The organism is Stenotrophomonas sp. 278 (assembly GCF_003935715.1).
Lineage (GTDB): Bacteria > Pseudomonadota > Gammaproteobacteria > Xanthomonadales > Xanthomonadaceae > Stenotrophomonas > Stenotrophomonas maltophilia_AH.
On record NZ_RHPP01000018.1, the window covers coordinates 1 to 44,843 of the forward strand.

The window sequence follows — 44,843 nt, forward strand, 5'->3', positions numbered from 1 at the left end:
CGGCCAGCGCGCCGCGCGTGCTCGATGCCCGCTTCTCGCTCGCCGACCCGCAGTCCGGCGCGGCCGCATACGCCCAAGGGCACATCGAGGGCGCCGTCCACGCCGACCTCAATCGTGATCTGGCCGACCTCGACAAGGTCGGCGAGGGACGCCACCCGTTGCCCGACAGCGACGCGTTTGCTGCCCAGCTCGGCCGTTGGGGCATCCGCCCCGACACCCCGGTGGTGGTCTATGACGCCGGTGACGGCAGCATGGCCGCCGCGCGGGCCTGGTGGATGCTGCGCCTGATCGGCCACACCCGGGTCGCGGTGCTGGATGGCGGCCTGGCGGCCTGGCAGGCCGCCGGCTACCCGCTGACCACGGAAGTACCTACGCTACCCGAAGGGCAGCCGTATCCCGGCCGCTTCGACCGCGCCCAGATCGCCTCGGTGGAAGAAATTTCCGCCCGCCTCAAGCATCCCCCCGGCTGGCTGCTGGATGCCCGCGCCGGTGAGCGCTTCCGTGGCGAAGCAGAACCGCTGGATCCGGTCGCCGGGCACGTGCCCGGTGCGGTCAACCGCCCGTTCGCGTTGAACGTCCATGAAGGACGGCTGCGTCCGGCCGCCGATCTGCGCGCCGCGCTGCAGCCGCTGATCGGCACGCACGACCCGCAGCAGGTGGTGCTGATGTGTGGTTCGGGGGTTACGGCCTGCCATCTGCTGCTGGCGATGGAAGTGGCCGGTCTGGCCGGCGCGCGTGTCTACCCCGGTTCGTGGAGCGGCTGGGTCAGCGATTCCACCCGGCCGGTCGCCACCGGCCCGTAGTGCCGGGCTTGCCCGGCAACCTGCAATGGCGGGTCAAGCCGCCAATGTCTGCAACCGCACCGCCGCCATCACCCGTGGCCACGGGAACAACGGGCCTGGGTCACGTTTGCGCGGCACCTGGCGCTCGGCATCATCGCTGGCTTCAACCTGCCGCGTATCCAGCGCCTCATGGCCGGCAATGAACTGCAGGCCAGGCAGGGTGTCGCACAGGTGCTGCAGCAGGTCGATCAAGGCGGCAATCTGCAAATCAGGGTAAGGCTCGTCCATGGCCTGGTGACGAGAGTCCAGCCAGTGCGGGTAGCGGCCGGTGTTGACCAGCTCGATCCCGATGGAGCGCGGGTTGAAGCCACTCACATGGTGCGCGGTACGTTCCAGTGGCACGTACTGGACGATGCTGCCGTCGCGGTCGATGTAGAAATGCCCACTGTTGCCGCTGCCGCTGTCATACAGAACGCGCTCCCCATACTCACGCGCCATCGCCAGGTCGGGCAGTTCGGTGCAGTGAATCACTGCCAGGTCGATGTCTTCGTGCGCCCGTTCGGCCAGCCGGTCCACGTAGGGCAGCGGCTGCGGGTCGATGCGGGGCGGGGCACGGTCAGACATGCAGCGATGCTAGCATTCACCGCATGAGCGCAACCAACGATTCCTTCCTTGATTCCCGCGCGGTAGCGGCATGAGCCGCGGCCACTGCATCCTGTCCCATGGCTTTGAAAGCGGCCCCGACGCCACCAAGGTCACGGCGTTGGCCGAGGTCGCCGAACGCCTGGGCTTCACCCATGAGCGCCCGGATTACACCGACCTGGATGCCCGCCGCGAAGTGAGCAGTGTCGGCGACGTGCGCGCCCGCCTGCAGCGGCTGATCGGTCTGGCCGCTGCCGCAGCCGCGCGTGGGCCGGTGGTGCTCGCAGGTTCCAGCCTGGGAGCCTACATTTCAGGCATTGCCTCGCTGCAGGTGCCGACCCAGGCCCTGTTCCTGATGGTGCCGCCGACCCGGATGGGGCCGATGCCGGCCCTGGATGCGGCTCCGGTGCCGATCAGCGTGGTGCATGCCTGGCAGGACGAGCTGATTCCGGCCGCCGATGTGATCGCCTGGGCGCAGGCACGCTCGGCACGGCTGCTGCTGGTGCAGGACGGTCACCGTCTGGAAAGCCACGTGGAGGCGTCCGCGCAGGCGTTTGAGGCGTTGTTGAAGGGGTTATGACGCCACCCGGGGGCGTTGCCGGGCGCTTGCCGCCGGGTCACGTACAATGCGCGGTCCGCTGACCTGTGTATCCGCCCCTGTGAAATTCTTTGTTTCCTGCGCCAAAGGCCTGGAGTATCTGCTCGCCGACGAACTGCTGGCGCTTGGCCTGCCCAAGGCCACCGCCACCATTTCCGGCGTGAACGCCGAGGGCGAGCTGGCGCAGGCGCAGCGGGTGGTGCTGTGGTCGCGGCTGGCCAGCCGCGTGCTCTGGCCCATCGCCGAGTTCGACTGCCCCGACGAAGCCTCCCTGTACCAGGGCGTCAGTGCCATGCCCTGGGAGCAGCACATCGCTCCGGAACTGACCCTGGCCGTGGACGCACACGTCTCCGGCACCGAGATCACCCACGCGCGCTTTGCCGCCCAGCGGGTCAAGGATGGCGTGGTCGACAGCCTGCGCGCGCAGGGCCTGGAACGCCCTTCGGTGAACGTGGAGTTCCCGGACGTGCGCCTGAACCTGTCGCTGCGCAAGGGCCGCGCCACGATCTCCATCGACCTCGGCGGCGGCCCCATGCACCGCCGCGGCTGGCGCATGGCGCAGAACGACGCGCCGTTGAAGGAAAACCTGGCCGCCGCCGTGCTGCTGCGCGCCAACTGGCCGAAGATCCACGCCCAGGGTGGCGGTCTGCTTGACCCGATGTGTGGCAGCGGCACGCTGCTGATTGAAGGCGCGTTGATGGCCGCGGACGTCGCTCCGGGCCTGCAGCGTCATGGCAGCATTCCGCCCAGCCGCTGGCTGGGCTTTGACCGTGACAGCTGGAAGGCGCTGCTGGCCGAAGCCCGCGAACGCGAGCAGGTCGGGCGCGCCGCGCTCAAGCAGGTGATCCACGGCAGCGACATCGATCCGCTGGCTATCCGCGCCGCGAAGGAAAACGCCGAAGTGGCCGGTGTTTCTGATGCCATCTGGTTCGGCGTGCGCGACGTCGCCGATGTCCAGGTGCCGCCGGAAGAGACCGGCTGCGTGGTCTGCAATCCACCCTACGACGAGCGGCTGGCGGCCGATGCCGTGCTGTACCGTCGCATTGGCGATGCGCTCAAGCGCGCCGTGCCGCAGTGGCGCGCCAGCCTGCTGTGCGGCAGTGCCGACCTGGCCTTCGCTACCGGCCTGCGGGCCAGCAAGAAGTACCAGCTGTTCAACGGAGCCATCGAGTGCGCGCTGATCGTCTGCGACCCGATCGCGGTACCGCAGCGCGAGAACAGCGGCGCGCCGCGTGAGCTCAGCGAAGGCGCGCAGATGGTGGCCAACCGGCTGCGCAAGAACATCCGCAAGTACAAGACCTGGCGCAGCAAGGCCCAGGTCACCTGCTACCGGGTCTACGACGCCGACCTGCCCGAATATGCCGCGGCCATCGACGTGTACCAGGAAGACGGCGGCGCCGGTCGTACCTTCCTGCATGTGCAGGAATACGCCGCACCGGCCACCATTCCCGATGTGGATGTGCGTCGTCGCCGCAACGAGCTGCTGTCGGCCGCGCGCGAGGTGTTCCAGGTGCCGGCCGAGCAGGTCGCATTGAAGTCGCGTGAACGCGGCAAGGGCGGCAGCAAGTACGGTCGGTTCGAGCAGCGCGGCGAGTTCATCATGGTTCGCGAGAATGATGCGCTGCTGCGGGTGAACCTGTTCGATTACCTCGACACCGGTTTGTTCCTCGACCATCGCCCGCTGCGCTGGCACATGGGCAAGGTGGCCGAAGGCCAGCGTTTTCTCAATCTGTTCTGCTACACCGGCGTGGCCACTGTGCAGGCCGCCGTGGCCGGTGCCGCGTCGACCACCAGCGTGGATCTTTCCGGCACTTACCTGCAGTGGTGCGCCGACAACCTGGCCCTGAATGGCAAGGGCGGCAGCCAGCACACGCTGGTGCAGGCCGATGCGCTGGCCTGGCTGGAAGCCGAGCGTCACCGGTTCGACGTGATCTTCTGCGATCCGCCGACGTTCTCGAATTCGGCCCGTGCCGAAGACTTCGATGTGCAGCGCGAACATGTGCGCCTGCTGCGGGCGGCGGTCAACCGCCTGACTCCGGAAGGCGTGCTGTACTTCTCCAACAACTTCCGTCGCTTCAAACTGGACGAGGACGCGGTGAAGGAGTTCGCGCAGTGCAAGGAGATCACCGCCGATACCATCGATGAGGATTTCCAGCGCAACCCGCGCATCCACCGCGCGTGGGAGCTGCGCCGTTACGGCGCGTGATTTACGTGCGCCACGACCAACGGTCGTGGCCTACCGTGCTCTACACGGGTCATTCGTTTCCCAGGCGCGTGGCGACGCGCTAATCCATACGGCGTGTCGTTGTTGTCGTGGCGCGGCACGACCGTTGGTCGTGCCGCCGGTTACATCACCGCAGCCACCAACCCCACCGCCGGCAATCCACACGCCAGCGGCTTCAACCAGCGCTGCCGCCACGGATACAACCCGAACGCGATCGGCAGCCCGGCAATGGTCAACGTGCCCAACCACAGCACCGGGCCCGCGGCCCAGCCATGATCTACCACGCTCAGCGCGAACGACACACACAGCAGCGCCCAACCCAGCACGCGCCAGCGCGTGCGCACAGTGGCCGTCGCCGCCGCCTTGCCATGCAAATCCAGCTGGTGCTTCTCCATCGCCAGCGACAGCGCGGTAAACGCAGCGAAACTCAAGGTCACGGCGAGCAGCATCATGCGCTGGCCTCCGCCGGCACCGGCGGTTTCGCCGCCGCCGCTGCAGCGGCCTGCCGCTTCTTCTTCTCAGCCGCGCTCAGCGCCGGCTGCCAGCGCTGCATGCGCAGGCCGCAGTAGGCCAGCATCGCGCCGAACGCCAGCATCATCAGGTCGAACCCGGCCAGCACCCAGTCGCCGGCCAGCAGGGTCACCCCAAGATGCGCGTTCGTGGTCAATGCATTCACCACTGGAACAAGTGCGAACAAGGCTGCACCCAGATAGAGCTGCGCCGCCCACATCATCCGCTTGGGCCACAGGAATGCCGCCAGCAGCGCCGCGCCCCAGGCGTAGAAGAACACATTGGCCTCGGCGGCCGGGCGTTCGGCCAGGCCCAGCGGCAGCAGGCGGTTGCCCCAGAAATAGGCGGCAAACGCGATCGGCAGACCCGCTACCGCGCCAATGTTGAGCGCGTCCACCAGGCGCAGGCCGAAGCCGGTCCTGCCGGACTTGGCATGCTTGGGCCGTTCCTTGACCGCCCACAGCACCACGCCGCTGGCCACCATCAGGCAGCCGACCAGGCCGGACAGGAAGAACAGCGCACGCAGCCCCCAGTCAGCAAAATGAGCCAGGTGCAGGCCGTACATCACGCCGCGGGTCTGGGTGGCACCGCCCGGTAGCGGGCTGGCCTGCAGCAGCTCGCCGCTGATGGCATTGAAGCGCAGCGAAGGCGCATCGCTCGACAGCCGGCGGCCGTCACGCTGGTAGACGTCGACCACCGCATTGGCCGCGCCAGGGTGGGAGACGACGAAACTGCCCACATCCGCGCCTTTCCATTCACGCCGCGCGCTGTCGAGCAGCTGCTGGATCGGGACCGGGGTGGCGCTGCCTTCGCCGGGCCCTTCCACGTCGGCCATGCGCGCGAAGGCTTCGCTGTAGAACGCCGCTTCGTCGTTCGGGTAGGCCTTGTTCATGCCCCACGGCAGGTACATGAACATCAGGGTGACGATGCCGGTGTAGGTGATCATGGCGTGGTACGGCAGGGCCATCACCGCGCTGACGTTGTGGAAATCCAGCCACGACCGCAGGCCTTTGTCCGGGCGGAAGGTGAAGAAGTCCTTGAAGATTTTCTTGTGGGTGATCACCCCGGTGATGATCGCAACCAGCATGAACATGGCGCAGAAGCCCACCAGATAGCGCGCCCACAGCACCGGGATGTAGTGCAGGTCGAAATGCAGGCGGTAGAAGAAGTCGCCGCCACGGGTCTCACGCGCGCTCACTTCGTTGCCGGTGTTCGGGTCAACCGTGGCATCACCGAAGCGGCCGCCGCCACGCCGGCGCTTCTGGCCCTCAACCGGCGGCTTCACCATCGACTCGGGATTGCGCCAGAACATGCGCATGGCGGGATTGCGCGCGCTGGGCAGGGTCACGTTCCACGATTCGGCCTGGGGGGCCTTGTGCTGCAGAAACGTGAGCGCACGCTGCGCGGCCACATCGCTGCTGACCGTGCTGCGCGGCAGCTCCGGGCGCATCCAGCGGCTGATCTCGTCGCGGTAGTAGCTGGCGGTTCCGGCCATGAAGATGAGCAGCAGCAACCAGCCCACCAGCAGGCCGGTCCAGGTGTGCAGCCAGGCCATTGACTGGCGGAATCCGTTTTTCATGCGCGGCCCTCCAGCAGCAGCGTGCCCAGCCAGAACAGCGCAGTGGGCAGGGCGATGCCGATCCAGGCGCGCAGCGCGGTGCGGGTGGCAAATGCCCACAGCGCGGCACAGGCGCACAGCAGGATGCCGACCAGCATGCCGGTCAGCACCGCCTGTGAGCGCACGCCGGGCATCGCCACGGCGAAGAACATCGAACAGGTCGCGGCCAGCGCGTAACCGCCGAAGATCGCCGCCAGGCTGCGGGAGAGCACGCCCAGCCAGGGGCGGGCGAAGAAGCGGCCCACAGGGGCGAGCCAGTGTGCGTCGGGCGTGCTGTCCACGAGGTCCTGCAAGGTCGATGTTCCAACGGCAATGGCCCACTGCGGGGCGCAGCAGGCAACAAGGGAGGCCATCCTTGGCCCAGCCACTGTTTGGCGCAGCGGTATCCCTGGAGCTTGTCCTGAGAAGTCGCAATCGACATCGCAGATCGCGGCGAATGATAGTCATTATCATTTCGTTCTTCAAGTCGCAGCGGGCATGTGTCATCGGATGTGTGGCGCAGCGTCATCTTCACGACATCGCACCTGAACAGACTGCGCCCCGCGCGGCAGAGCGGAGGGTCTGCACGCATTCCCCATTGTGTTGATCTGGAGTTGCGAGTGAAGCGTTGTGCGTTGGCCGTTGCCGTTGTGTCCGTTGTTTCTTTTGCTGTGGCCGCCGAAGGGCATGCCCAGTCCGCTCCGGCAGGGAATGCCGCAGCCCCCGCCACCCTGGACACGATGGTCGTCACCGGTACGCGCGGCAGCAACCGCACCCAGTTCGATACCCTTGCGCCGGTTGACGTGTTCTCGCAGGAAGAGATCCAGGCCATTGAATCGAGCGACCTCAACGACGTGCTGGCCCAGCTGGTGCCGTCGTTCGTGGTGCAGCGCATGCCGATGAACGACGGCCTGGTGTTCGTGCGTCCGGCCACGCTGCGCGGCCTCTCACCGGACCAGACGCTGGTGTTGGTCAACGGCCGCCGCTTCCACCGCTCGGCATTGCTCGGCGCGCGCGGCGCACAGGGTCCGGACCTGGCCCAGATTCCGGTGCATGCCATCCAGCGTATTGAAGTGCTGCGCGATGGTGCGTCGGCACAGTACGGTTCCGACGCCATTGCCGGCGTGATCAACATCATCCTTGATGACCGCGTCGGCGGTGAGGTCTCGCTGGGGCTGTCCGAATACAGCGAGGGTGATGGCCGCGGCCGAAAGGTCGGCGCACGCCACGGTTTCGCCCTGGGCGAGGACGGCAGCCTGTCGTTGTTCGCCGATTGGGACAAGTCCGATGCCACCTCGCGCAGCCGCCAGCGCGCCGATGCCATCGCCTTCCAGAACGCGCATCCGGAACTGGACGTACCAGACCCGGTGCAGCGCTGGGGCCAGCCGGACCTGGAGAACCGCCACGCTGGCTTTAACCTCAACCTGGCGCTGAACCCGAATCTGGACCTGTACGGCTTTGGTCTGTTCGGTCACAGCGAGGGCATGAGCGACTTCAACTGGCGTAACCCGGACGGCACCGCCTCGGTCTACAACCCCAGCGGCGTGTTCCCGGGCTGGGAAGCGCGTTCGCTGTATCCCACCGGCTTCAGCCCGCAGTACGGCAACGAGCAGGACGACCTGCAGGCCGTGCTCGGCCTGCGCGGTTATATCGGCGAGCGCTGGCGCTGGGACGTGAGCGCGTCGTACGGCCGCAACCAGATCGACTACACGCTGGACAATGCGATCAACGCCTCGTTGGGCCCGGACAGCCCGACCTCGTTCTATCTGGGGCGTCTGTCGCAGACCGAGAAGAACGTCAACGCCGACGTGGTCTATTCGCTGCCGGTGGCGGCGCTGGAAGGTCCGATCAACATCGCCTTCGGTGCCGAGGCGCGCGAGGAAACCTACGCGGTGAAGGCCGGTGACCCGGCGTCCTACGCGATTGGCCCGGGCGCGGCGACCGGTCTGGCCGGCGGTGCCAACGGCGCGCCCGGTTTCAGTGACACCAACGCCGGCAGCTGGAGCCAGCGCAGCCGTGCTGCCTACATCGACGTGGAGGCACCGATCACCGCGCGCTGGACGGTGGGTGCGGCGACCCGCTACGAGCACTTCTCCGCCTTCGGCGAGAGCATCGACGGCAAGCTGTCCACCCGCTTTGCGTTCACCCCGGACGTGGCGATCCGTGGCTCGGTCTCGACCGGCTTCCGCGCACCGACCCCGGGGCAGCTCTATACCCAGAGCACCCAGCAGGGCCTGGATACGGTGACGCTGCAGGTATTCACCACCGGCCGACTTTCTCCCAGCGATCCGCTCGCTGTGCAACTGGGTGCGCAGCCGCTCAAGCCCGAACAATCGCGTACCGCCTCGCTCGGCCTGACCTGGAAGACCGATGCCGGCTTCTCCGGCTCGGTGGATGTGTATGACATCAAGGTCACCGACCGTTTCAGCCAGTCGGCCGCGTACGCCGTGCCGGCCGGTACACCGAACCCGCTGCGCTTCACCTCAGTGAGCTTCTACACCAATGACTTCGACACCACCACCCGTGGTGTGGACGTGGTCGGCAGCTATGTCACCGGCGTGGGTGCCGGGCGCTTGAACACGACGCTGGGCTACAACTACAACCAGACCACCGTCGACAGCGGCCGCACCGGTGTGGCCACCAATGACAGCCAGCGCCGCATCTTTGAAGAGCGCCTGCCCGAGCACAAGGCCACGCTGAGCAGCCAGTATGAGATCGGACGCTGGAGTGTGCTCGGCAAACTGCGATACTACGGGGCATGGACCGACTCTTCCGGCAATGCCACCGGCGACATCTTCCAGCGCTTCGGTGCGATGAGCTTCTTCGACCTGGCAGTGAGCTACAAGGTCACCGACCAGCAGACCCTGCGCATCGGCGCGGACAACCTGTTCGACCGCTATCCCGACGAAGCCACGTTCCAGGCCAGCCGCGGCCTGATCTACTCGCGGAACGCGCCGTATGACACCGATGGCCGCAACATCTACGCCGAATACCGGATCCGTTACTGATGGACCGGCAACGACGTCATCTGCTGCGGGGGGCTCTGGCCCTGCCGCTGGCGGCCGGTCCGGCGGGCAATGCCATGTCGGCTGATCTGGCGGCGCTGCCCGCGGTGAACGGACGCACCCCGGTGCAGTTGGCCGGGGACGAGAGCTGGTGGGGCCAGGTGCGCGCGCTGTACGACCTCACCGACGAGGTCGTCATGCTCGACAACGGCTACTGGGGCGCGATGGCGCGCCCCGTGTTGCAGGCCTATCAGCAGGCCACCGCCACGGTGAACGCCGGCAATGCGTGGTTCGGGCGGCGGGCGTTCCCGCCGCTGTTCGAGCAGGCGCGCCTGCGGCTGGCCGAGGTGCTGGCCGTGGATGCGGACGAACTGGTGCTGACGCGCGGTGCCACCGAGGCCATGCAGGTGCTGATCGGCGGCTACCGCCGGCTGCAGCCGGGCGATACCGTGCTTTACGCCGATACCGACTACGACAGCATGATCGATGCGATGAAGTGGCTGCAGGGGCGGCGCGGGGTGAACCCGGTGCGCATCATCCTGCCGGAACCGTTCGATCACGACGGCATCGTGGAGACTTATCGGCAGGCGCTGGCACAACATCCGCGCACGCGGCTGCTGCTGCTGACCCAGGTCAACCACCGTAACGGCATGCTGCTGCCGGTCGCGCAGATCAGTGCGATGGCCCGGGCTGCCGGGGTGGATGTACTGCTGGATGCCGCGCATGGCATCGGCCAGGTCGACACTCCGCTGCGTGAGCTCGGCGCGGACTTTGTCGGCATCAACCTGCACAAGTGGATCGGTGCGCCGGTGGGTTTGGGCGCTGTATACGTAAAGCGGGGCAGGGTGCGTGACCTGGACCCGTACATGGGCGAAGCCGACGGCGACGACCTGCGTACCCGGGTGCACACCGGCACGGTCAATTTTGCTGCGGTGTTGGCGTTGCCGGTGGCGTTGGACCTGCACCAGCGCATTGGTGTTGCCAACAAGCGTGCCCGCTTGTTGCATCTGCGCAACCGGTGGCTGGATGCGCTGCGCGACGACGAGCGGTTCCAGCTGCTGGCCTCGCCGGACGAGCGCCTTGCCAGCGCCATCGCAGGCTTCCGCCTGCGCGGTCAGACCGGCATGGCGGCGAACGCCGCCACCGCCGAGCGCATGGTCAAGCAGTCCGGCGTGTTCGTCGTCCCCCGCGACGGCCTGGCATCCGGAGCCTGCCTGCGGGCTACGCCGGGCATTTTCAGCACGCCCGCGCAGATGGACGCGCTGGTCGTCGCGATCCGCGCGGTGGCAGGGTAGGTGTTATGCGGTGTGCGGCTGACTGAGTGGTTCGACGGTCAGCCGCACGCCCAGTGCGGTGAGGACGCGCTGTACTGTATCGAAGCGCGGATGCGCGCCCGGCTTGAGTGCCTTGTACAGACTCTCGCGGCCCAAGCCGCTGCTCTCAGCGATCTGGGTCATGCCGCGTGCACGCGCGACTACCTGCAAGGCGTCCTGGAAGTGCGTGGCATTCTGCGAAGCAAGGGCTTCAGTCAGATACACGGCGATGCTGTCATCGTCGGTGAGGTAATCGGCGGGGTCGAAGGGACGTAGGGTGTGCTTGGTCACGAGAAAGAACCTCTATGGCTATGGAACGCTATCGCCGCGCACATGACAGTTCGGTTGCCATCCGCCGGGCCTTCTGGATGTCCGACGCCTGACTGTCCTTGTCACCGGCGCACAACAGGAGGATCAACTGCTGACCTTGGCGGGTGAAGTAGACGCGATAGCCGGGGCCAACGTGAATTCTCAGTTCGCTGACGTTGCAACCCACTGACTTGACGTCGGCGGGACCGCCATTGACCAACCGTTGTATACGCTCGGCGATGAGTGCTCGTGCTCGGGTATCCCGTAGCCGACGCATCCAGCGTCCAAACGCATCAGTCGCCTGTATCGATGACTTGGAAGGCATTGTATCCATCTGGATACAATGGGCAAGTGGTCATCGATTGTCGATTGGCAGAAGCGTCAGCGCTTCGCGCAGGCCTGCGCCATGTCGGCCTGGACGTTGTCCGGGGTTTTGCGGCCGAAGATCTCGGCGATCTCGGATCGGGTCTTCAGGTCTTCGCACTTTTCAGGATCGACGGAACCATCAATGACGGTGCCACGTACCGGCTCTTGTCCCCGGCCGGCGGCCACCTGCTGCTGGCGACGTGCATCGTAGAGATTGCGCTGGGCCCGGGTCTTGTCGGCCCAGGTCAGGTTGGGATCGCGGGTGATCGGGCGGGTGACGCCGGTGTCCTGCTCGGGCGGGCAGGGCACGGTCTGGTAGATGGTCTGGCCTTTGTCCGCGCACTTGTACACGCGCTGGGCGTGAGCGCTGCCCGCCAGCGCGAACAGCGCCAGCATCATGATCGTCCGTTTCATGGGGCCCCCTGTGAGCCTGTGCTCTTCTGAATGGGCGGCAGAATACGTGAAGCCTGTCGCAAAAACACCCGGGCAAAGTGTCAACCGCAGTTCCCGTGCGGCACGACCAACGGTCGTGCCCTACCGATCGGGTATTTCACGGCCCCGGTAGCTCACGACCGTTGGTCGTGAGCGGGCTCACCAGTGCAGCCAGACTGTCAACGCATGCAGCGCCAGCCCGATCAGCCCGCCGACCAGCGTGCCGTTGAAGCGGATGAACTGCAGGTCGCGGCCCACGCTGAGTTCCAGCTGTTCGACCAGATGGCGCTCGTCCCAGCCTTTCACGGTCTGCGCGATGTGCGTGGTGACCCCCTCGCGCAGTCGGCTGGTGAGCCGTTCGGCACCGTCCATCAGGTGCTGGTTCAGCGCTTCGCGCAGTGACGGGTCGTTCTGCAGTGCCTCGCCGACCCCGCTCAGACTGCGCCGCAGGTGACCGGCCAGCGCGGAGTCTTCGCTGGACAGGTCCGCGCGCAGGGCGGCGTGGATGCGCGCCCACAGGCCCTGCACGTAGTCCTGCACAGCCGGGTGGTCGATCACACGCTGCTTGATCTGTTCGATCTGCGCGGCCAGGGCCGGATCCTCGCGCAGACGACCGATGTAGTCCGCCAGCCACGTTTCGTAGTCGCGTCGCAGCGGGTGCTCGGGTTCAGCCAAAATCTGCTGCAGCTCGCCGAGAATCGCATGGGCCAGGCGTTCGGCCAGGCTGTCGCCAATCTCGTCGATCGGCTTGACCCAGTTCACCGTGCTCGCCAGTTTGGGCCATTCGCGCTGGATGTAGCGCACGATCAGCTCGGAAGCGCGCTCCTTCACCGCCGGCCGGTCCAACCATTCGCTCACCCGGGTCAGGCCTTCGTCCAGCACGCGCTGGTGGCGGTTGTCGGCGGTGAGCAGGCCCAGCAGTTCGCCGGCGGTGGCGGCGGCATTCCATTGGCGTAGTTGCTGGATCACGAAGCCCTGGATGCTGCGGCGGACCGCGGCTTCATCCAGGAAATCCAGCGCCTGCAGCGCCCAGCCGCGTGCCATGTCGGCCAGCATCCGCGCGCGCGCCGGATCGGCCAGCCAGCTGCCGAGTCGGCTGGCCGGATCGAACACCTGCAGCCGTGCCAGCAATGCTTTCGGTTCAAGAAACTGGTCGCGCACGAACACGGCAAGGCTGTCGGCAATGCGGTCTTTGCTGTGCGGAATGATCGCGGTGTGGGGAATCGGCAGTCCCAGCGGCCGGCGGAACAGCGCCACCACCGCGAACCAATCGGCCAGCGCGCCGACCGCCGCTGCTTCGCAGAAGGCCGAGACCCACGCCCATATGCCGCGCTCGCCGTTGAGGTGGCTGATGACGAAGCCGGCCAGCATGGCCAGCAGCATCAGCAGCGCGATGGCTTTGAGGCGGCGCAACTGGGTGCGGCGCGGGTCGGGGGCGGAGATGGAATTCATGCGGCCAGTCTATCGGCCCCCAGATGATCGCGCCCTGCACGGGGCAGGGTGATGGGGTGACCGCCGCTTGAATGGCGCTGTGTGATGTCGCTTTTCGTAGAGCCGGGCTTGCCCGGCTGCTGTCACCGCGCGCGATTACACGCCGCGGGGCACGCCCGGCTCTACATGTGCCCATCTGGTTTTCCAGCGTCAGCCGTTTGCCGCGCGCAGCTCGGCCAGCTGCTTGCGCAGCGCATCGTTTTCCAGCGTCAGCGCAATCACCCGCTGGCGCAGTTCGGCCGGACCTTCGCCCAGCGCCTCCAGCGCCTCTGCAATCTCCGCCTCACGGCTGGGGTCGGTTTCGAAATCGGCCTCGGCCGTGGCCAGCACTTCCTGCACCGGCTTGCGCGGCTTGCGCTTGGCCTCGCGCACGCGCTTGGCCGCCTGCTTGAGCTCATCCTTGCCAGCCTGCGCAGCCGCGCGCTGCTCCTCTTCGGGCAGATCGGCCACCGCGGCGGCGGCGCTGATGGAGATCACCCCGGTCTTCACGGCTTCCACCAGTTCTGGTGCGGCCTGCTTGTGAATGCGCTCGATCATGCCTACCTGGCTGCTGCTCAGGCGCGCCTCGCGGGCCATGTCGGCGCGGCTGACCTTCGGTGCCGGTGCCCACGGCGGGCTGTCTTCATCACCGGCTGGCGGCGCTTCGGCGATCTCGCCGTCGCTTTCCTGCTGCAGCAGGGCCTGTTCGGCGCGATGTCGCTCGGCCAGGATGTCGCGCTTGCGCAGTGCCAGCACGCCACGCTGGAAATCGGACACGCTGCGCCGGCCCAGATGCTGCTCGATCATCCACAGGTGCACGTCGTCCATCGACTTGAAACGGGTGTTCTGCACGGTCTGGAACGGCAGGCCGTGCTTCTGGCAGATGCCATAGCGGTTGTGGCCGTCCACCAGCACGTCGTTCCACAACACCAGCGCGTCGCGGCAGCCTTCGGCCAGGATGCTGCGCTCGAGCGCTTCGTGCTCGTCTGCAGTGAGCGGGTCGATGTAGGCCTTGAGTTCTTCTTTGACGACGATTTCCATGCAATCCGGTACGCAGGCGGGACGTGACCCACCATTGTACCGGTCACCCGGTGGCCCGGATCATCTCGCCCAGGACGTCCACGATCCGGTCGATCTGCCCGGTGTCGATGATCAGGGGCGGCGACAACGCGATCACGTCGCCGGTGCAGCGCACCAGCAACTGGCCATCGCGGAAACAGCGTTCGAACACTTCATAGCCCCGGCTGCCGGGGGCATCCTTGCGCGGGGCCAGTTCAACCGCGCCGATCAGTCCGAAGTTGCGGATGTCCAGCACATTGGGCAGCCCGCGCAGACTGTGCAGGCGCGTCTGCCAGTACTCGCCCAGCTCGACGGCGCGGTCGAACAGGCCCTCGGCGGCATAGGTGTCCAGCGCCGCCAGTGCTGCCGCGCAGGCCAGCGGATGGGCCGAATAGGTATAGCCATGAAACAGCTCGATCGCCGCCGGCGGTCCCTGCATGTAAGCGCTGTGGATGGCGTCGGACACCAGCACCGCGCCCATCGGTACCGCCCCGTTGGTCAGGCCTTTGGCCATTGTAAGCAGGTCCGGGGTCACCCCGAAGCGCTGTGCCGCGAACGCATTGCCGACCCGGCCAAAGCCGGTGATGACTTCGTCGAAGACCAGCAGGATGCCGTGCTGGTCGCAGATCTCCCGCAGCCGCTGCAGATAGCCGGGTGCCGGCAGGATCACTCCGGCCGAGCCGGCGACGGGCTCGACGAACACGGCCGCAATGGTGGAGGCATCATGCAGCGCGATCAGCCGCTCCAGGTCCTCGGCCAGCTCGGCACCGTGGCGGGGCAGGCCGGGGCTGAACGCGTTGCGTGACAGGTCCAGGGTGTGGCGCAGGAAATCGGTGCCCGCCAGCAGGGGGCCAAACGCCTTGCGGTTGTTGGGCAGGCCACCAATCGACAGGCCGCCGAACCCAACCCCGTGATACGCCTTCTCGCGGCCGATGAAGCGGGTGCGCTGGCCTTCGCCCCGCAGCCGGTGATAGCCCAGCACGATCTTCATCGCCGTATCCACGGCTTCGGAGCCGGAATTGGTGAAGAACACATGGTTGAGCGAGGCCGGAGCCAGCGACGCCAGTCGCTGCGCCAGCACGAACGGCAGCGGCGTGCCCATCTGGAAGGTCGGCGCGAAATCCAGCTGCGCGGCCTGTTCCTGGATCGCCTGCACAATGCGGGGTCGGGCGTGGCCGGCATTGCAGCACCACAGCCCGGCGGCACCATCCAGGATGGGCCGGTCGTCGACGTCGTGGTAGTACATCCCTTCGGCGCGGACCAGCAGGCGCGGTGCCGCCTTGAACTGGCGATTGGCGCTGAACGGCATCCAGAACGCTTCAAGCGACTCGGGGCGCTGCTGCGACAGCGTGGACAGCGGGGACTGGACGGACGCCATTGGTCACTCCGGTGTTGAACGGATGCTCACGACTCTATCGCAGCCGCGTCACGGAATACCGTGACGGGCGCGGTATAACAGGGCGGGATTGCCCAGGCCGGAGGGCCGATGAACACCGTGCATGACAACGCGGTCCGCTCGCGGGCGCAGTGGCAGCAGCAGGCTGATGCGCTGCGCCCCCACGGCCAGGCCTTCATCGACGGTCGTTTCGTCGACGCCGCCGACGGCGCGCAGTTCGACTGCATCAGTCCGGTCGACGGCCGGCTGCTGGCGCGGGTCGCCGACTGTGCAGTCGCCGATGTCGACCGCGCGGTCATCGCCGCCCGACGCAGTTTCGAAGCCGGGCACTGGTCGCGCGCGACACCGGTGCATCGGAAGCGGGTGCTGCTGCGGCTGGCCGATCTGGTCGAGCAACACGCCGACGAACTGGCGCTGCTGGAGACCCTGGATATGGGGAAGCCGGTGCGCGATGCACGCGGCGACGACCTGCCCGGGGCGGTGCGCTGCCTGCGCTGGACCGCCGAGGCGGTGGACAAGGCACGGTGAGCGCGCCGGTGAGCCACTGGCCCTGCACATGGACGTGGACGTACTCGCCTTCACCGGTTCCACTGCAGTGGGGCGAACGCTGCTGCAGTGCGCCGGGCGCTCCAACCTCAAGCGGGTCTGGCTGGAGTGCGGTGGCAAGAGCCCCAATCTGGTGTTCGCCGATGCCCCGGACCTGGATGCGGCGGCCAAGGCGGCCGCGACCGGCATCTTCTACAACCAGGGCGAGGTCTGTACCGCCGCCTCGCGCCTGCTGGTGCAGCGCTCGATCCAGGCCGAATTCGTGCATCGGGTGCTGGCCCACGCCGAGCACATGCAGCCGGGCCATCCGCTGGATCCGCTGGCGTCGATGGGCGCGCTGGTGGACGCCGCACATGCCGGGCGGGTGCTGGACTACATCGCCCGTGGCCAGGCGGAAGGGGCGCGCCTGCTGCTGGGCGGAAAGCGCGTGGAGGTGGTGGCGGGCGGCAGCTATGTGCAGCCGACCGTGTTCGATGAAGTGGCGCTGCGCCTGGCCAATGACTCGGTGTACGGGCTGGCCGCCGGGGTTTGGACCCGCGACCTCGGTCGTGCGCACCGGGTGGCACGGCAGCTGCGCGCCGGCAGCGTGTGGGTCAACCAGTGGGACGGTGGCGACATGACCGCACCGTTTGGTGGCTACAAGCAGTCCGGGATCGGCCGCGACAAGTCACTGCACGCGTTCGACAAGTACACCGAGCTGAAGGCGACCTGGATCCATCTCGGCAGCTGAACATTCACGCCCGGCTGCACTTCGCGCCATTGCCGGCAGCCGGGCAAGCCCGGCTCTACGACGTCGCACGATCTGCCAAACGGGCAAGCCCGGCTCTACGGTTGCGCCTGCAACCATCCCACCGCGCGCCGCAACCTGCGTGGCAGAATCCGGCAGCTGCCTTCTTCCGTGTACCCGATGTCGACCACTGCTGCTGAAACGCCCGTCAATTCGCCCCGCCGTGTGCTGGCTGCCAGCCTGATCGGCACCACCATCGAGTTCTTCGACTTCTACATCTACGCCACCGCGGCGGTGCTGGTGTTCCCGCACCTGTTCTTCCCGCAGAGCAGCGAAGGGGCGGCCCTGCTGCAGTCGCTGGCGACGTTCGCAGTGGCCTTCATCGCGCGTCCGGTCGGCTCGGCGGTGTTCGGGCATTACGGTGACCGTATCGGCCGCAAAGCCACCCTGGTCGCAGCGTTGCTGACCATGGGCGTGTCCACCGTTGCCATTGGAATGCTGCCCACCCACGCCAGCATCGGCCTGGCCGCGCCGGCGCTGCTGGCGCTGTGCCGCTTCGGCCAGGGCCTGGGTCTGGGCGGGGAGTGGGGTGGGGCGGTCCTGCTGGCCACCGAGAACGCGCCGCCTGGCAAGCGCGCCTGGTGCGGCATGTTCCCGCAGCTCGGCGCACCGCTGGGTTTCCTGCTGTCGGCTGGTATTTTCCTGCTGCTTGGGCGGATGATGAGCGATGCCGATTTCCTGCAATGGGGCTGGCGTATTCCGTTCCTGGCCAGCTCGCTGCTGGTGGCGGTGGGGCTGTGGGTGCGTCTGAACATTCATGAGACCCCGCAGTTCCAGGCTGCACTGGACCGCAACGAGCGGGTGCGCCTGCCAATGTGGACGGTGCTGCGGCACCATCCGCTGACCCTGCTGCTGGGTACGCTCGGCGCGTTTGCCACCTTCGTGCTGTTCTATCTGATGACGGTGTTCACCCTGGGCTACGGCACCACGGTGCTGCATTACAGCCGCGAGCAGTTCCTGCTGATGCAGATGGTCGGCATCCTGTTCTTTGCCGCGGGCATTCCGCTGTCGGCACTTTACGGCGACCGCTGGGGCACGCGCCGTACGATGATCGTCGCCAGTGGTCTCATCCTCGGCTTCGGCGTGGTCTTCGCCCCGTTGTTCCAGGCCGGCAGCCCGTGGATGGTGGTCAGCTTCCTGTCGCTGGGTCTGTTCCTGATGGGTCTGACCTATGGGCCCTGCGGCACGTTCCTCGCGGAAATCTACCCGGTGCAGGTGCGCTACACCGGGGCCTCGCTGTCGTTCAACATCGCCGGCATTCTGGGGGCCGCGCCGGCCCCGTATGTGGCAACCTGGCTGGCCGAACGCTTCGGTCTGCTGGCGGTGGGTTACTACCTCTGCCTGACCGCGCTGGTCACCCTGGTGGCGCTGCTGGCGATGAGCCGGCGCGCCGCGCTCAGCCAAACAGCCGCTTGACCGTGCGGCTGAGCCAGCCGCCCTGTTCGTGCTCGCGGGCAAACTTGTTGAGGTGGGCCTTCACTGCCGGCGCGTAGGCCTGGTCGTCGCCGCGGATGTGGTTGAACAGCCAGCGCGAGAGCATGTTGCGCAGTTCGTCAGTGACGTCTTCGCCGGCCTGGAAGCGCATCCGGTACTCCAGCACGCGCTTGCCGAAAATCTCGTGCACGCGCTTGTGTGCCGCGCAGAACGGATAACCGGCTTCCTCCATCAGTTCTTCCTCGAACGCGAAGTGCGACATGGTGTAGTCGATCAGCTCGTCGATCACTTCGGCGACCGCCAACCGATGCATGCTGGTCTGCGCCGCGTGCAGATGGTTGAGCATCTCCACGATCCGCATATGCTGGTGATCGATGACGTCGATCCCCGTGTTGAGATCGTCCTGCCAGACCAGAACTGCCATGTCGCGCTCCCTGTGCGATTGCCTTCGGGAACCACTCTAGGCAGGGGTCTGCGCCCCTGCGTTGATCTGGATCAAGGCAGTGCTTCGGCAACCCGGGCGGGGGTGGCGGTGGTGCTGCTGCTGACCCGGTTGCGGCCACCGGCCTTGGCCAGATAAAGCTGGCGGTCGGCTTCAGAAATCAGCAGGTGCAGCGAGTCGCGCTGCGGCGTCAGGCAGCACACGCCGATGCTGACGGTCATGCGCAGGATGGTCGGACCCAGATGCACCTGCAGCGAAGCGATGCGCTGGCGCAGGATCTCGAAGTAGCCCAGCGCTTCGTCTTCTTCCAGTCCCGGCACCAGCAGGCAGAACTCCTCGCCACCAAAGCGGGCGGTCAGGTCCTGGTCGCGGGCGTGGTCGGCGACGGTGGCGGCCACTGCACGCAGCGCGTCGTCGCCGGCCTCGTGGCCATAGGTGTCGTTGATGTGCTTGAAGTGATCGATGTCGATCATCGCCACCGCGACCTTCTCGCCGCTGTGCTGCAAGGCGGGCAACTGGCGCTGGCTCTGCTCCAGGAAGCAGCGGCGGTTGGGCAGGCCGGTCAGGAAGTCACGCGTGGCCAGGTCCTGCAGGGTGCCGATCAGCTCCAGCTGGTCGACGTTCTGCGAAACGCGGCAGAAGAATTCCTCGCGCGAGAAGGGCTTGCGCAGGAAGTCATTGGCACCGTTCTTGAGGAAGCGCGGGATCAGGGTCTGATCGGTGTTGCCGGAAATGCCGATCACTGCCACCTTGTCGCGCGAGCGCAGGGTGCGCAGGCGGCGGGTGAACTCCACACCCTCCATGCCCGGCATCTCCTGGTCCACCACGGCCAGGCGGATGGCGGGGTGGGCTTCGATCGCCTTGAGGCCTTCGGCCCCGTCTGCGGCTTCGTACACATCGTGCCCGTACATGCGCAGCAGCGAGGCCGCGTACATGCGTGCGGACATCGAGTCGTCCACCACCAGCGCCGCGATGCGGCGGTTGCGCTCCAGGCGCTGCACCAGCCAGACCAGGTAGTCCACGCTGCCGGGGGTGTTCTTCAGCACGTAGTCGATGATCTGCTGCTGCAGCACGCGTTTGCGCAGGTCTTCGTCATAGACGCCACTGACCACCACGGTGCGCAGCCCGCGCGAGAGGAAGTACTCCACCACCTGGTCGCGGTCGCCGTCAGCCAGCACCAGCCCGGTCAGGACCAGGAACCAGCCGTCTTCCTCGTCCAGCAGGCGACCGGCCTCGGCCAGGCTGGTGGCCACCGAGACCGGCAGCTCCAGCCGCTGCTCGATGGCTTCCTTCAGCATGGTGGTGAACGTGCGCGAGTTTTCCACCAGCAGAATGCGCTGGGGAAGTGCATCACCGGGGCTGCTGTCAAAAGCGCCCTGCAACAGTGCCGGCATGTTTGGTTCGCTCGATTCCGGGTGGGTCAGGTTTGGTAGCGGCCAGACAGCGGGGGACTTTAGGGGCAAATTCTGAATCTGCGCAGGCTTTCACATTTCTCACCCAGCCTCACCGAATGTGTCACGTGTCGCGTCGGGACGGGCCATGCCCGTCCGGGACGTATCACCGGGCGACCCGCAGCCACACATGGCGCGGCTCTACAGCTGCTCCGGCAATTCGACCGACCACACCGGCACTTTGCCGTCGTCGTACAGCACCAGCGAAAAGTGCGGATTTCGATAGATGACAATCGGCACCGCGTCCGGCGAGGTCTTCAACCGCCATGACGGCAGCGAGGTACGTGCGGAAACCGTGCCTGCCGGAATCGCTCAGAACAGATGACCGGCGTTGGCGAAATGCACCAGCACCCGGCCACTGACGTCCTTTACCTGGTAGTACGTGATCTCGTCGCTCACGAAGCCGCACACACGTAAGTTGTCATCCGCCATCAACTGATCTGCCTCCGGATCTGCATCCGATTCCCCCGCAACCGACATTGCTGTGGTCGCTGCGTGAAATAAAGGCTAATGGCGTGTATGGGCTGACGGCTTTGACACGATTCTGATATTTTGGGATCGCGGCGAACGCGGAAGCGTTTTGGCGACATCACCGCCAGTTCTTCAGACGAACGGCCCATCGAGCAGAGCTCCATGGGCCTTAGTGTTGACGCATATCAGTGGGAGGGCGCTCGAAGGATGTCCGCCCATGGCGTTCATTCAGGTGGTTTCGTATCAGCTGAGAATTCTAATCGAACGGACTATTCTTGAGAGTCGAGGTTGTCGACAAAGTACTCGAAGCTGTACGAGTGATTTGACGCTAGATCGCGTGCATCCACAGCCAGCTTGCGCGCGTCTTCGGGGAGCGCAAAGTGAGCTTCGTAGTCGTCAGCGCCTTTGGCGAGGAAATCATTGAAATGTGTCACTTCATGAAAGATGGTCCGTGACTTCGATCCTGTGGCTATGCCTGGACCTATCGGGAGTTTGAAGAACTTGGGGCAATAGTTGATGACGTGGGCCGAGTCGGGATCCACCCACGCAATTACCCTGTCCGCTATGGAGTCAGGACAGTTGCACGATGGTGGTGAAAGCATGCCGAAGCGGCTCGCGGTCGACGACAGCACCTCCTTGATCCTGAGGTTGGTCGGGTTTGGCACATTTGGATCCCCGTGGATACCAAACCACGTGGTGTAACGTGGTGTCTGGTTGAAGGTGAGATAGGTGCCATCTGGCCCGAGGTTGAGTTCGTAAAGTCCCTCGACGTATTCCTGAGCGCCGCGTGCGATTTGTGCGGCGATGGGCAACGCTTGAGTTACCGCCAGTGTTTTGTCGGGGGGGCAAGTGGCTCGAGGGTGCAGATGATCGTTTGCAGTTGAGCCTGAATCTCTGCTAGGGGCGGCGTCGGTCTTCAAGAGAATGCTTGGGGACTCGGTATAGATGGAGGTGTCTCCGTCAGGGTGCCGGGAGTGGTTCTGCTGCAGCCCGTTCGGTCGACTCTGTTCGAATCCACGTGGAGTTACTTGATAGTGTGTGTTCGGCTGGAGGCGATAGTTCTTCGAAAGATTCACCTCAATGACCGTCTCGTCGCCGGGTTTGAGGGTGATTCGAGATGTGCGCGCCTCCGGGCTCAAATTTACAACTACGCCAGTGTAGGGAGCCGATGAACCGGCCGAAGAGATGACCTGAAATGCGTTATTCCAAAGGCGGCCATCTGGCATGGTCCTGGGGAGGTCTGCCTCACGGATAGAGACGTCGTCATTGCCTGTGTTTGAGTACTTCACTATCAGAATGACGTCCAACGACGCGCCGTCACGTGCGTGTTCTACTGATGCAACGGCTTTGGCGAGTGCGTCTCCGGACGATAGCGAAAGCGCTGTAAGGGCAACGATACAGCGAGCAAGTGTCATCAAGAATCTCTTACCAGGTGGAAGTAGTGGGCGGCGTGGTCTAAATGTCAGGAGCTGAATTGCCGTCGCCGTCGCGTGAAGCAAAGGTTAAGTTCCTGTCCCGCTGGCGGCTTTGAAAAGATTCTGATATTCGCTCACCCACTAAGGCAGCGCCGGCACCCGCACCGTTTCCTGCATTACCATGCGGATGCAGCCACCCCGGCATTCGATCCGACCCCCATAAGCGCGAATCCGCGCACTCAAGCGCTCAATCGCCAGCACCGTGGTCGCGGCGCTGATCGTCTGCGCGGGGTCCAACAGGCGCAACGTCATCACCAGCCCCTGCATCTGCCGTTGTTGCCCGCAACGCACCCGCACCCGCAGCTGGCCCGGCTCGCGCTCCAGCAGCAACGACACTGCATCGGTCAGTGTGCGGTAGGCGGCCAGCTGCAGATCCACGCTCAGCCGACACGGATCGCCGCCGAAGCGCGGCGGCAATACCCGGTAGCTGCGTTCCCATTCCTGCCCGATGCCGCCGGTCTGCAGCGCCAGGTAGAGGCCGATCTGCTCCAATGCGGCCGGGTACACCATGCTGGTCTGCGCGCGGAACTGCCTGGAACAGACTTCGGCGGTGTGCAGCAGGCTGTCCGCCAGACGTGCGTAGCCGTGTGCCTGCAGCCACTGCGCCATCTGCGCGTGCGACAGGTCGATGCCTTCGCCGACCCGGCGCATCTGCTGCGCACGGTGGCGCAGTGCGGCTTCGCTGGCATGCAACGCAGCGCGTGACTGCGCCAGGACTTGCTGTTCGCTGCGCGCGCGCGTGCGGTATTGCCGTTGGTAATAGCTGAGGCTGGCTCCCAGACTGAGCAGCGCCACGCCGTACAGCGACAGGTGCTGCTGCCAGGCGTAGGTGCTGGCGTCGAAGGAGCCGGGCAGGCCGGTGCTGTGCATGCTGAAGGCGGTGACGATGCTCCAGAACGGCACCGCGATGGCCGCACCACGCCAGCCGTGCAGCACCGTCAGCGCAATCGCGGGCAGGGCCATGAGCAGCAGCAGGCCCGCACGCAAGGGGGCGACATCGGCCGGCAGCAGTGCGGCGGCCACGCCCATTCCCAGCAGCGTGCAGGCGGCTGCGGCGCTGCGCGGGGCGATCCGTCGCGACCACCCCGTGCCTGCTCTGCGCCGGATCCACAGCAGTGCGAGCGGAGCCAGGGTCAGGATCGCGGTGAAGTCGCCAATCAGCTACACGGTGGCCTGGTGCAGTACCGGCACATCCGGCGGCGTGGGCCATAGCAGGTGGATGGAGAGCAGCTTCAGTACGCAGGTTGCCGTGGCGGCCAGCGCCGCCACCGACGGCAGCCACAGCTCGTTGCGGGCGGCAATCATGCGGCGATGCAGGTGCACCACGCCCATCACCGCTGGCATCAGCACCGCCGAACCGGCCACGGCCCAGGTCAGTCCGTAGGTGTCCACCATCGGCGCGCGCAAACGCACGAAGTACGCGTACTCACCCAGCAGCAGATACGGCCACAACCGCGGCGGTACCACGATCAGCGCGGCCACCCGCAACCCGGCCGGCAGGAAGAACTGGTCCACCGAAAGATGCCACAGACCCCAGCAGGCCACGGCATACGCCGCGGCCAGTATGAGTCCTTGCTTCACATTGCCTGACGTCATGTCGCGTCCTGTCTTTCCGTTCCCGGGTCACCACAGCACATCGCGCAGTTTGTACCAGGACATCGCCGCTACCAGCAGCGGGGTACGCAGCAGCGGTCCTCCCGGGAAGCGACGGTGCGGAATGCGGGCGAACGCGTCCAGTCGCTCATTCTGCCCGGCAATGGCCGCCGCGATCACCTCGCCGGCCAGCCCGGTCGCCGCCACGCCGTGTCCGGAAAAGCCCTGTGCGAAGTACACGTTGGGGGTCAGTCGCCCCCAATGCGGGGCGCGATTGCGGGTGATGTCGACGAACCCGCCCCAGACCTGCTCCAGCCCGACGTCGCGCAGCTGCGGGAACACCTGGTGCATGCGTCGGGTCATTACCCCGCGCAGTCCGGGCGGGGGCAGGGCGGAGTAACTGGCGCGGCCACCGAACAGCAGCCGATGGTCGGCACTGAGTTTGAAGTAGTCCAGCGCCCAGCTGACATCGGCCACCGCCATGTCGTTGCTGATCAGGCTGCGCGCGCGTTCCTCGCCCAGCACCGGCGTGGCTCCGATATAGGTGCCCACCGGCATGATCCGCGATTCCAGTTCCGGGGCGATGCCGGCCAGCAGCGCATTGCCGGCAATCACGACGTGGTCGGCACGGACGCTGCCTTCCGGGGTGCGCAGTTGCGGCCGGGGTTCGCGCAGCAGTTGCTGCACGGGGCTGGCTTCGTGGATGACGACGCCGAGACTTTCAGCCGCCCGGGCCAGGCCCTGGGCGTAGGCGAGCGGATGCAGATGGCCGCTGCCCACATCGAACATCGCCCCGCGATAGCGCGGGCTGTCCAGTTGCTCGCGAAGTTGCGCCCGGCCCCACCACTGCAGCGGGTAATCGTAGTGCTCCACCAGCCGCTGCATGCCCCGCCGCAGCTCACGCTCCTGGCGGGCATTGATCGGCACGCTGGCATGCCCGTCGCGCCAGTCGCAGGCAATCTGGTAGTGCTGCAGGCGTCGGCGCAGCAGGGCCATGCCCTCGCGCGAATAGTCGAACAACGCGCGTGCATGGATCTTGCCGACCAGCCGCTCCAGCGTGTCCACCTCACAGCCATACCCCACGATGGCCTGGCCGCCATTGCGCCCGGACGCTCCCCAGCCCACGCGCTGCGCTTCCAGCACGGTCACCCGGTAGCCGCGCTCGGCCAGCGAGAGCGCGGCAGAAAGCCCGGTGTAGCCTGCGCCCAGTACGCACACATCGGCCTGGGTGTCGCCGCGCAGCGCAGGGCGCAGGGGCACGTCCGGCACGCTGTCGGCGTACCAGCTGGACGCATGCGGCTGCCCGGCGGGGCGTGCCAAGGTCATGCGACAGGGGCAGGGGAACGGCTCATGGCCACAGCATGCCAGCAACTGACGCGAAGGGGAGGTCAGCGGGGCGATGCTTGCCTGGCTCGCCCGGCCGGGGTTACCGTGCGGGACATGACCACCCGACCGCGCCCGCGAAAACCCGCCACTACTGCGCGCAGGACCGCCGCATCGCCGGCACCGGAAGAGAGCGCGTTGCTGCGCTGGCTCAAAGAGCGCCGCATCACCGAGGTGGAATGCCTGGTACCCGACATCACCGGCAATGCGCGCGGCAAGATCATTCCGGCCGACAAGTTCTCGCACGACTACGGCACGCGGCTGCCCGAGGGCATCTTCGCCACCACGGTCACCGGTGAATTCCCCGACGACTATTACGAGCTGACCTCGCCGTCGGACTCGGACATGATCCTGCGACCGGACCCCGACACCGTGCGCATGGTGCCGTGGGCCACCGATCCCACCGCGCAGGTCATCCACGACTGCTACACCAAGCACGGCCAGCCGCATGAGCTGGCTCCGCGCAACGTGCTGCGTCGGGTGCTGGACGCCTATGCCGAGCTCGGCCTGCGCCCGGTGGTCGCACCGGAACTGGAGTTCTTCCTGGTGCAGAAGAACACCGACCCGGATTTCCCGCTGCTGCCTCCTGCCGGGCGTTCCGGCCGGCCGGAAACGGCCCGGCAGTCATACTCGATCGACGCGGTCAATGAATTCGACCCGATCCTCGACCTGATGTACGACTACTGCGACGCGATGAAGCTGGACGTGGACACGCTGATCCACGAGTCCGGCGCAGCGCAGCTGGAAGTGAATTTCACCCATGCCAATGCAATGGACCTGGCTGACCAGGTATTCCTGTTCAAGCGCACCATGCGCGAGGCGGCGATGCGCCACGGCGTGTACGCCACCTTCCTGGCCAAGCCGATGGAAACCGAGCCGGGCAGTGCCATGCATATCCACCAGAGCCTGCTGCGGATCAGCGACGGGCACAACGTGTTCAGTGGTGATGCGGGCGGTGAGGAGTTCAGTCCGATCTTCGGCCACTATCTGGCCGGCCTGCAGAAGTACGTGCCGATGGCCATGGCATTCTTCGCGCCCAACGTGAACTCCTATCGTCGGCTGGTATTCGGTGAAGTCTCGCCCAGCAACGTGCACTGGGGCTTCGACAACCGCACCTGCGGCCTGCGTGTTCCGATGGATACCCAGGAAAACATGCGCGTGGAAAGCCGCTTCGCCGGCTCCGACGCCAATCCGTACCTGGCCATGGCGGCGACGCTGGCCGCCGGCCTGCTGGGCATCCGCGAGCAGGGTGCCCCGACCGCACCGGTCAGTGGCAGCGCCAAAGAGCTGGGCTACGACCTGCCCCGTTCGCTGGGCGAGGCGCTGGACGGCCTGGAAGGGTGTCCGGCCCTGCAGCAGATGCTGGGTGAGCGCTTCTGCCGCGCCTATGTGTCGGTCAAGCGCAAGGAATACGAGACCTTCTTCCGGGTGATCAGCTCCTGGGAGCGTGAGTTTCTGCTGCTGAATGTGTAGCCGCCGGCCTTCCGGGCTGGGAAAATGCGTACCTGGCCGTTAGGCTGACCCCGTTCCTGCCGGTCCACCCGGTTCCCCCACTTTGCTTCGACCCGTGGAGACCCCGATGAAGCTGCGAATCCTGACCCTCGGCATTGCCGTTTCCCTGCTCAGCGCCTGCGGTGGCGGTGCCAAACAGGAAGACAGCAAGGTGCTCAACGTCTACAACTACAGCGACTACATCGCTGAAGACACCATTCCCAATTTCGAGAAGGCCACCGGCATCAAGGTGACCTACGACGTGTTCGACAGCGATGAAATGGTGGAAACCAAGCTGCTGGCCGGCGACAGCGGCTACGACGTGGTCGTGCCGACCTTGAACTTCTTCGGTCGCCAGATCCAGGCCGGCGTGTTCCTGCCGCTGGACAAGAGCAAGATCCCGAACCTGGCCAATCTTGATCCGGAAATGATGAAGCGCATCGCGCAGCAGGATCCGGACAACAAGTACGGCGTGCCGTACATGATCGGCACCACCGGCATCGGCTACAACGTGGACATGCTGAAGGAGCGTTTCGGTGGCAGCACCGACATCGCCAACAGCTGGGACCTGGTGTTCAAGCCGGAAAACATCGCCAAGATGAAGGATTGCGGCATCACCCTCCTGGATACGCCGGCGGACATGATTCCGATCGCACTGCACTACCTCGGCGAAGATCCGCACAGCCACGATCCGGCCACCATTGAAAAGGCCGCCGCGCTGCTCAAGAGCATCCGCCCCTACGTGCAGAACTTCCACTCCTCCAACTACGTGGGTTCGCTGGCCAACGGCGGCACCTGCCTGGTGGTGGGCTGGTCGGGCGACATCATCCAGGCCCGTGACCGTGCCGAGGAAGCCGACAACGGCGTGACCGTGGCCTACTCGATTCCGAAGGAAGGCGCACCGCAGTGGTTCGACATGCTGGCCATTCCGAAGGATGCCAAGCATCCGGAAGCCGCGTACGCCTTCATCAACTATCTGCTTGACCCGAAGGTTGCGGCGGCAAATACCAATTTCATCCACTACGCCAACCCGGTGAGTGCGGCCACGCCGCTGGTGGACGAAGGCATCCGCACCGATCCCACCATCTACCCGCCGGCCGACGTGTCCGCGAAGATGTTCACCTACTCGATCAATCCGCCGGAAGTGGACAAGCTCTATACCCGCCTGTGGACCGAGGTGAAGACCGGTCGGTGAGGACGCAAGGCCCATGGGACGCTGTTCCATGGGCCTGATTGCCGCACACCGGACATCACGCTTCGCCATCGCTTTTCACCTGTTGTCTGCACCCGCTCCCCTACCGTTGCGTATGGGGCGCACGCGCGCCTCGCCTCCCACGAGCCAGCCGCGACGAGACGATGAGCGACAAGCCCCCACGGCACGACGCCGATCCCGAACAGACTACCGAAGATGAGAAGGCGGACAGCGAGCAAAAGCCGTCGCCATTGAAAAACCCCAAAGTGCGCTGGACCCTGATCATCCTCGGCGTGGTGGTGCTGATCGGGCTGCTGGCGTGGCTGGTGTACCACCTGCTGGTGGGCCGCTATCTGCAGGACACCAACAACGCCTACCTCCAGGCCGACGCAGTGGCGGTTGCGCCACGGATCAACGGCTACGTCACCGAAGTGCTGGTGCAGGACAACCAATGGGTCAAGGCCGGTGAACCGCTGCTGCGGATCGATCCGCGCACCTATCGGGCCACGCTGGACCAGGCCGAAGCGGTGATCGCGGTGCGCGAGGCAGACATCGCTGCGGCCCAGGCGAATGTGCAGGGGCAGGGCGCGTCACTACAGCAGGCCCGCACCCAGAATACCGCCGCGGCCGCCAGCCTGGCGTTCGCCAAAGCCGAGGTGGCGCGCTTTGCGCCGTTGGCTGCGTCCGGCGCAGATACCCATGAACACATCGAGAGCCTGCGCCACGACTTGCAACGTGCCCAGGCCCAGTTCGACGCGGCGCAGGCGCAGATCAGCGGAGCCCAGAGCCAGATCGAGGCCAGCACCGCGCAGCTGGAACAGGCCCAGGCCGGATTGAAGCAGGCCCAGGCCGACGCGGACCAGGCGCGGGTGGCGTTCGAAGACACCGAACTGACGGCACGCATTGATGGCCGCATCGGCAACAAGACTGTGCAGGTCGGTCAGTTCGTGTCCGCCGGCACCCGCACCATGACCGTGGTGCCGGTGGCCTCGCTGTATCTGAGTGCGAACTTCAAAGAGACCCAGGTGGGTCTGATGCGTCCGGGCCAGCCGGCCGAGATCAAGGTTGACGCACTGCCGGGAACCACGTTGCACGGCACGGTGGAAAGCATCTCGCCGGGCACGGGGGCGCAGTTCGCTCTGCTGCCCCCGCAGAACGCGACCGGCAACTTCACCAAGGTGGTGCAGCGTGTGCCGGTGCGCATCCGCGTGGATGCCGGCGAGGAAGCACGCAAGGTGCTGGTACCCGGCATGTCGGTCGAGGTCACCGTGGATACCCGCAACGCACGTGACGCGCGCGAGCGCACCGAGCAGGAAGCCGAGGAAAGGGCGGCGAAGTGAGCGCGACTGCCCCCAGCGCCGCTGCTGAAAAAGCCGACGCGAGTGCCTGGCTGGCGGTGGCGGCAGGCACCATTGGTTCGTTCATGGCGACGCTGGATATTTCCATCGTCAACGCCGCACTGCCGACCATCCAGGGCGAGGTCGGGGCCAGCGGCACCGAGGGCACGTGGATCTCCACGGCCTTCCTGGTCTCGGAAATCGTGATGATTCCGCTGACCGGCTGGTTCGTGCGTACGTTGGGGCTGCGGACCTTCCTGCTGATCTGCGCGACGTTGTTCACTGCGTTCTCGGTGATGTGCGGCCTGGCCGACTCGCTGGCGATGATGATCGCCGGGCGGATCGGCCAGGGCTTTGCCGGCGGTGCGCTCATTCCCACCGCCCTGACCATTGTCGGCACGCGGTTGCCACCGGCACAGCAGCCGCTGGGCACCGCGCTGTTTGGCATGACGGTGATCCTCGGGCCGGTGATCGGCCCGTTGCTGGGCGGTTGGCTGACCGAGAACGTGAGCTGGCACTATGCCTTCTTCATCAATGTTCCGATCTGTGCCGGCCTGGTGGCCTTGCTGCTGCTCGGTCTGCCACACGAAAAGTCGGACTGGGGCGGCCTGCTGCGCGCCGACTGGCTGGGCATCCTGGGCATGACCGCGGGCCTGTCGGCGCTGACCGTGGTGCTGGAGGACGGACAGCGCGAGCGCTGGTTCGAGTCCACGCTGATCATCGTGCTCAGTTTCGTCTCGCTGATTGGCTTTGCGTTGCTGGCACTCGCGCAGTTCACCAGCCGCGAACCGGTGATCCGCCTGCGCATTCTGTTCCAGCGGAGCTTCGGCGCGGTGTTCGTGATGGTGATGGCGGTGGGCATGATCCTGTTCGGGGTCATGTACATGATTCCGCAGTTCCTGGCGGTGATTGCCGGTTACAACACCGAGCAGGCCGGCTACGTGTTGCTGCTGGCCGGGTTGCCAACCATCCTGCTGATGCCGTTGATGCCGAAGATGCTGGAAACAGTCGACGTGCGCATCATGGTGTTCGCCGGCATGCTGTGTTTTGCGGCTGCCTGTTTCGTCAATCTGGGCCTGACCCCGGACAGCATCGGACCGCATTTCGTGGTGGGCCAGCTGCTGCAGGGCTGCGGATTGGCGCTGGCGATGATGGCCCTGAACCAGGCGGCGATCACCTCGGTCCCTCGCGAGTACACCAGCGATGCGTCGGGTTTGTTCAACGCGGCGCGCAACCTCGGCGGCTCGATTGGCCTGGCCATCATCTCCACGTTCCAGGAGCGGCGCATGACGCTCCATGTGGATGCCATCGGCAGCAGTGTGACCGCGAACTCGCCGATCGCGCAGGATGCGCTGCAGCAGTATGGCCAGCAGCTGGGCGATGGAGCCCAGGTGATGGCGGTGCTGGGTCAGGAAGTGCAGCAGCAGGCGCTGGTGATGGCCTACAACGACCTGTTCTGGATCTTCGGCGGCATCGTCGTGCTGACCTTCCCGCTGGTGTTTCTCCTCAAGCCCTTGCCGAAGGGCGTTCCCATGGCGATGCATTGATGACCGTGAGACCTCTCCACCCATTGCGCACCCTGTTGGTGCTGGGGCTGCCGCTGGCGCTCGGTGCCTGCATGCTCGGACCGGATTACGTGCGGCCGGACGTGGCGCAGCCCGCTGTCGAGCAGCCACAGCTGCCCCGCGCTGCCGATGCGGGCGTCACGCCCGCTGCGCCACCGAGCCAGTGGTGGCTGCAGCTGCAAGACCCGGTGCTGGATGAACTGGTGGACCAGGCGTTGCGCAACAGCCCGAACCTGCGGGTCGCGCAGGCGCGCCTGCTGGCGTCGCGCGCACTGGTCAAACAGCGGCGCGCGGAACAGCTGCCCAGCGTCGGCGCGGTGGCGGCCTACACCAGCATCCAGATGCCCGATTCGTTGACCGACAGCGTGCGCGGTATCGGCGAAAGCGTGGCCCAGGCAGCGGAAGCCAACGGTCGCCCGCAGGAGGCCTCACAGATCCGCCAGGAGCTGGGTGACGTCAGCCTGGACGCAGAGCTGTACATCGCCGGCGTGGACGCCAGCTGGGAGCTGGATCTGTTCGGACGTCGCCGGCGTGCGGCCGAGCAGGCGCACGCCGAGGCCGAGGCCAGCCTGGCCGAGCTGGCCGATGCGCAGGTGCAGCTGGCGGCCGAGGTGGCACAGGTGTACCTGGGATATCGCAGCACCCGGGAGCGGCAACGGCTGGCCGACGACAACATCGCCGCGGCCGCGCAGAGCGTGGAACTGACCCGTCAGCGACGTGCCCGCGGCGCGGACTCGGACCTGCAGGTGGAGCGCGCGCTGGCCCAGCTGGAGCAGCAGCGTGCCGAGCTGCCGGGGTTGAAGGCGCAGGCGCTGGAGGCACGTGACCAGCTGGCGCTGATGACCGGCCGTGAGCCGGGTGCCCTTGATGCCGCGCTCGCGGCGGACCGTCCCTTGCCGATGCTGCCCGCCGTGGTGGCGGTCGATGATGCCGCCGCGGTGATCCGTCGCCGACCGGACATCCGCCAGGCGGAGCGGCAGCTGGCCGCGTCCTCGGCGCAGATCGGCCAGGCACTGTCGGCGTACTTCCCGCAGGTGAACCTGCTGGGTGCCGTCGGCATGGGGGCCAGTTCCCCCTCCGATCTCAACAGCGATGCGGTCAGTACGGTAGTGGCCCCGTTCCTGCGCTGGTCGGTGTTCGATTTCGGCAAAACCCGTGCCCGGGTCGCACAGGCACGGGCCGGCAACGAGGCCCGCCTGGCAGCGTATGAAGGCACGGTGCTCGCCGCGCTGCAGGATGCCAACACCGCGCTGGCGCGGTTCGGCAGCGCCCGTGAGCAGGTCGTGGTCGCAACCCGCGCGGAGGCCTCGGCGCAGCGGGCCGACGCGCTGATGCAGCAACGCCGGGCGGCCGGGGCCGCGTCGCAGATTGACCTGCTCGATGTCCAGCGCCAGCGCCTGCAGGCCCAGGACGCATTGGCCCAGGCCCGGCTGCAGCTGCTGGTGCGCTATGCCGGTCTGCAGAAGAGCCTGGGGCTGGGCTGGGAGCAGGCTCCCGAACCGGGCAGCCCGGGCACGGTGAACCGCCCGGATCCGGTATCACCGCGGTAGCCTCAGGTCGCTAGAATGAGCTGCCCACGTCCCGTAGCCGCGTCTGGAGCTGCCGCCCATGTCCTTTGAAGCCAAGCCGGAAGGCGAGGTCCTCCCGGTGCTGGAGCCGGGCTATCTGTCCATCCGCGCGCTGCGCAAGGAATTCGACGGCTTCCTGGCCCTCGACGACGTCAACCTGGACGTCCGCAAGGGCGAGATCTTCGCCCTGCTGGGTGGCTCGGGCAGCGGCAAATCGACCCTGCTGCGCTGCCTGGGCGGCTTCGAGACCCCCACCGCCGGCAGCATCGACCTGGATGGGCAGCGCATCAACGCGCTGCCCCCGTACCAGCGGCCGATCAACATGATGTTCCAGTCCTACGCGCTGTTCCCGCACATGACGGTGGAGCAGAACATCGCTTTCGGTCTCAAGCAGGACGGGCTGGCCCGCGACGCGATCCGCAAGCGCGTCGGCGAGATGCTGGACCTGGTACAGCTGGGCAAGCTGGCCAGGCGCAAGCCGCACCAGCTGTCCGGTGGCCAGCAGCAGCGCGTGGCACTGGCCCGCTCGCTGGCCAAGGGACCGAAACTGCTGCTGCTGGACGAACCGATGGGCGCGCTGGACAAAAAGCTGCGCTCGCAGATGCAGCTGGAACTGGTCTCGATCATCGAGAACTCCGGCGTGACCTGCGTGATGGTCACCCATGACCAGGAAGAGGCCATGACCATGGCCACCCGCATCGCGGTGATGGACGCCGGCTGGATCCAGCAGGTCGGCAAGCCCGATGAAATCTACGAGCAGCCGGCCAACCGCTTCGTCGCCGGCTTCATCGGTTCGGTGAATCTGTTCGAGGGCGTGATCGACGAGGATCTGCCCGAGTACGTCACCGTGCGCACGCCGCTGTTCCCGGCCCCTATCTACGTGGCCCACGGCATCACCTGCTACGAGGGACAGGAAGTGGCGTTCGCGCTGCGCCCGGAGAAGGTGATGATCGGCAAGGACGAGCCGGAAGGGGCCATCAACAAGGCGCAGGGAGTGATCGAGGACATCGCCTATTTCGGCAGCCATTCGGTCTATCACGTGCGCCTGCCCAGCGGGGCCAAGGTGCTGTCCAACTTCGCCAACTCGCAGCGCTGGGCCAGCGATGGGCTGACCTGGGGCGACGCGGTGTGGGTGCACTGGCGTGACAACGACGGCGTGGTGCTCACCGCATGAACGCCACCGGGCTCAAGCGCTGGCTGCCGGGCACGCGCAGTGCGGTGATCGCCGCGCCTTATCTGTGGCTGCTGCTGTTCTTCGCGGTGCCGTTCGCGATCATTCTGATGATCTCCTTTGCCCGTACCCAGGTCGGGTCGCCGCCGTACACCTGGCTGCTGGAATACGTGGATGGCGCGTTCTCGCTCAAGCTCAGCCTCGGCAGCTACGCCGCACTGGTGAATGACAACCAGTACGTGCTGGCCTATCTGAGTTCGATCAAGATCGCGGTGATCGCCACGCTGCTGACGCTGCTGATCGGCTACCCGATGGCCTATGTGATCTCGCGGATGTCCCCGGCCGCACGCAACGTGGCGATGATGCTGGTGGTGCTGCCCTCGTGGACCTCGTTCCTGATCCGCGTCTACGCGTGGATCGGCATCCTTGACCGCAACGGCCTGCTGGACCAGCTGCTGCAGAAGATCGGGATCACCGATGCACCGCTGAGCCTGCTGTATACCCCCACCGCCGCCTACATCGGCATCGTCTACTGCTACCTGCCGTTCATGGTGCTGCCGCTGTACGCCAACCTGGTCAAGCTGGACCACCGGTTGCTGGAAGCCGCGTACGACCTCGGCGCGAAGCCCTGGCAGGCGTTTCTCAAGATCACCCTGCCGCTTTCGCGCGGCGGCATCATCGCCGGCTGCATGCTGGTGATGATTCCCGCAGTGGGCGAATTCGTGATTCCGGAAATGCTGGGCGGGCCGGACACGCTGATGATCGGCCGGGTGCTGTGGGGCGAGTTCTTCAACAACCGTGACTGGCCGACGGCCTCGGCGGTGGCCGTGGTGATGCTGCTCCTGTTGCTGGTGCCGATTCTGCTGTTCAACCGTGTCCAGCAGCGTGAGCTGCAGGGGCGGCTGTCATGAGCATGGTGCGGAGCAGCCGCTGGTTCGGATGGTCGGTGCTGGCGCTGGGTTTCGGCTTCCTGTACCTGCCGATCCTGTTGTTGATGGTGTATTCGTTCAACGCGTCCAAGCTGGCCACGGTGTGGGCCGGTTTCTCCACGCGCTGGTACGGAGAACTGTTCAACAACCGGCAGATTCTGGACGCCTTGTGGGTCAGCCTGAAGGTTGCGTTCTGGACCGCCACCGCCGCGACCGTGCTGGGCACGATGGCAGCCATGGTGATGACGCGATTCCAGCGCTTCCCCGGCAAGACCGTGTTCGGCGCGCTGATCACTGCGCCGCTGGTGATGCCGGAGGTGATCCTCGGGTTCTCGCTGATGACCCTGCTGGTGGCGATGGGCGGCATTCCGGGATTCCCCAGCCGGGGTGTGGGCAGCATCTGGATCGCGCACGTCACCTTCACCTTGTCCTTCGTCACCGTGGTCGTGTCCTCGCGCCTGCGCGAACTTGACCGGTCGCTGGAAGAGGCGGCGATGGACCTGGGAGCCAGCCGGCTGAAGGTGTTCTTCCAGATCACCCTGCCGATCATCGCCCCGGCGCTGGTCGCCGGCTGGCTGCTGGCGTTCACCCTGTCGCTGGACGACGTGGTGATTGCCAGCTTCGTCGCCGGGCCGAACTCGACCACGTTGCCGATGAAGGTGTTTGCCTCGGTGCGAATGGGCATCAAGCCGGAGATCAACGCACTGGCCACCTTGATGGTGCTGGCAGTGTCGATTGCGGCGGTGGTGGGTTGGTTCATCACCGCGCGCGGCGAGAAGCGCCGCCAGCGCGACATGCAGCTGGCGCAAAAGGGATGATTCCGGGTCGTCTGACTCTGTGACGCTGACGCGCACCTCGTAGAGCCGGGCTTGCCCGGCTGCACTTTGCGCGCCAAAAAAGCAGCCGGGCAAGCCCGGCTTTACGGATCTCACGTCCACATGGCCGGGCCGGTGCCGGCCACATCCGGCTCACGGTCGCAGGCGCACACTAAACGCCTGCCTTCCGGAGCCCCCCGATGTCTGTCGAAATCACCAACCCCGCCACCGGCCTGGTCACCTACCGCCACGAATTGCTGACCGCCGCCGACGTCGATCAGCGCCTGGCCGCCGCCGCCACCGCTTTCCCGCAGTGGTCGGCACGTTCGCTGCAGGAACGCGGCAGCATCCTGCGCGACATCGCGACCCAGTTGCGCGCACTAAAGGAAGACCTCCAGCAGGCCATGACCTCCGAAATGGGCAAGCTCAAGACCGAAGCCCTCGCCGAAGTGGAGAAATGCGCCCAGGCCTGCGAGTACTATGCCGACCACGCCGCCGATTACCTCAAGCCGCAGCTGATCGACACCGAAGCGCAGCGCAGCTACGTGCGCTACGAGCCGATCGGCTGCGTGTTCGCGGTGATGCCCTGGAATTTCCCGATCTGGCAGGTGTTCCGCTTCCTGGCACCGACGTTCATGGCCGGCAACGTGGCCGTGCTCAAGCACGCCAGCAACGTGCCACAGTGCGCCGATCTGATCCTGGCCGTGTGCCGTGATGGTGGGCTTCCGGAGGGCGTCTTCGACGTGCTGCACATCAACAACGAGCAGGCGGCGGAGGTGCTGCGCGACAAGCGGGTGAAGGCGGTCACGCTCACCGGCAGCGAGCGGGCAGGGCGCTCGATTGCCGCCAACGCCGGCGACCAGCTGAAGAAGTGCGTGATGGAACTGGGTGGCAGCGATGCCTTCGTGGTGCTGGATGACGCCGATCTCGACAAAGCCGTCGCGGCCGCGGTGAAATCACGTTTCGACAACAGCGGCCAGACCTGCATCGCGGCCAAGCGCTTCATCGTGGTGGACGCGATTGCCGACGCGTTTGTCGAAAAATTCGTGGCTGCCGCCGCGCAGCGTGTGTATGGCGACCCGCAGGACGAGAAGACAACGCTGGCTCCGATGGCGCGGGCCGACCTGCGCGAGGAACTGCACAAGCAGGTGCAGGCCAGCATTGCCAAGGGGGCGAAACTGCTGCTGGGCGGCGAGCCGGTGGCGGGTACGCATGCGGGTTACCCGGCCACGATTCTTGACCGCGTGGTGCCGGGCATGCCGGCCTACGAGGAGGAACTGTTCGGGCCAGTGGCGGCGATCCTGCGTGTGCGTGATGAAGAGGAAGCGCTGCGGGTGGCCAATGACACCACGTTTGGACTGGGCGGCAGCGTGTGGTCAGGCGACCCGGTGCGTGGCGAAGCGATGGCCAAGCGGCTGGAGTGCGGCGCGGCGTTCGTCAATGCGATCGTCAAGAGTGATGTGCGGTTGCCGTTCGGGGGCAGCAAGCGTTCGGGATTCGGGCGCGAGTTGGCCGACCATGGCATTCATGAATTCATGAACATCAAAACGGTGTACGTGGCCTGACGGATGTCACGACCAACGGTCGTGACCTACCGTCCGTGGCACACCCGGTAGGTACCGACCGTTGGTCGGTACGCCGTTCAGAGCCACCGCGCGCGCTTGAACAACCGATACAACCCGATACACACCGCGCCAACGCCGACAATCATTGCCGGATAGGCCCAGGGCTTGTCCAGCTCGGGCATGTGCGCGAAGTTCATCCCGTACCAGCTGGTGATCAGGGTCGGCGCGGCCAGCAGCGCCGCCCACGCACCCAGCCGCTTCACGGTTTCCCCCTGGGCCAAGGTCACCAGCGACAGGTTCACGCTCAATGCCGTGCCCAGCATCTCGCGCAGGGTGTCGATCACATCGCTGATCCGCACCGCATGGTCATGCACGTCCCGGATGTACAGCTTGACCTCATCGGGAATGAGATCACCGGGATAGCGGCGCAGCTGCGCCAGGACATCCTGCAGCGGCGCGACCGCCATGCGCATCTTGTTGAGCTGGCGCTTGAGTTCGTACAGGCGCATCACCGTGGTGCGCTTGTAGTTCTCGGCGAAGATGTCCTTTTCCAGTGCATCCAGCGTGTCGCGGTAGCCGATGGTGATGGGCAGGTAGTTGTCGACCACGAAGTCCATCACCGCATACAGGCAGTACGACGGTCCCATCTTCAGCAGCTGCGGCTCGCGCTCGACCCGCGCACGCACGGGCGCGTACGACAGCGAGGCCCCATGCCGCACCGTGACCAGGAAGCGCGGCCCGAGGAAGGCATGGGTTTCGCCATATTCGATGCGTTCCTGCACGCTCTGCGCGGTGGTGACCACCACGAACAGGGAGTTGCCGTAGGCCTCCACCTTGGGGCGCTGATGCGCATTGCGGGCATCATCGATGGCCAGGTCATGCAGGCCGAATTCCTCCTGCAGTTTCAGCAGCACGGCGTCGGCCGGGTCATACAGGCCGACCCAGACAAAGCCATTGCCGCTGGCGATCACATCACTGATCGCATCCAGCGCGATGTCGTGGCGCTTGCCCTGGTCGTCGTAATGAACGCAGTTGATGACGCAGGCAGGGTTGCTCGAATCGGTATGTTCCATGGCGGTCATGGTGCGTCAGCGGCCGGTGACGGACGGGTCACGACGGCTCAGCACCCAGGCCAGCGCAACGTGCACCGGCAGCAGCAGCACGATCCACTGCAGGTTGTATTGAGGCTGCAGCGTCAACCAGTGCAGCACCAGGCCCAGCCCGGACAGCACCGCCACGGTCCACAGCAGCACACGGAACCACGCGCGCGGCGTGCGCCCGCGCAGCAGCATGAAGGCCCCCGGCAGCAGCAGCAGGCACAGTGGCGACAGCTGCAGCAGGTTGCGGTTGGCCCATGCAGCATGGTGCGCGCTGAAGCCCCACAGGAAGGTCAGCAGGCCACCGGCAATGCCGCACAGCAACCACAGCGGCAGCGCCAGGCCGCCGAGCAGGCGACGACGCTGGCGCAGCGCCAGCACGCCGCCGGCCAGAATCAACCCGCACAGCAGCCAGGGCCACCAGCGCCGGGCAAACTCGGCCGGCTCCGGCGCAATCCGGTGCGGCAGCAGTTCCTGTTCGGCCTGCACCAGCGGACGTCCCTCGGTGTTTTTGACCTGGCGCAGCGCATCGGCCAGGCGCATTGGCACGAAGGCTTCCTGCCAGCGTGACAGCGGCTGGTCGGCATACGGCCCCAGGCCGACGTCGAAGCCCAGCCACATCCACGGGGCCGGCGAGGCCAGCCGCACCGACTCGCTGCGGTAGGTATTGCCACGCGAGCGCCCGGACAGTTGCGCATGCAGGCCGCCGCCCAGTGCCTCGTCAATGGCGTCGCGGACCATGGTCGCGCAGTTGGCGGTGTAGTAGTCGTAGCGGTAGCGCGCGTTTTCCGGCTTGGCCCGTTCGGCCAGCGAGTCGGCCAGGGTGCGGGCCTGCTCCGGGCTCAGGTCGAGCCACTGCAGGTTGGCCCCGCGGCCGGTTTCCGCGTAGTACGACAGGTCCCGTTCCAGTGGCAGCGCCACGAGGTAGTACATCATGTCGCCGCGCACGAAGCGGCCGATGAAGTCGGGCTCGTTCGGATCGAAGTAGCCGAAATTGTAGGAGATCGCCTGTCCGCTCACCGGGTCCTCGACCACAATGGCGTCATGCCCGAAGCGCTCGAAGAAGATCTCGCCCGGCTGCATGGTGACGATGCCGATGCGCGGGGCGGGAGCATCCACCACGGGCACTTCGGCAGCAGGCGCAGGCGCTGCTTCCTGGGCCAGCGCTGCCACCGGCAGGCTGGACAGGGCGCACAACATCAACACAAACAACAGGCGGCACAGCGGCCACCGCGTCAGCAGGGGCCGCATGGCGTGGTTCAATCCTCGTCGGTGCTGTCGGGGGGGAGCACGGTTACATGGAATGCCTGCACGCGGCGGGCATCGGCACGCGCCACCCGGAACACGAAGCGGTCCTGGGTGAGTTCATCGCCCGTCTCAGGCAGGTGACCGATGGCCTCGGTGACCAGCCCGCCGATGGTGTCGTAATCGTCGTCGGCAAAGCTGGCCCCAAAGCGTTCATTGAAGTCGCCAATCGGGGTCAGTGCGTCCACTACGTACTGGCCGTCGGCCTGGATGGCGATCTGCGCGGTATGGTCTTCGGCTTCGTCATGCTCGTCGTCGATCTCGCCGACGATCTGCTCCAGCACGTCCTCGATGGTGACCAGCCCGGCGACACCGCCGTACTCGTCGACCACGATGGCCATGTGGTTGCGTGACAGGCGGAATTCCTTCAGCAGCACATTGAGCTTCTTGGCTTCGGGAATCAGCACCGCCGGGCGCAGCAGTTCGCGCACGTTGGCCGGACCGTTGTCGGCGACGACGCCGCGCAGCAGGTCCTTGGCCAGCAGGATGCCGAGGATCTCGTCCTTGTTCTCGCCGTGCACCGGGAAGCGCGAATGGCCGGATTCGACCACCTGCTTCATGAGCTCGAGGAAGGGAGCCTGCACCGGCAACGACACCATCTGCGAGCGCGAGATCATCACGTCGCCCACGGTGAGTTCGGCGACCGAAATGGCCCCTTCCATCATCCGCAGGGTGTCGGCGGCGATCAGGCCGTCGTCCTGTGCGGTGTGCAGCACCGCCACCAGTTCGTCACGGGTGTGGGGTTCGCCGGAGAAGGCAGAGGTCAGGCGTTCCAGCCAGCTGCGCTTCTTTTCGTTCTGCTCCGTCTGGGAGCCACTACTGTCGTCTTCTGACATCTCTGGAAAAAAGGCACCCGGCGAACCGGGCGTTGGGGCCAGTCTAGCAGGATGTGGGGCGCTGTCAGCGTCCGCCGTCGGGCGTATTCACCGAGGGGGTCAGCGGCGCGTCAGCAGCCGGTTCCTCCTCCTCGGCGGGCAGGTCCAGGCTGTAGGTGCAGCCGGCCAGGGTCTTGCCGGGGTGGCTCTGCACGGTGGAGACGCTGAGGATGATCGACTCGATCATCGGCTCCCCGGTGCGCGGGTCGGTGACGTCGCGGGCGACCACTTCGCGGCCGGCCATGAACTTGTCCGGGTTGTCGACGCCGTCTTCCAGCGCCAGGCCCCTGGCCAGCGGGCGCGGGTCGGCGACGTCCAGGATGGCCATGATGCTGGCCCCGGACACGGTGATGTACTCGGCGCGCTGGCCGAACACGGTGATCGGGCTGGCCAGGCGGTACTCGGCCATGAACTGGTTGCGCTGTTCCAGCGGCTGCAGGCCGTTGGCTACGGCCTTGAGCGGATCAGCGACCACGGGGGCCAGGGCGTCGTAGTCGGATACCCGCTGGCGGCATTCGATCAGCGCCGGCAGATCAAGCGCGGCGGACGTGGATGCAGCCGGCGAAGGGGCGGCCATGGCCGTCACATGCAGCAACGCCAGCAGGATCAGACAGGTCGGGCGGAGCAGGGTCATGGGTCGGGTCCTTGCAGGGGGCTCAGCGTTCGCCGGCATAGGGGTCGGCAATGCCCAGGTCGGCCAGGATCTCGCGTTCCAGCTGCTCCATCGCGTCGGCTTCCTTGTCGTCCTCATGATCCCAGCCCAGCAGATGCAGCACGCCGTGCACGGTGAGGTGCGCGTAGTGGGCGTTGAGGGCCTTGGACTGCTCGTCGGCTTCGCGGGCCACCACCGGGGCACAGATCACCAGGTCGCCCAGCAGCGGGAACTTCACTCCCTTGGGCAGGCCTTCGGGCACCTCGGCCGGAAAGCTGAGCACGTTGGTGGCGTAGTCCTTGCCCCGGTAATGCCGGTTCAGCGACTGCCCTTCCTTGGCGTCCACCAAGCGGATGGCGAGGTCGGCTTCACGGATACGCCCCTTCAGCGCTGCCGCCACCCATTTCCGGAAGCTCACCGCCGCAGGCAGGCCGGTGCGGGGCAGGGCATAGCTGACGGCGACATCGAGGCGGACGGGGCCCTTGGTCATGGCAATTCCGGTGTATCTACAATAAGAGCAACAGTATCGCGCGTGCGACCCGCCGCCGTCATCATGCGTCCGGCTTGACCTGCTGCAGGTCGCGGCGGTCGTACGCACCGACGATCCGCGCCACCAGCGGGTGGCGGACCACGTCGCGGGCCTCGAAGAAGGTAAAGCTCACACCTTCCACGTCGCGCAGCACCTCGATGGCGTCGCGCAGGCCCGACTTCACGTGCTTGGGCAGGTCGGTCTGGGTCAGGTCGCCGGTGACCACGGCGGTGGAACCGAAACCGAGGCGGGTCAGGAACATCTTCATCTGTTCGATGGTGGTGTTCTGCGCCTCATCCAGGATCACGTACGCATCGTTGAGCGTGCGCCCGCGCATGTAGGCCAGCGGTGCGATCTCGATGACGTTCTTCTCCAGCAGCTTGACCACTTTCTCGACACCCAGCATTTCATACAGGGCGTCATACAGCGGGCGCAGGTAGGGATCGACCTTCTGGGTCAGGTCGCCGGGCAGGAAGCCGAGCTTCTCGCCCGCTTCCACCGCCGGGCGCACCAGGATCAGGCGCTGCACGCGCGATTCGTTGAGCGCCTCGACCGCGCTGGCCACGGCTAGGAACGTCTTGCCGGTACCGGCCGGGCCAATGCCGAAGTTGATGTCATGGGTGGTGATCTGGTGCAGGTAGCGGGCCTGGTTGGCACCGCGCCCGCGCACGGTGCCGCGCTTTACCTTGATGCTGACTTCCTGCGCCTCGTAGGCGCGCTCGGCCAGGTGTTCCACATTGGCCTGGTTCAGGCGCAGATGGATGGCGTGGCTGTCGAACACGGTATCGCCGGCTTCTTCGTACAGGGCTTCCACCAGCTTCTGTGCCTCGGCAACCACCGCTTTGGGGCCGCTGATGCGGAACACGTGGCCCCGGTTGGCGATCTCCACGCCAAGTTTGAGTTCGATCTGTCGCAGGTGCTCGTCGAACGGACCCGCCAGATTGGCCAGGCGCTCGTTGTCTTCCGGGGTCAGGGTGAAGTCGCGGTGTGCCAGTGCGGTCATTGCATGCGGCGGCACGCCGTGATGGTGCCGCAGGATCAGGGAAGGACGCACAGGGTAGCGCGTTTCAGGTGAGGCGCACGTTCTCCACAGCGCTTGTGCAGTTGCGGTGCAGCAACCTGTGGATAGCGTCCGGCAGCCCTACTGCCGCAACGCGGATGAAGGCGTGGTCAAAAAAGTGTCAAGGTTCGGTGGGGTTTTCCACATGCACTGTGGGCGGCTGCGGGAGAAAGATGTGGATAACCATGCGCGCGCCAGTTGCCGCAATGGCTGCGACTGGGTGATCATTTCATGACCAGCGCGCAGTGCCGCGCGTTCTGCCTGACGGGGTCGTGCCGATGTCCGCAGTCTGCAGTCTGGGCCGGATCCGGATCCGCATATCAGGGAGGGACCTGCGCCTGCTGATGGTGCCGGGGCTGCTGGCAGTGCTGGCTGGCTGTGGCCGCGACGACGCCAGAGCGCTGGGTACGCTGGAATGGGATCGCATCACGGTGCCCGCTCCAGCCGCCGAAGTCATCGCGTCCATCATGGTCGTGGCGATCACGCGGTTCCGGAAGCGACTGGATTGACAGCGTGCCGACCAACCGTCGCCACCCACCAACGGTAGGTACCGACCGTTGGTCGGTACCTGGGCCTCAGACGACCACCAACCGCCCGCGCAATGAATTGCTGTACGCCTCGGTGATCTCCACATCCACCAGCTGCCCCACCAGCCGCATCTGCCCGGGGAAGTTCACCGAGCGCATGTTCTCGGTCTTGCCGGTCAGCTCGTTCGGGTCCTTGCGCGACGGCCCTTCCACCAGCACGGTCTGCACCGTGCCGACCATGGCCTGGGAAATGGCCGCAGCCTGCTCGTTGATCTTCGCCTGCAGCCGGGCCAGGCGGGCGTGCTTTTCGGCGTCGCTGATCGTGTCCTGCAGGTCGGCCGCCGGGGTGCCTGGGCGGCGTGAGTAGATGAAGGAGAAGCTCTGGTCAAAACCAACGTCTTCGATCAGCTTCATCGTCTTCTCGAAATCGGCCTCGGTTTCGCCGGGGAAGCCGACAATGAAATCGGAGCTGATCGAGATGTCCGGGCGCACCGCGCGCAGCTTGCGGATCTTGGCCTTGAACTCCAGTGCGGTGTAGCCGCGCTTCATCGCCGACAGCACGCGGTCGCTGCCGGCCTGCACCGGCAGGTGCAGGAAGTTGGCCAGCTGCGGCACGTCGCGATAGGCGTCCACCAGCGAATCGCTGAACTCCAGCGGATGCGAGGTGGTGAAGCGGATGCGGTCAACGCCGTCGATCTCGGCAATCGTGCGGATCAACAGACCGAGGTCGGCCAGCTCGCCGTCGCCGTATGGACCGCGATACGCATTGACGTTCTGGCCGAGCAGGTTGATCTCGCGCACGCCCTGGGCGGCCAGCTGCGCCACTTCCACGACCACGTCCTCGAACGGGCGGCTGACTTCGGTCCCGCGGGTGTAGGGCACCACGCAGAACGAGCAGTACTTGGAGCAGCCTTCCATGATCGAGACGAAGGCGGAGCCGCCTTCGGCGCGCGGTTCGGGCAGACGGTCGAACTTCTCGATTTCCGGGAAGCTGATGTCCACCTGCGACTTGCCCGATTCACGGCGCTGCCGGATCAGCTCCGGCAGCCGGTGCAGGGTCTGCGGGCCGAACACCAGGTCCACGTGCGGGGCGCGCTTGATGATCGCGTCCCCTTCCTGCGAGGCGACGCAGCCACCGACGCCGATGATCACGCCGCGACCGTTGTTCTTCAGGGCCTTCCAGTAACCCAGCTGGCTGAACACCTTCTCCTGCGCTTTTTCGCGGATGGAGCAGGTGTTCATCAGCAGGACGTCGGCCTCGGCCGGGTCGTCGGTCAGCTCCAGACCTTCCTCGGCCGCCAGCACGTCGGCCATCTTGGTCGAGTCGTACTCGTTCATCTGGCAGCCGTGGGTCTTGATGTACAGCTTGCCGCGCACCGGGCCGTTCACCTGCGGGCGGGAGCCGGGCAGGGGAATGAGGTCGGGGCGGGCGACGGATTCGGAGGCGGGCGTCCCGGTCATGGCGCTTATTCCAGTCGGGTGGGCGGGCAGGGTAGCCGCGCATTCTACCCCGTAGAGCCACGCCCTGCGTGGCTGGGCCCTCCCGGGAACCCCGCCCGCCATTGGCACGCAGGGCGTGGCAGTACTTGTTAATGGGCTGCGAAACGGGGACACTCCGCCCCATGAAGGGGATTGTGGGGACAATCGCTGCGCTGACCTTGACTGCGCTGACCGCCATGCCGGCCAGTGCGGGCACGCTGTACAAGTGCGTCGGCGAAGACGGCATCCCCAGCTACGTGAGCAAGCGGGTGCCGAAAGCGACCTGCAGCGTGGTCAGCAATTACCGGCCCGATCGCAGCGCGCCAAAGCGCTACGTCCCGTCGCCGTCCCCGGTGGCCGCCCCCACGCCTGCGCCGGCAGCCCCGACCCCGGCCCAGTCC

The 44,843-nt window shown here is 66.1% G+C and carries 38 protein-coding genes and 3 pseudogenes; 18 read left to right on the forward strand and 23 right to left on the reverse strand.

The features are described 5' to 3' along the window. A partial coding sequence (locus tag EGJ34_RS04910; RefSeq protein WP_148100474.1) for a sulfurtransferase occupies positions 1-803 on the forward strand: 803 nt, incomplete at its 5' end. Positions 804-836: 33 nt separating this feature from the next. Here the strand turns inward: EGJ34_RS04910 and EGJ34_RS04915 are convergent. Continuing rightward, on the reverse strand, positions 837-1,406 hold the full coding sequence (locus tag EGJ34_RS04915; RefSeq protein WP_125359426.1) for an N-acetylmuramoyl-L-alanine amidase: 570 nt from the start codon (positions 1,404-1,406) through the stop codon (positions 837-839). Positions 1,407-1,476: 70 nt separating this feature from the next. On the opposite strand from EGJ34_RS04915, the gene EGJ34_RS04920 reads away from it, so the two are divergent. Further along, the gene (locus EGJ34_RS04920; protein WP_125359427.1) at positions 1,477-2,004 is read left to right on the forward strand and encodes a hypothetical protein; all 528 of its coding nucleotides are present in this window, start codon (positions 1,477-1,479) and stop codon (positions 2,002-2,004) included. A gap of 79 nt (positions 2,005-2,083) precedes the next feature. Beyond that, the gene (gene rlmKL, locus EGJ34_RS04925) at positions 2,084-4,228 is read left to right on the forward strand and encodes a bifunctional 23S rRNA (guanine(2069)-N(7))-methyltransferase RlmK/23S rRNA (guanine(2445)-N(2))-methyltransferase RlmL (RefSeq protein WP_125359428.1); all 2,145 of its coding nucleotides are present in this window, start codon (positions 2,084-2,086) and stop codon (positions 4,226-4,228) included. Positions 4,229-4,368: 140 nt separating this feature from the next. Here the strand turns inward: rlmKL and EGJ34_RS04930 are convergent, their stop codons facing one another. From EGJ34_RS04930 to EGJ34_RS04940, 3 genes are read right to left on the reverse strand one after another with little or no spacing between them, the layout of a single operon-like run. After that, positions 4,369-4,698 (reverse strand): DUF3325 domain-containing protein, encoded by a 330-nt coding sequence (locus EGJ34_RS04930; protein ID WP_125359429.1) that lies wholly within the window; start codon positions 4,696-4,698, stop codon positions 4,369-4,371. Continuing rightward, positions 4,695-6,335 carry a PepSY-associated TM helix domain-containing protein gene (locus tag EGJ34_RS04935; protein WP_125359430.1) on the reverse strand — a complete coding sequence of 547 codons (1,641 nt, stop codon included), beginning with the start codon at positions 6,333-6,335 and terminating at the stop codon, positions 4,695-4,697. The genes EGJ34_RS04930 and EGJ34_RS04935 overlap by 4 nt, the downstream gene beginning before the upstream one ends. Continuing rightward, positions 6,332-6,667, reverse strand: a complete 336-nt coding sequence (locus EGJ34_RS04940; protein WP_260476911.1) for a DUF3649 domain-containing protein — start codon at positions 6,665-6,667, stop codon at positions 6,332-6,334. Before EGJ34_RS04940 ends, EGJ34_RS04935 begins: the two co-directional genes overlap by 4 nt. Before the next feature lie 357 nt (positions 6,668-7,024). Here EGJ34_RS04940 and EGJ34_RS04945 point away from each other — a divergent pair, with 357 nt between their 5' ends. Beyond that, positions 7,025-9,361, forward strand: a complete 2,337-nt coding sequence (locus EGJ34_RS04945) for a TonB-dependent receptor (RefSeq protein WP_260476912.1) — start codon at positions 7,025-7,027, stop codon at positions 9,359-9,361. Next, positions 9,361-10,653 carry an aminotransferase class V-fold PLP-dependent enzyme gene (locus tag EGJ34_RS04950; protein ID WP_125359433.1) on the forward strand — a complete coding sequence of 431 codons (1,293 nt, stop codon included), beginning with the start codon at positions 9,361-9,363 and terminating at the stop codon, positions 10,651-10,653. Before EGJ34_RS04945 ends, EGJ34_RS04950 begins: the two co-directional genes overlap by 1 nt. Positions 10,654-10,656: 3 nt before the next feature. Here the strand turns inward: EGJ34_RS04950 and EGJ34_RS04955 are convergent, their stop codons facing one another. The 6 genes from EGJ34_RS04955 to EGJ34_RS04980 form a co-directional block, all read right to left on the reverse strand. Continuing rightward, a complete protein-coding gene (locus EGJ34_RS04955; protein ID WP_125359434.1) occupies positions 10,657-10,962 on the reverse strand; it encodes an addiction module antidote protein in 306 nt (101 codons plus the stop codon). 28 nt (positions 10,963-10,990) lie between these two features. Then, entirely contained in the window at positions 10,991-11,314 is a 324-nt protein-coding gene (locus tag EGJ34_RS04960; RefSeq protein WP_312023016.1) for a type II toxin-antitoxin system RelE/ParE family toxin, read from the reverse strand. 47 nt (positions 11,315-11,361) lie between these two features. After that, positions 11,362-11,760 carry a DUF4124 domain-containing protein gene (locus tag EGJ34_RS04965; RefSeq protein WP_125359436.1) on the reverse strand — a complete coding sequence of 133 codons (399 nt, stop codon included), beginning with the start codon at positions 11,758-11,760 and terminating at the stop codon, positions 11,362-11,364. A 177-nt stretch (positions 11,761-11,937) separates the two neighbouring features. Further along, positions 11,938-13,230: a DUF445 family protein gene (locus tag EGJ34_RS04970; protein WP_125359437.1), complete on the reverse strand. Its 1,293-nt coding sequence runs from the start codon at positions 13,228-13,230 to the stop codon at positions 11,938-11,940. A 189-nt stretch (positions 13,231-13,419) separates the two neighbouring features. Then, on the reverse strand, positions 13,420-14,289 hold the full coding sequence (locus EGJ34_RS04975) for a plasmid replication/partition related protein (protein WP_125359438.1): 870 nt from the start codon (positions 14,287-14,289) through the stop codon (positions 13,420-13,422). Positions 14,290-14,332: 43 nt separating this feature from the next. Next, a complete protein-coding gene (locus EGJ34_RS04980; protein ID WP_125359439.1) occupies positions 14,333-15,685 on the reverse strand; it encodes an aspartate aminotransferase family protein in 1,353 nt (450 codons plus the stop codon). A 108-nt stretch (positions 15,686-15,793) separates the two neighbouring features. Here EGJ34_RS04980 and EGJ34_RS04985 point away from each other — a divergent pair. Together EGJ34_RS04985 and EGJ34_RS04990 are read left to right on the forward strand one after the other, a co-directional pair. Beyond that, positions 15,794-16,979, forward strand: a pseudogene (locus EGJ34_RS04985) (aldehyde dehydrogenase family protein). Between the two features lie 177 nt (positions 16,980-17,156). Continuing rightward, positions 17,157-18,452 (forward strand): MFS transporter, encoded by a 1,296-nt coding sequence (locus EGJ34_RS04990; RefSeq protein ID WP_125359440.1) that lies wholly within the window; start codon positions 17,157-17,159, stop codon positions 18,450-18,452. On the opposite strand, the gene EGJ34_RS04995 is transcribed toward EGJ34_RS04990, so the two are convergent. The 6 genes from EGJ34_RS04995 to EGJ34_RS05020 form a co-directional block, all read right to left on the reverse strand. Next, on the reverse strand, positions 18,433-18,894 hold the full coding sequence (locus EGJ34_RS04995; protein ID WP_125359441.1) for a bacteriohemerythrin: 462 nt from the start codon (positions 18,892-18,894) through the stop codon (positions 18,433-18,435). The two genes, EGJ34_RS04990 and EGJ34_RS04995, sit on opposite strands and share 20 nt — an antisense overlap. Positions 18,895-18,965: 71 nt before the next feature. Then, entirely contained in the window at positions 18,966-20,306 is a 1,341-nt protein-coding gene (locus EGJ34_RS05000) for a diguanylate cyclase (protein ID WP_125359442.1), read from the reverse strand. Between the two features lie 797 nt (positions 20,307-21,103). Continuing rightward, positions 21,104-22,249 (reverse strand): M35 family metallo-endopeptidase, encoded by a 1,146-nt coding sequence (locus EGJ34_RS05005; RefSeq protein ID WP_125359443.1) that lies wholly within the window; start codon positions 22,247-22,249, stop codon positions 21,104-21,106. A 141-nt stretch (positions 22,250-22,390) separates the two neighbouring features. After that, the gene (locus EGJ34_RS22500; RefSeq protein WP_221740384.1) at positions 22,391-23,470 is read right to left on the reverse strand and encodes an MASE1 domain-containing protein; all 1,080 of its coding nucleotides are present in this window, start codon (positions 23,468-23,470) and stop codon (positions 22,391-22,393) included. After that, positions 23,471-23,905 carry a hypothetical protein gene (locus tag EGJ34_RS05015; protein ID WP_125359445.1) on the reverse strand — a complete coding sequence of 145 codons (435 nt, stop codon included), beginning with the start codon at positions 23,903-23,905 and terminating at the stop codon, positions 23,471-23,473. A 27-nt stretch (positions 23,906-23,932) separates the two neighbouring features. Continuing rightward, on the reverse strand, positions 23,933-25,228 hold the full coding sequence (locus tag EGJ34_RS05020; protein WP_125359446.1) for an FAD-binding oxidoreductase: 1,296 nt from the start codon (positions 25,226-25,228) through the stop codon (positions 23,933-23,935). 114 nt (positions 25,229-25,342) lie between these two features. Between EGJ34_RS05020 and EGJ34_RS05025 the strand changes: the two genes are divergently transcribed. From EGJ34_RS05025 to EGJ34_RS05065, 9 genes are all read left to right on the forward strand, one after another. Beyond that, positions 25,343-26,758 (forward strand): glutamine synthetase family protein, encoded by a 1,416-nt coding sequence (locus EGJ34_RS05025; RefSeq protein WP_260476909.1) that lies wholly within the window; start codon positions 25,343-25,345, stop codon positions 26,756-26,758. Between the two features lie 106 nt (positions 26,759-26,864). Beyond that, positions 26,865-27,971, forward strand: a complete 1,107-nt coding sequence (locus EGJ34_RS05030) for a polyamine ABC transporter substrate-binding protein (protein WP_125359447.1) — start codon at positions 26,865-26,867, stop codon at positions 27,969-27,971. 161 nt (positions 27,972-28,132) lie between these two features. Beyond that, on the forward strand, positions 28,133-29,308 hold the full coding sequence (locus tag EGJ34_RS05035) for an HlyD family secretion protein (protein ID WP_125359448.1): 1,176 nt from the start codon (positions 28,133-28,135) through the stop codon (positions 29,306-29,308). After that, positions 29,305-30,852: a DHA2 family efflux MFS transporter permease subunit gene (locus EGJ34_RS05040; RefSeq protein WP_260476910.1), complete on the forward strand. Its 1,548-nt coding sequence runs from the start codon at positions 29,305-29,307 to the stop codon at positions 30,850-30,852. The genes EGJ34_RS05035 and EGJ34_RS05040 overlap by 4 nt, the downstream gene beginning before the upstream one ends. After that, on the forward strand, positions 30,852-32,420 hold the full coding sequence (locus EGJ34_RS05045; RefSeq protein WP_125359449.1) for an efflux transporter outer membrane subunit: 1,569 nt from the start codon (positions 30,852-30,854) through the stop codon (positions 32,418-32,420). Before EGJ34_RS05040 ends, EGJ34_RS05045 begins: the two co-directional genes overlap by 1 nt. 58 nt (positions 32,421-32,478) lie before the next feature. After that, on the forward strand, positions 32,479-33,612 hold the full coding sequence (gene potA / locus EGJ34_RS05050; RefSeq protein WP_125359450.1) for a polyamine ABC transporter ATP-binding protein: 1,134 nt from the start codon (positions 32,479-32,481) through the stop codon (positions 33,610-33,612). Continuing rightward, positions 33,609-34,520, forward strand: a complete 912-nt coding sequence (locus tag EGJ34_RS05055) for an ABC transporter permease subunit (protein ID WP_125359451.1) — start codon at positions 33,609-33,611, stop codon at positions 34,518-34,520. The genes potA and EGJ34_RS05055 overlap by 4 nt, the downstream gene beginning before the upstream one ends. Further along, positions 34,517-35,356, forward strand: coding sequence for an ABC transporter permease subunit (locus EGJ34_RS05060; RefSeq protein WP_125359452.1), 840 nt, complete (start codon positions 34,517-34,519; stop codon positions 35,354-35,356). Before EGJ34_RS05055 ends, EGJ34_RS05060 begins: the two co-directional genes overlap by 4 nt. 197 nt (positions 35,357-35,553) lie before the next feature. Continuing rightward, positions 35,554-36,918 carry an NAD-dependent succinate-semialdehyde dehydrogenase gene (locus tag EGJ34_RS05065; RefSeq protein ID WP_125359453.1) on the forward strand — a complete coding sequence of 455 codons (1,365 nt, stop codon included), beginning with the start codon at positions 35,554-35,556 and terminating at the stop codon, positions 36,916-36,918. A 77-nt stretch (positions 36,919-36,995) separates the two neighbouring features. Here the strand turns inward: EGJ34_RS05065 and EGJ34_RS05070 are convergent, their stop codons facing one another. The 6 genes from EGJ34_RS05070 to EGJ34_RS05095 all read right to left on the reverse strand — a co-directional run bounded on the left by EGJ34_RS05070 (position 36,996) and on the right by EGJ34_RS05095 (position 42,379). Next, positions 36,996-37,991: a magnesium and cobalt transport protein CorA gene (locus EGJ34_RS05070; RefSeq protein ID WP_125359454.1), complete on the reverse strand. Its 996-nt coding sequence runs from the start codon at positions 37,989-37,991 to the stop codon at positions 36,996-36,998. 15 nt (positions 37,992-38,006) lie between these two features. Beyond that, positions 38,007-39,215 (reverse strand): DUF4105 domain-containing protein, encoded by a 1,209-nt coding sequence (locus tag EGJ34_RS05075; protein WP_260476914.1) that lies wholly within the window; start codon positions 39,213-39,215, stop codon positions 38,007-38,009. Positions 39,216-39,274: 59 nt separating this feature from the next. Then, positions 39,275-40,156: a transporter associated domain-containing protein gene (locus EGJ34_RS05080; protein WP_125359456.1), complete on the reverse strand. Its 882-nt coding sequence runs from the start codon at positions 40,154-40,156 to the stop codon at positions 39,275-39,277. 64 nt (positions 40,157-40,220) lie between these two features. After that, the gene (locus EGJ34_RS05085) at positions 40,221-40,772 is read right to left on the reverse strand and encodes a hypothetical protein (protein ID WP_125359461.1); all 552 of its coding nucleotides are present in this window, start codon (positions 40,770-40,772) and stop codon (positions 40,221-40,223) included. 79 nt (positions 40,773-40,851) lie between these two features. Continuing rightward, entirely contained in the window at positions 40,852-41,337 is a 486-nt protein-coding gene (gene ybeY, locus EGJ34_RS05090; RefSeq protein WP_125359457.1) for an rRNA maturation RNase YbeY, read from the reverse strand. A gap of 61 nt (positions 41,338-41,398) precedes the next feature. Further along, positions 41,399-42,379 carry a PhoH family protein gene (locus tag EGJ34_RS05095; RefSeq protein ID WP_125359462.1) on the reverse strand — a complete coding sequence of 327 codons (981 nt, stop codon included), beginning with the start codon at positions 42,377-42,379 and terminating at the stop codon, positions 41,399-41,401. 401 nt (positions 42,380-42,780) lie between these two features. Between EGJ34_RS05095 and EGJ34_RS05100 the strand changes: the two are divergent. After that, positions 42,781-42,909, forward strand: a pseudogene (locus EGJ34_RS05100) (hemolysin secretion protein D); the annotation flags it as partial. Between the two features lie 102 nt (positions 42,910-43,011). Here EGJ34_RS05100 and miaB read toward each other — a convergent pair. Continuing rightward, on the reverse strand, positions 43,012-44,424 hold the full coding sequence (gene miaB / locus EGJ34_RS05105) for a tRNA (N6-isopentenyl adenosine(37)-C2)-methylthiotransferase MiaB (protein WP_125359458.1): 1,413 nt from the start codon (positions 44,422-44,424) through the stop codon (positions 43,012-43,014). 161 nt (positions 44,425-44,585) lie between these two features. Between miaB and EGJ34_RS05110 the strand changes: the two are divergent. Next, positions 44,586-44,843 (forward strand): annotated as a pseudogene (locus EGJ34_RS05110) (lytic transglycosylase domain-containing protein); the annotation flags it as partial.

Bases quoted from the DNA above. Each gene is read 5' to 3' on its own strand.
- EGJ34_RS04915 (WP_125359426.1), bottom strand. From the start codon at position 1,406: ATGTCTGACCGTGCCCCGCCCCGCATCGACCCGCAGCCGCTGCCCTAC.
- EGJ34_RS04920 (WP_125359427.1), top strand. From the start codon at position 1,477: ATGAGCCGCGGCCACTGCATCCTGTCCCATGGCTTTGAAAGCGGCCCC.
- EGJ34_RS04930 (WP_125359429.1), bottom strand. From the start codon at position 4,698: ATGATGCTGCTCGCCGTGACCTTGAGTTTCGCTGCGTTTACCGCGCTG.
- EGJ34_RS04935 (WP_125359430.1), bottom strand. From the start codon at position 6,335: ATGAAAAACGGATTCCGCCAGTCAATGGCCTGGCTGCACACCTGGACC.
- EGJ34_RS04950 (WP_125359433.1), top strand. From the start codon at position 9,361: ATGGACCGGCAACGACGTCATCTGCTGCGGGGGGCTCTGGCCCTGCCG.
- EGJ34_RS04960 (WP_312023016.1), bottom strand. From the start codon at position 11,314: ATGGATACAATGCCTTCCAAGTCATCGATACAGGCGACTGATGCGTTT.
- EGJ34_RS04965 (WP_125359436.1), bottom strand. From the start codon at position 11,760: ATGAAACGGACGATCATGATGCTGGCGCTGTTCGCGCTGGCGGGCAGC.
- EGJ34_RS04970 (WP_125359437.1), bottom strand. From the start codon at position 13,230: ATGAATTCCATCTCCGCCCCCGACCCGCGCCGCACCCAGTTGCGCCGC.
- EGJ34_RS04975 (WP_125359438.1), bottom strand. From the start codon at position 14,289: ATGGAAATCGTCGTCAAAGAAGAACTCAAGGCCTACATCGACCCGCTC.
- EGJ34_RS04980 (WP_125359439.1), bottom strand. From the start codon at position 15,685: ATGGCGTCCGTCCAGTCCCCGCTGTCCACGCTGTCGCAGCAGCGCCCC.
- EGJ34_RS04990 (WP_125359440.1), top strand. From the start codon at position 17,157: ATGTCGACCACTGCTGCTGAAACGCCCGTCAATTCGCCCCGCCGTGTG.
- EGJ34_RS04995 (WP_125359441.1), bottom strand. From the start codon at position 18,894: ATGGCAGTTCTGGTCTGGCAGGACGATCTCAACACGGGGATCGACGTC.
- EGJ34_RS05000 (WP_125359442.1), bottom strand. From the start codon at position 20,306: ATGCCGGCACTGTTGCAGGGCGCTTTTGACAGCAGCCCCGGTGATGCA.
- EGJ34_RS05005 (WP_125359443.1), bottom strand. From the start codon at position 22,249: ATGACACTTGCTCGCTGTATCGTTGCCCTTACAGCGCTTTCGCTATCG.
- EGJ34_RS05015 (WP_125359445.1), bottom strand. From the start codon at position 23,905: ATGACGTCAGGCAATGTGAAGCAAGGACTCATACTGGCCGCGGCGTAT.
- EGJ34_RS05020 (WP_125359446.1), bottom strand. From the start codon at position 25,228: ATGACCTTGGCACGCCCCGCCGGGCAGCCGCATGCGTCCAGCTGGTAC.
- EGJ34_RS05025 (WP_260476909.1), top strand. From the start codon at position 25,343: ATGACCACCCGACCGCGCCCGCGAAAACCCGCCACTACTGCGCGCAGG.
- EGJ34_RS05030 (WP_125359447.1), top strand. From the start codon at position 26,865: ATGAAGCTGCGAATCCTGACCCTCGGCATTGCCGTTTCCCTGCTCAGC.
- EGJ34_RS05035 (WP_125359448.1), top strand. From the start codon at position 28,133: ATGAGCGACAAGCCCCCACGGCACGACGCCGATCCCGAACAGACTACC.
- EGJ34_RS05045 (WP_125359449.1), top strand. From the start codon at position 30,852: ATGACCGTGAGACCTCTCCACCCATTGCGCACCCTGTTGGTGCTGGGG.
- potA (WP_125359450.1), top strand. From the start codon at position 32,479: ATGTCCTTTGAAGCCAAGCCGGAAGGCGAGGTCCTCCCGGTGCTGGAG.
- EGJ34_RS05055 (WP_125359451.1), top strand. From the start codon at position 33,609: ATGAACGCCACCGGGCTCAAGCGCTGGCTGCCGGGCACGCGCAGTGCG.
- EGJ34_RS05060 (WP_125359452.1), top strand. From the start codon at position 34,517: ATGAGCATGGTGCGGAGCAGCCGCTGGTTCGGATGGTCGGTGCTGGCG.
- EGJ34_RS05065 (WP_125359453.1), top strand. From the start codon at position 35,554: ATGTCTGTCGAAATCACCAACCCCGCCACCGGCCTGGTCACCTACCGC.
- EGJ34_RS05070 (WP_125359454.1), bottom strand. From the start codon at position 37,991: ATGGAACATACCGATTCGAGCAACCCTGCCTGCGTCATCAACTGCGTT.
- EGJ34_RS05075 (WP_260476914.1), bottom strand. From the start codon at position 39,215: ATGTTGTGCGCCCTGTCCAGCCTGCCGGTGGCAGCGCTGGCCCAGGAA.
- EGJ34_RS05080 (WP_125359456.1), bottom strand. From the start codon at position 40,156: ATGTCAGAAGACGACAGTAGTGGCTCCCAGACGGAGCAGAACGAAAAG.
- EGJ34_RS05085 (WP_125359461.1), bottom strand. From the start codon at position 40,772: ATGGCCGCCCCTTCGCCGGCTGCATCCACGTCCGCCGCGCTTGATCTG.
- ybeY (WP_125359457.1), bottom strand. From the start codon at position 41,337: ATGACCAAGGGCCCCGTCCGCCTCGATGTCGCCGTCAGCTATGCCCTG.
- EGJ34_RS05095 (WP_125359462.1), bottom strand. From the start codon at position 42,379: ATGACCGCACTGGCACACCGCGACTTCACCCTGACCCCGGAAGACAAC.
- miaB (WP_125359458.1), bottom strand. From the start codon at position 44,424: ATGACCGGGACGCCCGCCTCCGAATCCGTCGCCCGCCCCGACCTCATT.